This window comes from Myxococcales bacterium, assembly GCA_016717005.1.
In the GTDB taxonomy this organism is placed as follows: domain Bacteria; phylum Myxococcota_A; class Polyangia; order Haliangiales; family Haliangiaceae; genus UBA2376.
This window is the reverse complement of the sequence record JADJUF010000038.1, coordinates 230,686-288,356: the sequence shown is the minus strand read 5'-3', so window position 1 is coordinate 288,356 and position 57,671 is coordinate 230,686. Positions and strand designations below refer to the sequence as shown.

The 57,671-nt window shown below is 72.8% G+C and carries 40 protein-coding genes and 1 pseudogene (2 of these 41 only partly in view); 15 read left to right on the top strand and 26 right to left on the bottom strand.

Annotated elements, in window-relative coordinates; all coding sequences use genetic code 11:
* Window positions 1-1,875 carry the 3' portion of a hypothetical protein gene (locus tag IPL61_30250; protein ID MBK9035492.1) on the top strand. 60 nt of this gene lie to the left of the window's left edge, so only the last 1,875 of its 1,935 coding nucleotides appear in the window; the start codon falls outside the window, past its left edge; the stop codon is at window positions 1,873-1,875.
* 86 nt (window positions 1,876-1,961) lie between these two features.
* Here IPL61_30250 and IPL61_30245 read toward each other — a convergent pair whose 3' ends face one another.
* On the bottom strand, window positions 1,962-2,432 hold the full coding sequence (locus IPL61_30245) for an SRPBCC domain-containing protein (protein ID MBK9035491.1): 471 nt from the start codon (window positions 2,430-2,432) through the stop codon (window positions 1,962-1,964).
* On the bottom strand, window positions 2,429-2,770 hold the full coding sequence (locus IPL61_30240; protein MBK9035490.1) for a winged helix-turn-helix transcriptional regulator: 342 nt from the start codon (window positions 2,768-2,770) through the stop codon (window positions 2,429-2,431). The genes IPL61_30245 and IPL61_30240 overlap by 4 nt, the downstream gene beginning before the upstream one ends.
* Window positions 2,771-2,944: 174 nt before the next feature.
* On the opposite strand from IPL61_30240, the gene IPL61_30235 reads away from it, so the two are divergent.
* Both IPL61_30235 and IPL61_30230 read left to right on the top strand, forming a co-directional pair.
* Complete coding sequence (locus IPL61_30235) at window positions 2,945-3,703, top strand: CBS domain-containing protein (GenBank protein MBK9035489.1); 759 nt, start codon at window positions 2,945-2,947, stop codon at window positions 3,701-3,703.
* A 248-nt stretch (window positions 3,704-3,951) separates the two neighbouring features.
* Entirely contained in the window at window positions 3,952-5,259 is a 1,308-nt protein-coding gene (locus IPL61_30230) for an acetyl-CoA hydrolase/transferase family protein (GenBank protein MBK9035488.1), read from the top strand.
* Between the two features lie 74 nt (window positions 5,260-5,333).
* On the opposite strand, the gene IPL61_30225 is transcribed toward IPL61_30230, so the two are convergent.
* Window positions 5,334-5,801, bottom strand: a complete 468-nt coding sequence (locus tag IPL61_30225; protein ID MBK9035487.1) for a hypothetical protein — start codon at window positions 5,799-5,801, stop codon at window positions 5,334-5,336.
* A 14-nt stretch (window positions 5,802-5,815) separates the two neighbouring features.
* Complete coding sequence (nhaA, locus tag IPL61_30220) at window positions 5,816-7,213, bottom strand: Na+/H+ antiporter NhaA (GenBank protein MBK9035486.1); 1,398 nt, start codon at window positions 7,211-7,213, stop codon at window positions 5,816-5,818.
* Between the two features lie 169 nt (window positions 7,214-7,382).
* On the opposite strand from nhaA, the gene IPL61_30215 reads away from it, so the two are divergent.
* The 4 genes from IPL61_30215 to IPL61_30200 all read left to right on the top strand — a co-directional run bounded on the left by IPL61_30215 (window position 7,383) and on the right by IPL61_30200 (window position 13,884).
* The gene (locus IPL61_30215; protein MBK9035485.1) at window positions 7,383-9,737 is read left to right on the top strand and encodes a TonB-dependent receptor; all 2,355 of its coding nucleotides are present in this window, start codon (window positions 7,383-7,385) and stop codon (window positions 9,735-9,737) included.
* Window positions 9,734-10,870, top strand: coding sequence for a hypothetical protein (locus IPL61_30210; GenBank protein MBK9035484.1), 1,137 nt, complete (start codon window positions 9,734-9,736; stop codon window positions 10,868-10,870). Before IPL61_30215 ends, IPL61_30210 begins: the two co-directional genes overlap by 4 nt.
* Window positions 10,871-10,976: 106 nt before the next feature.
* Complete coding sequence (locus IPL61_30205) at window positions 10,977-12,803, top strand: OPT/YSL family transporter (GenBank protein ID MBK9035483.1); 1,827 nt, start codon at window positions 10,977-10,979, stop codon at window positions 12,801-12,803.
* Window positions 12,804-13,026: 223 nt separating this feature from the next.
* The gene (locus IPL61_30200; GenBank protein MBK9035482.1) at window positions 13,027-13,884 is read left to right on the top strand and encodes a metallophosphoesterase family protein; all 858 of its coding nucleotides are present in this window, start codon (window positions 13,027-13,029) and stop codon (window positions 13,882-13,884) included.
* 32 nt (window positions 13,885-13,916) lie between these two features.
* Here the strand turns inward: IPL61_30200 and IPL61_30195 are convergent, their stop codons facing one another.
* Both IPL61_30195 and IPL61_30190 read right to left on the bottom strand, forming a co-directional pair.
* On the bottom strand, window positions 13,917-14,897 hold the full coding sequence (locus IPL61_30195; protein MBK9035481.1) for an NAD(P)-dependent alcohol dehydrogenase: 981 nt from the start codon (window positions 14,895-14,897) through the stop codon (window positions 13,917-13,919).
* Between the two features lie 25 nt (window positions 14,898-14,922).
* A complete protein-coding gene (locus tag IPL61_30190) occupies window positions 14,923-16,179 on the bottom strand; it encodes an MFS transporter (GenBank protein MBK9035480.1) in 1,257 nt (418 codons plus the stop codon).
* A gap of 111 nt (window positions 16,180-16,290) precedes the next feature.
* On the opposite strand from IPL61_30190, the gene IPL61_30185 reads away from it, so the two are divergent.
* The gene (locus IPL61_30185) at window positions 16,291-17,130 is read left to right on the top strand and encodes a hypothetical protein (protein ID MBK9035479.1); all 840 of its coding nucleotides are present in this window, start codon (window positions 16,291-16,293) and stop codon (window positions 17,128-17,130) included.
* Between the two features lie 319 nt (window positions 17,131-17,449).
* Here IPL61_30185 and IPL61_30180 read toward each other — a convergent pair whose 3' ends face one another.
* Window positions 17,450-19,546, bottom strand: coding sequence for a M4 family metallopeptidase (locus tag IPL61_30180; GenBank protein MBK9035478.1), 2,097 nt, complete (start codon window positions 19,544-19,546; stop codon window positions 17,450-17,452).
* 198 nt (window positions 19,547-19,744) lie between these two features.
* On the bottom strand, window positions 19,745-20,749 hold the full coding sequence (locus IPL61_30175; protein ID MBK9035477.1) for a metallophosphoesterase: 1,005 nt from the start codon (window positions 20,747-20,749) through the stop codon (window positions 19,745-19,747).
* Between the two features lie 23 nt (window positions 20,750-20,772).
* Between IPL61_30175 and IPL61_30170 the strand changes: the two genes are divergently transcribed.
* Window positions 20,773-21,795, top strand: coding sequence for a hypothetical protein (locus tag IPL61_30170; GenBank protein MBK9035476.1), 1,023 nt, complete (start codon window positions 20,773-20,775; stop codon window positions 21,793-21,795).
* A gap of 203 nt (window positions 21,796-21,998) precedes the next feature.
* Here the strand turns inward: IPL61_30170 and IPL61_30165 are convergent, their stop codons facing one another.
* From IPL61_30165 to IPL61_30120, 10 genes are all read right to left on the bottom strand, one after another.
* Window positions 21,999-23,396: a hypothetical protein gene (locus tag IPL61_30165; protein ID MBK9035475.1), complete on the bottom strand. Its 1,398-nt coding sequence runs from the start codon at window positions 23,394-23,396 to the stop codon at window positions 21,999-22,001.
* Window positions 23,397-23,722: 326 nt separating this feature from the next.
* The gene (locus IPL61_30160; protein MBK9035474.1) at window positions 23,723-27,988 is read right to left on the bottom strand and encodes a hypothetical protein; all 4,266 of its coding nucleotides are present in this window, start codon (window positions 27,986-27,988) and stop codon (window positions 23,723-23,725) included.
* Between the two features lie 24 nt (window positions 27,989-28,012).
* Window positions 28,013-30,820, bottom strand: coding sequence for a hypothetical protein (locus IPL61_30155; GenBank protein ID MBK9035473.1), 2,808 nt, complete (start codon window positions 30,818-30,820; stop codon window positions 28,013-28,015).
* Window positions 30,817-34,200 (bottom strand): hypothetical protein, encoded by a 3,384-nt coding sequence (locus tag IPL61_30150; GenBank protein ID MBK9035472.1) that lies wholly within the window; start codon window positions 34,198-34,200, stop codon window positions 30,817-30,819. Before IPL61_30150 ends, IPL61_30155 begins: the two co-directional genes overlap by 4 nt.
* Window positions 34,197-36,626, bottom strand: coding sequence for a hypothetical protein (locus IPL61_30145; GenBank protein MBK9035471.1), 2,430 nt, complete (start codon window positions 36,624-36,626; stop codon window positions 34,197-34,199). The genes IPL61_30150 and IPL61_30145 overlap by 4 nt, the downstream gene beginning before the upstream one ends.
* Window positions 36,623-37,348: a hypothetical protein gene (locus IPL61_30140; protein MBK9035470.1), complete on the bottom strand. Its 726-nt coding sequence runs from the start codon at window positions 37,346-37,348 to the stop codon at window positions 36,623-36,625. Before IPL61_30140 ends, IPL61_30145 begins: the two co-directional genes overlap by 4 nt.
* Window positions 37,349-37,434: 86 nt before the next feature.
* Window positions 37,435-37,959: a hypothetical protein gene (locus IPL61_30135; protein ID MBK9035469.1), complete on the bottom strand. Its 525-nt coding sequence runs from the start codon at window positions 37,957-37,959 to the stop codon at window positions 37,435-37,437.
* A 634-nt stretch (window positions 37,960-38,593) separates the two neighbouring features.
* Window positions 38,594-39,508, bottom strand: a complete 915-nt coding sequence (locus tag IPL61_30130; protein MBK9035468.1) for a hypothetical protein — start codon at window positions 39,506-39,508, stop codon at window positions 38,594-38,596.
* A gap of 423 nt (window positions 39,509-39,931) precedes the next feature.
* Window positions 39,932-40,567, bottom strand: coding sequence for a hypothetical protein (locus tag IPL61_30125; protein ID MBK9035467.1), 636 nt, complete (start codon window positions 40,565-40,567; stop codon window positions 39,932-39,934).
* A 373-nt stretch (window positions 40,568-40,940) separates the two neighbouring features.
* On the bottom strand, window positions 40,941-41,111 hold the full coding sequence (locus IPL61_30120) for a tyrosine-type recombinase/integrase (GenBank protein ID MBK9035466.1): 171 nt from the start codon (window positions 41,109-41,111) through the stop codon (window positions 40,941-40,943).
* A gap of 268 nt (window positions 41,112-41,379) precedes the next feature.
* Between IPL61_30120 and IPL61_30115 the strand changes: the two are divergent.
* The 5 genes and pseudogenes from IPL61_30115 (at window position 41,380) to IPL61_30095 (ending at window position 46,773) form a co-directional block, all read left to right on the top strand.
* A pseudogene (locus tag IPL61_30115) lies at window positions 41,380-41,916 on the top strand (DUF4157 domain-containing protein).
* Window positions 41,917-43,873: 1,957 nt separating this feature from the next.
* Complete coding sequence (locus tag IPL61_30110; protein MBK9035465.1) at window positions 43,874-44,230, top strand: ATP-binding protein; 357 nt, start codon at window positions 43,874-43,876, stop codon at window positions 44,228-44,230.
* A gap of 465 nt (window positions 44,231-44,695) precedes the next feature.
* Window positions 44,696-45,334 carry a hypothetical protein gene (locus IPL61_30105; GenBank protein ID MBK9035464.1) on the top strand — a complete coding sequence of 213 codons (639 nt, stop codon included), beginning with the start codon at window positions 44,696-44,698 and terminating at the stop codon, window positions 45,332-45,334.
* Window positions 45,331-45,954 (top strand): 2OG-Fe(II) oxygenase, encoded by a 624-nt coding sequence (locus tag IPL61_30100; GenBank protein ID MBK9035463.1) that lies wholly within the window; start codon window positions 45,331-45,333, stop codon window positions 45,952-45,954. The genes IPL61_30105 and IPL61_30100 overlap by 4 nt, the downstream gene beginning before the upstream one ends.
* A 189-nt stretch (window positions 45,955-46,143) precedes the next feature.
* A complete protein-coding gene (locus IPL61_30095; GenBank protein MBK9035462.1) occupies window positions 46,144-46,773 on the top strand; it encodes a hypothetical protein in 630 nt (209 codons plus the stop codon).
* 99 nt (window positions 46,774-46,872) lie between these two features.
* On the opposite strand, the gene IPL61_30090 is transcribed toward IPL61_30095, so the two are convergent.
* The 7 genes from IPL61_30090 to IPL61_30060 form a co-directional block, all read right to left on the bottom strand.
* Window positions 46,873-47,889: a rhomboid family intramembrane serine protease gene (locus tag IPL61_30090; GenBank protein ID MBK9035461.1), complete on the bottom strand. Its 1,017-nt coding sequence runs from the start codon at window positions 47,887-47,889 to the stop codon at window positions 46,873-46,875.
* Entirely contained in the window at window positions 47,886-49,835 is a 1,950-nt protein-coding gene (locus IPL61_30085) for a serine/threonine protein kinase (GenBank protein MBK9035460.1), read from the bottom strand. Before IPL61_30085 ends, IPL61_30090 begins: the two co-directional genes overlap by 4 nt.
* A 3-nt stretch (window positions 49,836-49,838) precedes the next feature.
* On the bottom strand, window positions 49,839-51,212 hold the full coding sequence (locus tag IPL61_30080) for an FG-GAP repeat protein (protein MBK9035459.1): 1,374 nt from the start codon (window positions 51,210-51,212) through the stop codon (window positions 49,839-49,841).
* On the bottom strand, window positions 51,206-52,723 hold the full coding sequence (locus IPL61_30075) for a PEGA domain-containing protein (protein MBK9035458.1): 1,518 nt from the start codon (window positions 52,721-52,723) through the stop codon (window positions 51,206-51,208). Before IPL61_30075 ends, IPL61_30080 begins: the two co-directional genes overlap by 7 nt.
* A 292-nt stretch (window positions 52,724-53,015) precedes the next feature.
* On the bottom strand, window positions 53,016-54,464 hold the full coding sequence (locus IPL61_30070) for a PEGA domain-containing protein (protein MBK9035457.1): 1,449 nt from the start codon (window positions 54,462-54,464) through the stop codon (window positions 53,016-53,018).
* A 32-nt stretch (window positions 54,465-54,496) separates the two neighbouring features.
* A complete protein-coding gene (locus IPL61_30065; GenBank protein ID MBK9035456.1) occupies window positions 54,497-55,162 on the bottom strand; it encodes a nitroreductase family protein in 666 nt (221 codons plus the stop codon).
* Complete coding sequence (locus tag IPL61_30060; GenBank protein MBK9035455.1) at window positions 55,159-55,464, bottom strand: DUF971 domain-containing protein; 306 nt, start codon at window positions 55,462-55,464, stop codon at window positions 55,159-55,161. The genes IPL61_30065 and IPL61_30060 overlap by 4 nt, the downstream gene beginning before the upstream one ends.
* 66 nt (window positions 55,465-55,530) lie before the next feature.
* On the opposite strand from IPL61_30060, the gene IPL61_30055 reads away from it, so the two are divergent.
* Window positions 55,531-56,823, top strand: a complete 1,293-nt coding sequence (locus tag IPL61_30055; GenBank protein ID MBK9035454.1) for a hypothetical protein — start codon at window positions 55,531-55,533, stop codon at window positions 56,821-56,823.
* A gap of 22 nt (window positions 56,824-56,845) precedes the next feature.
* On the opposite strand, the gene IPL61_30050 is transcribed toward IPL61_30055, so the two are convergent.
* A protein-coding gene (locus tag IPL61_30050) for a hypothetical protein (GenBank protein ID MBK9035453.1) crosses the window boundary here: on the bottom strand, window positions 56,846-57,671 show its 3' portion. Its footprint extends 533 nt past the window's final position; the window shows 826 of its 1,359 coding nt (coding positions 534-1,359); its start codon lies beyond the right edge, outside the window; it ends in the stop codon at window positions 56,846-56,848.

Sequence of the window (57,671 nt, the reverse complement as noted above, 5' to 3'; positions counted from 1 at the left end):
GACGACGTCGTCAAGCTCGACGTCCCGCCGGCGTGCAACCCGCTGCAGGGCGGCGCGTGCCTGGCGCCGTGGCCGGTGTCGAGCTACCTGGTCGCCGACGCGACCTCGCCCACCGGCGTGGTCCTGGCGGTGCCGCCCGGCGCGGTGCCGCCCGGCAACGGCGGCGCGGTGTTCGATCCCGCGCACATCAACGGGCGCAGCGGCTACTCGCCGGCCACGCAGATCATCGCGCACTTCGGCGTCGAGCTCGACGGCGGCAACCTGGCCGGGTTCGACGCGATCGGCGCGAGCCTGACCGCCGCCAGCCCGACCGCGATCGTCGACGCCACCACCGGCGCGCTGGTCGCGCACTTCGCCGAGGTCGACGCCAACGCCCTGCCCAACGACGGCGCCCGCCAGGCCCTGTACCTGCGGCCGACCACGCGCCTCGAGGGCGGCCACCGCTACCTGGTCGCGATCAAGAAGTCGCTGCGCGCCGCCGACGGCGCGGCGATCGCGGTGCCCGCGGGCTTCGCCGCGATCGTGTCGGGCGCCACCACCGACAACGCCCGGCTCGAGGCCCTGCGCCCGAGCTACCCCGACATCTTCGCCGCGCTCACCGCCGCCGGCATCGCGACCGACGACCTGCTCCTGGCCTGGGACTTCACGACCGCCCCCGACGAGGAGCTCCGGCGCGATCTGCTGGGCGCGCGCGACGCCGCGGCGACCTTCCAGGGCGCGGGCGGCGCCAACCTCGCGCTCCACGACATCGTCGTCGAGACCACCCCCCGCCCCGGCCTGGCCAAGCGGGTCTTCTTCTCGTTCGACGCCCCGGACGTGCGCGACGGCGACGGCCTGACCCGCGACTCGATGGGGCGGCCCGAGGTGCGGAGCACGTCGCTGGCGCGCGGCGTGGCGCTGGTGCCGGAGTGCGCCACCGCGGCCGCGCCGGCGCCGATCACCGTGTTCGGCCACGGCTTCTTCGGCGGGATCGAGGAGACCGGCGGCGCCTACCTGCAGGCGTTCGCGGTCCGCAGCTGCCGCATCATCATCGGCACCGACTGGCGCGGCATGTCGAACCCGGACGCGGCCAGCGCGCTGATCGCGCTCGGCAACCTCGACAAGGTGATCGGCTTCGGCGAGCGCATCGTCCAGGGCATGATCGACGTCGAGGCGCTGGTCGCGCTCGCGCCGACCCAGCTCGCGACCCAGGTCCTGACCGACGGCACCGGCGCCTCGGTCGCGGACACCACCGCCGAGATCACGTTCTACGGCATCTCGCAGGGCCACATCCTGGGCAGCACGCTCTACGCGATCGATCCGCACATGAGGCGCGCGGCCCTCAACGTCGGCGGCGCCAACTGGAGCCTGCTGTTCGAGCGCTCGACCAACTGGGCGACGCTGAGCCTGCCGTTCAAGGGCACGTACCCCGACCCGCTGACCCAGACGCTGCTGCAGCAGATCGTGCAGATGGGCCTCGACGTGATCGATCCGCTGCACTGGGCGCCGCTGGCCCGGGACGCGTCGCTCGGCAAGAGCTACCTCCTGCACACCTCGCTCGGCGACGCCCAGGTGACCAACCTCGGCGCGTTCCTGCAGGCCCGCACGATGGGCCTGGACCTGGCCGCGCCCGCGGTCACGATCCCGTACGGCCTCGCGCTCGCCGGCGCCGCGCCGACGTCGGGCCTGGTGATCGTCGACGAGGATCCCACGCCCAAGCCGCCCACCACCAACCTGCTCAACACCATGAACAACCAGGCCCACGAGAACGCGCGCCGGCGCGCGCGCATCATGGATCAGATCGATCGCTTCCTCGACGACGGCACGATCATCGACGCCTGCGGCGGCGTCTGCGACTGCGTCGCCGGCGCCTGCGGCCCGCTCGTCACCGAGTGAGCCCGCGGCGCGCGCCCGCGGCTGTGGCCCGCTGCGGCCCGCGCATCCTGAGCGAGCTGGTCGGCGGCGCCGGGTCGGCCCGCGGCTCAGGCCGCGAGGCTGCGGTCGAGGCGCTGGTAGCCCATCTCCATGCCGTCGGCCATGCCGGTCGCGAGCATCGCGTCGCGGGTCGCGCGGTCGGGCAGCGTCATGCGCATGACCACGACCGTGCCGTCGCCGTCGGCGGTGAACGTCGTCACGACGTGGTTGTCCGGCGTCGGATCGGGCAGGAACATCCGCTCGACGTGCACGAGGCGGTGCGGCGGCTCGACCTCGAGGAACTCGCCGGTCAGGTGGAAGCCGCCGCCCTGGCCGTCGCTCCACTCGTAGCGGATCGCGCCGCCGACCCGCGCGTCGTTGATGCAGACCGGCATGGTCCAGCCGTCGGGACCCAGGCACCACTGCTGGAGCAGCGCGGGCTCGACGTGGGCGCGGTAGACGGCGGCCGGCGGCGCGGCGAACCGGCGGGTGACGATGACGAACGTGTCGCCTTCGGTGGTCAAGGTGAGCTTGGTCATGGCGTGTCCTTTCGATCGGTGGAGGTCGTGCGCGCCAGCAGCTGATCGAGGCGCTCGTAGCTGCGCTCCATGCCCTTGCGCAGCATGGCGAGGTAGGCGTCGACCTCATCGAGCGCGCCCGGCGCCAGCCGGCAGGGCCGGCGCGTGCCGTCGACCCGCCGCACGATCAGGCCAGCCTGCTCGAGCACCCGGAGGTGGCGCGAGATCGCCGGCTGCGAGATCGGAAACGGCGCGGCCAGCTCGGTGACCGTCGCTTCGCCCCGGGCCAGCCGCGCCAGCATCGCCCGACGCGTCGGATCGGCGAGCGCGGCCAGGGTCGTGTCGATGGCGTCGTTCATCAGGAATTCGTTATATAACGCATGTGTTATTCTAATGTCAACGGCGCTCGTCCTGTCCGCGTTCGTAGCGATCCGCGGGTCTTGCAGGCGCGCTCGGGTCGTCGAGAGGCCTGCGCACGACCTGCGCGATCGTTGCAGATCTCGCTGGCCGGGCGCTTGCAGACGCTGCGGGGCATGAGCGTCGCTAGCCATCCCGTCACGCGCTACCTGACGACCGACCTGGTCACCGCCACGCCGACGACGCCGCTGACCGAGGTCGCCACCCAGCTCGCCACCCGCCGGATCTCGTCGGTCCCGCTGGTCGACGATCGAGGATCGATCGTCGGCGTGGTGTCGCGGACCGATCTCCTGCGGCACCAGCGCTACCACCCCAAGGACCACGACGCGACCTGCGCCGCGGTGATGAGCCAGGGCCCGATCGTCATCGAGCACGCCGCGCCGTTGCGCGACGCCGCGCGGCTGATGGTCGAGCACCGCATCCACCGCGTGTTCGCGGTCGACGGCGGCCGCCTGGTCGGCGTGATCACCACGACCGACCTGACCCGCGCGGTCGAGGACGCGAAGATCACCGGCTCGATCCAGGAGATCATGAGCACGCCGGTGGCGACGATCCGCGTCGACCAGTCGCTGGCGCTGGCGATGGAGTGGCTCGATCGCGCCCGCATCACCGGGCTGATCGTGACCGACAACGACTGGCCGGTCGGCGTGTTCACGCAGGAGGAGGCGCTCGCCGCCCGCGATCTGGTCCACACGACGCCGGTCGGCGACCTGCTCGACCCGGCGCTGATCTGCCTGCCCTCGGAGACCGCCGTCCACCGCGCCGCGGCCCAGTGCGCGCGCATGGGCGTGCGCCGGATCGTGGTCAGCAAGGTGCGCGACTTCGTCGGCGTGGTGTCCGGGCTGGACTTCGCCGGCGTGGTCGCCCGCGGCTGAGGGCCAGCTCGTTCGTCGCCGGACCCCAGGCAGGTGCTGGGGCGCAGCACGACCCCAGGCGCACCCGAGCCGGGTCGGTCGCCCGACGGGCGCCGCGAGGTTCCGCTCCCACGACGCGCGCCGCCCGCCACGTGGACCGGCGGCTGAGGACCAGATCGTTCGTTCGCCAGCGCCGGGCAGGTGCTGGGCGCGCCGCGGTGCTCGGCCGAAAGGCTTGCATGCGCTGCGGCGATCGGCACGATCCTCCCATGCTCTCAACTGACTGGGCCGCCCGCGCGGTCTCCGCCACCGAGGCGATCGCGACGATCGGCTCCGGCGCCCGGGTGTTCGTGCACGGCGCCGCCGCGACGCCGGTGCCGCTGCTCGACGCGCTGGCCGCGCGCGCCAACGTCGCCGACCTCACCGACGTCCGGCTCTACCACCTCCACACCACCGGCACCGCCAGCTTCCTGGCGCCGGAGGTCACCGCCCGGCTGCGCTCGGTGTCGTTCTTCGTCGGGCCCGACGCCCGCGCCGCGGTCGCCGACGGCCGCGCCGACTTCATGCCGGTGTTCCTGTCGGACATCCCCGGCCTGTTCACGTCGGGCACCGTGCCGCTCGACGTGGCGCTGGTGCAGGTGTCGCCGCCCGATCGCCACGGGTTCGTGTCGCTCGGCACCTCGGCCGACGCCGCCCGCGGCGCCGTCGACAGCGCCCGGCTGGTGATCGCCGAGATCAACGAGCAGATGCCGCGCACCCACGGCAACACGATGGTCTCGCTCGACCGCATCCACGCGTTCGTGCGCACCGACCGACCGCTGCCGCGCCACGATCCCGACGCGCCCACCGCCGCCGTGGATCAGATCGGCGAGCTCGTCGCCGATCTGATCGAGGACGGCGCGACGCTCCAGACCGGCATCGGCGCGATCCCCGACGCGGTGCTGGCGCGGTTGATCGACCACCACGAGCTCGGCGTCCACACCGAGATGTTCTCCGACGGGCTGGTGCCGCTGATCGAGGGCGGCGTGGTCACCAACCGCGCCAAGGCGGTCCACCCCGGCCGCTCGGTGACGTCGTTCGTGATGGGCACGCCGCGCCTGTACGACTTCATCCACGACAACCCGGCGATCGAGTTCCACGGCTGCGATCGCACCAACGACACCGCGCTGATCCGCAAGAACCCGAAGGTCACCGCGATCAACTCGGCGCTGGCGCTCGATCTGACCGGGCAGGTGTGCGCCGACTCGCTCGGCCACACGATCTACTCGGGCATCGGCGGGCAGATGGACTTCCTGCGCGGCGCGGCGCTGTCGGTCGGCGGCAAGCCGATCGTCGCGCTGCCGTCGACCGCGGCCCGGGGCACGGTCTCGCGCATCACCGCCGAGCTCGCGGCCGGCTCGGGCGTGGTCACCACCCGCGGCCACGTCCACTGGGTCGTGACCGAGCACGGCGCCCGCAACCTCCACGGCCTGACCCTGCGCGAGCGCGGCGAGGCGCTGATCGACCTCGCCCACCCCGACCACCGCGGCGAGCTGCGCCGCGCGCTGGTCCAGACCCGCCACTACGTCCTGGGCTGAGCTTCAGCAGGTTCGTCGCGGCGCCCGACACGCGTTGAGGTCCAGCGCGGCCGCGGCGGCGCGCGCCGACCAGCTCACCCCGGCGCGACGCAGTTGGCGCTGGCGGGATCGAACGTGCCGTCGGCGTTGACGGTGATCATGATCTGGTAGCCCGAGCAGCACTCGCCGCCGCAGGGGTCGTCGGGGTCCGGCGCCGCCGGCGGCTTCGAGAACACGGACCAGGTGCAGCCGTAGGTGCCGTCGTCGGCGCCGCTGGGCTGGCACTCGAACGAGATGTCGGTCTCGTCGGCGGTGCCGAGCGCGTCGCCCTGGCGCTTGAGGATGCCGCCGAAGGTCTCGCCGCCTTCGACGCCGCAGGCCTCGTTACCCGCGGAGGTGGCCAGCTGCTGGCGCACCGCCTCGGGATCGAACGGCAGGTCGGACTCCGGCGCGGCACCGCCGGTGCCGCCGACCGGCGCGTCGGCGCCCTTGCTCTTGCCGCCACACGCGGCCAGGGACGCGGCCGCCAGGGCCGCGGTGACGATCGTCGACAGGTGCTTCATCGCGCGGCAGTGTATCAGGCCTCGGTCGAGACCTCGGCCTCGTGGGCGGTCGCGGCGGCGCCAATCGGCGGCGCCGCCGGCAGGAGCGCGCGCCCGAGGATGTACGCCAGGATCGCGGCGCACCCCGACGCCATCAGCACGCCGAGCTTGGCCACCCCGTGCAGCTCGGGCGACGCCGGGAACGCGAGCCCGGCGATGAACAGGGCCATCGTGAACCCGACGCCGGCCACGGTGCCGACCACGATCAGCCCGCGGACGTCGATGCCGCGCGGCAGCCGGGCCACGCCGAGCCGGACCGCGAGCCCGCACAGGAGCAAGATGCCGAGCGGCTTGCCGACGACCAGCCCGACCATGACGCCGGCGAGCGCCCCGGGCGCGGCGCCCAGGTCGAGCCCGCCCAGCGCGACGCCGGCGTTGGCGAGCGCGAACACCGGCATGATCAGGTAGGCGACCCACGGGTGCAGGATGTGCTCGAGCCGCTCGACCGGCGCGGTCGCCTCGCGGTGGGCGCGGCCGAGCTCGGCCAGCGGCTTGCTCAGCGCCTGGGCGTCGGCGTGGCCGTCGGCGCACACGACCTCGATCTCGTCGAGCTGCGTGCGGCTCTCGGCCACGAACCGGCGCACGCCGTACCAGGCCTGGGCCGGGGTCATCAGCCCGATGATCACGCCAGCGATGGTCGGGTGGATGCCGGCCTTGGCGACGCCGATCCAGATCACCGCGCCGGCGGGGATGTACGCGAGCGCGCGCCGCACGCCCAGCGCCCGCATGACCACGATCGCCGCGATCCCGATGCCGGCGACCGCGAAGCCGAGGCCAGACACGCCCGACGAGTAGAACAGCGCGATCACGATGATCGCGCCGATGTCGTCGATGATCGCGGTCGCCAGGAGCAGCACGCGCAAGGCCGGCGGCACCCGGCGCCCCAAGAGCGCCAGCACGCCGATCGCGAACGCGATGTCGGTGGCCATCGGCACGCCCCAGCCGTCGTGCGCCGACCCGGGCGCGAGCGCCAGGTACAGGAGCGCCGGCGCGACCATGCCGCCGATCGCCGCCACGATCGGCAAGGCCGCGCGCCGCAGGTCCGACAGCTCACCCTGGTGCATCTCGCGCCGGATCTCGAGCCCGACGACGAAGAAGAAGATCGCCATCAAGATGTCGTTGACGACGTAGTGCAGCGAGGCCTCGACCCGGTAGTCGCCGATCGTGAAGCCCAGCGGCGTGCGCCACAGCGCCTCGTAGTCGTCGGCCCAGGCCGAGTTGGCCCAGATCAGCGCGACCGCGGCGGCGGCCAGCAGGATCAGGCCGCTGGCGGCCTCGATCGCGAGGAAGCGCTCGACCGGGCGCATCAGCGCACGCGCGACCCGGACGACGGGGGGGCGGGCCTCGGGCGGGAACAGGTACTCGGTAGCCATGGCGACGGACTCCTGGCGCAGGGATAGCTGCGTCGACACCGTCCGTCCACCTGGCCGCGCCAGGCCGCTCATTCTCCCGGTGTGTGCGGGCAATTCATAGCGACTGCGGTGTGCAGGCGCAACCTCGATCGGCGCTACAGTGGCGGCTGGTGCGCGCTCCCTCGTTGACGTGGCTGGCGGCGGTGGCCGCCGCCAGCGCCGCGGTGGCCGCGCCCGCCGCATCGGCCGCGCCACGTGTCGCGCCACCGGCGCCATCGGCCGCGCCACCCGCCCCGCCACCGGCGCCACCCGCCCCGCCACCGGCGCCATCGGCCCCGCCACCGGCGCCATCGGCCGCGCCGCCCGCGCCATCGGCCGCGCCGCTCGCGCCATCGGCCGCGCCGCCGGCCCCGCCACCGGCGCCATCGGCCCCGCCACCGGCGCCATCGGCCCCGCCACCGGCCGCGCCACCGGCCGCGAGACCATCGTGCTCGACGATCGCGCGCCCGCGCCCGCGCCGGGCCGCGCCAGCTCGACCGTTACCCGCGACGATCTGATCGTGCGCCAGCCGCGCTCCGCGCCCGACGCGCTGCGCTGGGAGCCGGGCGTGTACGTGCAGCAGACCGCCGCGGCCCAGGGCTCGGCCTACCTGCGCGGGCGCACCGGCCAGCAGACGGTGCTCCTGTTCGACGGCATCCGGCTCAACAACGCGACCTGGCGCCAGGGCCCCAACCAGTACTTCTTCACGATCGATACGCGCGCGCTGGCTGCGATCGACGTGATCCGCGGCAGCGCGTCGACCCGCTGGGGCTCGGACGCGATCGGGGGCGTGCTCGACGCGATCCCGCGGGATCCCGATCCCGCGCGCGCGCTGGCCCCGCGGCTCGAGCTGCGCTGGGGCTCGGCCGATCACGAGCTCGGCGGCCGGGCCGAGGCGTCGGTCGCGCTCGGCCACGGCGCCCGCGCGCTGGTCGGCGTCGGCTACCGCGACGTCAGCCTGCTCGAGAGCGGCGGCCCGGTCGGCGCCGCCGCCGGCAGCCAGACCGGGCTCACGCCCAGCTTCGCGCCCGACGGCCGCACCCAGCTCGGCACCGGCTTCCGCGAGGCCACCTGGGACGCGCGCGTGGTCGACCGCGTCGGCGGGACCCGCGTCACGGCCGCCTACTACGACTACCGCCAGCTCGACGCGCCGCGCACCGATCAGTGCCCGCCGGCGTTCGCGCCGCCCGACGAGTGCCTGCGCTACGACGAGCAGTTCCACCGGCTCGCGTACGTCGCGCTCGAGCGCCGGCTGGGCGCGTGGGCCGAGCGCGCGCGCCTGACGCTGTCGGCGCAGGAGCAGCACGAGCGCCGCATCCGCGAGCGCCCGCGCGCGGCGGTGCGCGAGGGCGGCCGAGACGACGTGCGCACGCTCGGGCTGACCGCGACCGCGACCACCGCCGCCGCGCGCGTGGGGCCGCTCGCGCTCACCGGCGACTACGGCGCCGACCTGTACGGCGACGGCCTCGACTCGGTCGCGTGGCTCGAGCTGACCGACCTCGGGTTCGTGCGCTACGACAGCCGCGGCCAGTACCTGACCGGCTCGCGCTACCTGACCGGCGGCGGCTTCGCGACCGCGACCGCGACCTGGCGGGCGCTGACCGTGCGCGCTGGCGGCCGGCTCGGCGTGGCCGCGGCCCGCGCGCCCGGCGATGACGCCTCGGCCACCACCGCGATCGATCGGCGCTGGCTCACGCAGGCCGGCTTCATCGGTGCGACCTGGGCCGCGCGCGACGACCTCGAGGTGTCGGCGATGCTCGATCGATCGTTCCGCGCGCCCAACCTCGACGATCTGTCGGGCCGGCAGGCGGCGGGCCCGGGCTTCCAGTTCGAGAACCCGGCGCTGGCGGCGGAGCGTGCGATCACCGCGGAGCTGGGCGTGAAGGTCGCGCGCGGCCGGGTCCGCGCCGAGGCGTGGGCCTACGCCACGCGGGTCACCGGCGCGATCGCGCGGTCGCTGCGCTCGATCGACGACTGCCCGCCGAGCGCGCGCGCCTGCCAGGGCGCGTGGTTCCGCTACCAGCTGGTCAACCTCGGCGGCCCGGCGACGGTCCGCGGGCTCGACGGCGCCGCCGAGCTCGACCTGGCGCCGGTGCGCGTGCGCGCCACCATCGGCTACGCGTTCGGCGAGGGCCCCAACCCCGAGCCGCGCCCGGTCGATCCGACCGTCCCCTACGTCGCGACCGTGCCGCTGTCCCGGGTGCCGCCGTGGAACGGCACCGTCGAGGCGCGCGCCCAGCGCGGGCGCGTCGACCTGGCGCTGGCGCTGCGCTGGGCCGTGGCCCAGGATCGCCTGGCCCCGAGCGACCGCGGCGATCCGCGCATCCCGGCGGGCGGCACGCCGGGCTACGCGGTGCTCGACGCCCGGGCGATCGTGCGCGTCACCACGGCGGTGCGGATCGGCGCGGTCGTCGAGAACCTCGGCGACGCCGCGTACCGCTACCATGGGTCCAGCATCAACGGCCCCGGCCGGAGCGTGATCGTGCACCTGGAGCTGACCCCATGACCCGCCTCGCCTTCGTCCTCGGCCTCGCCGCGCTCGCCAGCGCCGCCTGCAAGGAGGCCGACCCGCCGGCCTCGCCCGACGCGCCGACGACGATCGACGCCGACGTCACGATCGACGCGCCCGCCGACGCGTCGCCGGCCGACGCCGACCCGGCGTGCATGCCGGCCGCCACCGACTACACCCCGCGCGTGATGATGTCGGCGACCGATCCGTACCCGGCGTGCGTGTCCGACGCCGACCCGTCGATGTACGTCGTCACCAACGCGAGCGTCTCGACGATCGCGCGGATCGCGGCGTTCGAACAGATCGCGACGCTCCTGTTCACGCCGGGCGCGCCCGACGCCCAGGCGTTCATCGACGCGCGCATCCAGTACAGCCTGGCCAACGGCCTCGAGTCGCGGGTCGGCCGGCGCGAGGACGAGCACTACCCGGCGGCGCCCATGGCCTGCAACGCGGTCGGCTTCGATCCGACGCCCTACCCCGACCGCTGCGTCGGGCCGGTGCGGATGACGCCGCTCCTGGCCGACGCGTTCACGACCGGCGCCACCGACGTCGATCCGCTGGCCCGACGGCTCGCGGCGGCGCGGATCGAGGCCGGCCTGCTGTGGTTCCTGTACGTCAGCGCGTACAAGGAGAGCGTCACCTGCCAGACCACGCCGGCCGACTGCGACTCGAGCTGGGCCTACTACGGCGGCGGCGAGCACCGCGCCGGCGGCCTCGGCCTCGCGCGCTACGTGCGCGGCCTCGAGACCGCGACCCACGACCGGATCTTCGACGGCCTGCTCGCGGTGCGGTGCTGGCGCGGGCTCGACGATCCGGGGAGCGCCACCGACGACGCGATGTTCGCGGCGCTGCGCACGACCGCGCTGGCCCAGTACGACGCGGCGCTGGTGCGCGGCGTGGCCTCGATCGTGCGCGCGCGCGTGGTCGCGCTGGCGGCCGCGGCCGGCGCCGACGCCGCGGTCCACTGGCAGTTCGTGCGCGTGCTGGGCCCGGCGCTCGCGCGCGCGGCCGCCGCCCGAAACCCGACGGTCGCCGCCAGCTACGCCGCCGAGCTGGCCCGCACCGATCCGACCGCGGTCGACGCGGCCGCGCTGATCACGGCGCTCGACACGCTGTTCCCGTGCCCGTGACCGCGCCGCGCGGGAAGGGTGCGCGGAGGGCACGCGGCGGCCAGCGAGCCTGGACGCCGGGGCGCGCGAGCCACTATCGTGGTCGGCCTCGCCCGACTGGAGTCTCATGGCCGAACCAACGTCCCCACCGACCGCGCCCGCCGAGGGCGGCGACGCCGAGGAGCACTGGCTCCGGCACACCTACCGCCCCGACGCGCCCAACCTCACCGTGCGCGCGGCCTTGATCGGCATGGCGATCGGCGCGGTCATGTGCATGTCGAACCTGTACGTGTTCTTCAAGACCGGCTGGAGCATGGGCGTCACGCTGACCGCCTGCATCCTGGCGTTCGCGGCGTTCCAGGGCATCAAGGCCCTCAAGATCCCCGCGGCGCCGTTCGGGCCGCTCGAGAACAACGCGCTCACGACCGTGGCCTCGGGCGCCGGCTACATGACCGGCGGCGGCAACATGGCGGCGTTCGGCGCGCTCTTGATGGTGACGACCGTGCGGCCGGGCACGATGCCGCTGATCCTGTGGTTCGCGGTCATCGCCGCGCTCGGCGTGTTCGCGGCGATCCCGATCAAGCGCCAGCTGATCAACCGCGACAACCTCGCGTTCCCGACCGGCACCGCCACCGCCGAGACCATCGAGTCGCTGCACGCGGCCGGCGCCGGCGGCGGCAGCCAGAAGGCGATCGCGCTGGGCGTCGCGGGCCTCGTCGGCGCGCTGGTCGCGGTCGGCCGCGACGCGCTCAAGCTGATCCCCGCGACCTTGCCGCTGCCGATCAAGATGGCCGGCTACGAGCTGGGCAAGTGGACGATCGGCTTCAAGACCGAGGTGCTCTTGATCGGCGCCGGCGCGCTGATGAGCTTCCGCACCGGGTGGTCGATGTTGCTCGGCGGCCTGGTCACCTACGGCCTGATCGCCCCGGCCCTGGTCGAGCACCACGAGATCGCCACGGTCAGCTACAAGGCGATCGTCAACTGGACGCTGTGGCCGGGCGCCGGGATCCTGGTCGGCTCGGGCATCACCTCGTTCCTGCTCGACTGGAAGAGCCTCAAGCGCGCGTTCGCCGGCATGACCAAGCTCGGGAAGCGCGGCGAGCAGGTCACCGGCATCGCCGCGGTCGAGGCGCCCGACTGGTGGTTCCCGGCCGGCTACATGGTGCTGGGGCCGATCGTCGTGGCGCTGATGTCGATCATGTTCGACATCCCGGTCTGGGCCGCGGTCGTGGCGCTGCCGCTGTCGGTGGTGATGGGCTTCATCGCCGCGCGCGTCACCGGCGAGACCGACACCACGCCGACCAAGGCGCTGGGCCCGGTCACGCAGATGGTCTTCGGCGCGATGGCGCCCGGCAACCTGTCGGGCAACATCATGTCGGCGAACGTCACCGGCGGCGTCGGGCTCCACGCCGCCGATCTGCTGACGACGCTCAAGACCGGGTGGCTGCTCGGCGCCAAGCCGCGCCACCAGGTCTACGCGCAGCTGCTGGGCGTGCTGGTCGGCGCCGCGGTGATCGTGCCGGTCTTCAACGCGATCATCCCCGACCCGTCGGTGCTGGGCAGCGACGAGTGGCCGGCGCCGTCGTGCCTGGTGTGGTCGGGCGTGTCGGCGATCGTGTCCAACGGCCTCGGCGGCCTGTCGCACGCGGCCAAGCAGGCGATGGTGGTCGGCCTCGCGCTCGGCATCGTCATGGCGATCGTCGACAAGCTCGCGCCCGCCCGGGTGCGGCGGTTCCTGCCGTCGCCGGCCGGCGTCGGCATCGCGATGGTCATCCCGGCCTCGAACTCGATCGCGATGTTCCTGGGCGCCACGATCGCCGAGGTCATGCGCCGCCGGACCAAGGCGATCTCGGACCAGTACGTGGTGCCGGTCGCGTCGGGGCTGATCGCCGGCGAGAGCCTGGCCGGGATCGCGGTCGCGATGTTGATCGCGACCGGCGTGCTGGCGAAGTGACGCGCGCCGCGCGGTGACCGGCCGCGCCTGACCGCGCGCTGACGCGCCGACGACCGCACCCTGACCGCGCGCTGACGCGCCGACGACCGCACCCTGACCGCGCGCTGACGCGCCGACGCGTCCGCCGACGCGCGCACCCGGACCGGGCCGACGACCGCGCCCTGACCGCGCCCCCCGCCGACCCCCGCGCCGTGCGCGCGATCGCGCGTGCTACCGTGACGACGTGCCGCTGCACGGTCGCGGAGCGAGGTACTCGACCGGGCGCCACGTCGTCGAGGGCGCGCTGGCGTGGGCCTACCGCGATGGCTGGCCCGCGCGCCTGGCCCGCGCGCTCGGGCTGCAGCGGCGCGTGCGCGTGCGCCATCACCGCGTCGCCACGCCGCGCTGGCCCGCCGCGACCCCGCCGGTCCGGATCGCGTTCGCCTCGGATCTCCACGCCGGCCCGACGACGCACCCGAGCCTGCTCGACGAGGTGTTCGCGGCCCTCGCCGCCGCCGACGCCGACGTGATCTTCCTCGGCGGTGACTACGTGTTCCTCAGCGCCGCGCACATCGGCGCGATCGAGGCGCGGCTGCGCGGGCTGCGCGCGCCGCTCGGCATCTACGCGGTGCTCGGCAACCACGACCTGTGGGCCGACGACGCGGCCATCGTCGCCGCGCTCACCCGCGCCGGCGCCCGGGTCCTGGTCAACGCGCAGGTCGCGCTGCCCGCGCCGTGCGCCCACGTCGTCGTGGCCGGGCTCGACGATCCTCAGACCGGCCAGCCGCCGACGCGGCCGCTGTTCGCGCCCGACGATCCCCGGGTGCGGGTCGTGCTGGTGCACGCGCCCGAGGCGATGCTGGCGCTCGCCGACGAGCCCTTCGAGCTGGCCCTGTGCGGCCACACCCACGGCGGCCACGTCGCCCTGCCCGGCGAGATCCCGATCGTCGTGCCCGGCCCGCTGTCGCGCCGCTACGCCCACGGCCGGTTCGACGTCGGCCACGATCGCACGCTGATCGTCAGCCGCGGCGTCGGCGCCACCGAGGTCGCGGTCCGGACCTACGCCGACCCCGACATCCTCGTCGTCGACCTCGGCCGGTGATCGCGGCGGTGATCGCCGCGCCGCCGCGCCGGTCACCGGGCCGTGAGCACGATCTTGCCGGTCATCCGATGGGTCTGGCTCAGGCGGTGCGCGGCCTCGGCCTCGGCCAGCGGCAGGCGCTCGGCGATCGCGACCTCGACCTGGCCGGCGGCGACCGCGGCGACCAGCGCGCTCAGGCGGGCGGTGGTCGGTCGGCCCAGGATCGCGCGCGAGCGGAACGGCGGCACGAAGATCTGGAGCATCGCGCCCGGCGAGTCGCCCGCGACCATGACGTGGCGGCCGCCCGGGGCCAGGAGCGCGCGGCAGCGCGACCCGCGGTAACCGCCGGCGGCGTCGATGATCACGTCGAACGGGCCGTGGGCCCGGGCCTGCTCGAGCGCGTCGCCGGCGCCGTAGTCGAGCACCTCGTCGGCGCCGAGCCCGCGCACGAGCTCGACGTTCTTGCCCGAGCACACCCCCACGGTCAGGTCGGCCTTGCACACGCGCTTGCTGATCTGGACGGCGAACTGGCCGACACCGCCCGAGGCGCCCAGCACCAGCGCGCGCCGGCCCGGCTGCAGCGCGCGGAACTCGTGGGTCGCCATCCACGCGGTCACCCCGGCCACCGGCAGCGCGCCGGCGACGTCGAGCGACACCGCCGCGGGCACGATCGCCAGCTGGTCGGCCCGGACCACGACGGTGTCGGCGTAGCTGCCGTGCTGGCCGCGCGCGAAGTTGGTGCCGCCGACGACGCGATCGCCGACCGCGACGGTCGTGACCCGCGCACCGATCGCCTCGACCACGCCCGCGAAGTCGACGCCGAGGATGATCGGCCCGCGCGGGCCGCGCACGGTGCGGATCAACCGGGCCGCGAGCCGCAGCGGCCCCGACGCGCGCATCTTCCAGTCGACCGGGTTGACGCCGATCGTGTGGACCGCGACCCGGACCTCGCGCGTGCCCGGCTCGGGCGTCGGCAGGTCGAATGCCTCGAACGGCGTGCCGGCCGCCCACCGCTTCATCCCCATGGCGTGCATGGCCGCGAGCATGCCACGGCTGGCGTCAGCGATCGGCCGGGTCGGCCGCCTCGACCCGCCGGCGATGACCGCGCCCCAGCGCCAGCGCCAGCGCGGCCCAGCCCGCGGCCAGCGGCACGGCGACCGCGGTCACCGCGACGCCGGCCGCGACCAGGCCGTGGTGCAGCCACGCCGAGCTGAAGTCGCCGAAACGGTAGACGAGCGTGTCGATCACGTTCTTCGCGCGGTACTTGTCCTCGCGCGGCAGCGCCGTGAACAGCAGCTCGCGGCTCGGCCGCGCCAGCGCGTGGGTCGCCGCGCGCCCGCTGGCCGACACCGCGATCGCCATCGCCAGCGACGGCGCCGCGACCAGCGCGACCACGCCCAGGCCCTGCACCAGCGGCAGCGCCGCCAGCACCAGGCCCACGCCCAGCCAGCGCAGCAGGCGCGCGGTGATCACCAGCTGGAGCACCATCGTCGCCACGGCGGTGGCGAGCTCGACGTTGGCGAAGAAGGCGGTGCGGGCGGCGCGATCGGGCAGCGCCTCCTTCACGATGCCGGCCTGGCGCAGGTACACGAACGTCGCCAGGCACGCCGTGCACAGCGCGTAGCCGCCGATGCCGAGCAGGTACGGCGACCGCACCAGCCGGGGCAGGGCCGCGAACGCCGACCCGCCGAGCCCGGTCGGCGCCGGCGGGGCCGACGGCACGTGCTGCACGAGCGCGTGCGCCGACCAGACCGCCGCCTCGAGCAGGAGCGCGGCGATGATCAGCAGCAGCGCCGGCTCGATCTCGTGCGCCAGCGCCCGCGTCACGATCGGGCCCAGCAGCGCGCCGGCGGTGCCGCCGGCGGCGATCGGCGCGAACAGCCGGCGCCCCTTCTCGGGCCGGAGCAGATCGGCGCACAGGCTCCAGAACACCGACACGCCGAACAGGTTCATGACCGACACCCAGACGTAGAACACCTTGCCCACCACCAGCGGCCGCACCCCGCCGTGGACCAGCGCGGCGAAGATCAAGAGCTGCACGGCGAACGAGCGATGGACCCACGCCACCAGCCGCCCGCGCGGCTGGCGCGCCACCAGCGCGCCCCACGGCGGGGCCAGCGCCAGCATCGCGATGAACGTGGCGGTGAACAGCCACGGGATGAACGCGGGATCGCCGTCGAGGACCAGCGCGTCGCGCACCGGCCGCAGCAGGGAGGTCGCCGTCAGGATCGCGCAGAACGTCAGCGCGGCCCACAGCGCCGCCGCGACCTCGTCGGGCCGAACCTGGAACACGGCCCGCAGGCGCGCGGCGATCATCGGTCGGGTTCATACCGTGGCCGCGGCGACGCCATTCCGGCGATCGCCCGCGGCACCGTGCGACACCGCGATCGTCGCACGCACGGTCGACGCGTGCGGCATACTGCGCCCATGTCGGCCCCGCACGATCCACCGCTGCCGCAAGCGACCGTCACCGCCGGCGCGCCCGGGACGTACCCGTACGCCGGGCCGCCGCCCGCCGACTACCAGCCGCTGATCGATCTGGCGTCGCCCAAGCAGATCACCCTGGCGGCGTTCCTGACCGGGCCGTTGACCGCGGTGTGGCTGCTCGCGCGCAACTTCGCGCGCATGCGGTCGCCGCAGGGCGTGGTCGCGACCCTGGTGCTGGGCCTGCTCGGCACGGCCGGGGTGTTCGCGCTGGCGTTCTTCCTCCCCGAGCGCGCGCCGCCCTTCTTGGTCAGCGCGCCGCTGGTCGCCGTCACCTGGCTGATCGCGCACCGGGTGCAAGGCCCGCGCTACGACGCCCACGTCGCGCGGCTGGGCCCGACCACGGGCACCGGACGCATCGCGGTGATCGCGGTCGCCGCGCTGGTGCTCCAGGCCGGCGCGGTGATCGGCGGCCTCGTCGCGTACGGCGCGGTCACGCGCGGCCCCAACATCACCGTCGCCGGCGGCAGCGAGGTCTACTACCGCGACGGCGCCACCCGCGCCGACGCCGAGCGCGTGGGCGCGGTCCTCGAGCAGATCGGGTACCTCGCGCCCGACCACAAGGCCTCGGTCACGGTGCAGCGGCCGCGCGGCTACGCCACCGTCGGCCTGGTCGTCAACGACGCGGCGCTCGCCGGCGAGTTCGACGCCGACTTCCGGGGCTTCGCCGACGCGCTGTCGGCCGACGCGTTCGACGGCAACCCGGTCGATCTGTGGCTCATCGACACCGACCTCGACGTCCGGCGGCGCCTGCCGTGGCACGCGCCGACCGAGCTCGACTGAGCTCCAGAGGGCCTGTCGCCAGGCCCTCCCCCGTCGGGGGCAAGCCCCGACGGGGCCCCACCCACGACCACCCAAGACGCGAGACTCCCGGCGCGCGGCTCGGTGCTCGACCGAAAAAGTTGCAAGCGCTGAGTCCCAGAGGGTTCGTCGCCGAACCCAGGCAGGTGCAGGGGTGCTCCGCGGTCCGAGGGCACGTCCCGAGCCTGTCGGCATCTCGAGGGGCAAGCCCCGATGAGGGCCCCTACCCACGACCACCCACGCGAGACCGACGCGAGACGCCCCTCGCGGACCAGTGCTTGACCGAAAGTCGTACAGCCGCCTAGCGCGCGGTCCGCCGGCGCCGCCGCGCCAGCAGCGCGCCGACCGCGCCGAGCGCCAGCGCGCTCGCGGGATCCTGCCCTGAGCTGCAGCCGCAGATGCCGCTCTCGTCGCCCGCGCCGTTGCCGGGCACGCACGCGTTGGCGACGCAGGTCTCGCCGTCGCCGCACGCCGGCGTGCACACCTGATCGGCGCCGACGACGGTGATCGTCGAGGTCGCGGTGGCCTGGTTGGCCGCGTCGAACGCGGTCGCGGTGAGCGTGTGCTCGCCGACGGCCAGATCGCCGGCGGTGTCGAACTGGTAGGGCGGGCTGTTGTCGGTGCCGACCAGCGCGCCGTCGACCGCGAGCTCGACCCGCAGCACGCCCTGGTCGTCGGTGGCGGTCACGTCGACCGCGAAGCCCGCCGCCACCGCCGCGCCGTCGGCGGGCGAGGTGATCGCGACCGTCGGCGGCGTCGTGTCGTTGACGACCGGCAGGGCCCCGACCCCGACCGCGGCCCAGGCGGTGCCGACCGCGGTGACCTCGGCCGGTCCGTACAGGTCGCGCGCGACCTCCTCGGTCGCGGTCCGCGCGGCCGTGAAGTTCGAGTTCATCGTCAGGTAGCCCTGGGTCAGCGCGCGCTGGAAGATCGCGCCGGCCTTGTCGAGGCCGATGCCGTTGACCCGGAAGGTCACGCGCTGGCGCGGGTGCAGGCCGCCTTCGGACAGCAGGTAGAAGGCCAGGTTGGCGATGCCCGAGTTGAGGTGGACGCCGCCGTTGTCCTGGCTGCCGGTGTAGCGGTCGGCGTAGAAGTCGCGCGAGCCGCCCAGCTCCGGCGGGTACAGCGCGCTGTCGAGCGTCGGGCTGTACATGTAGCGCATGGCGTCGCCGGGCGCGCCGGGCGTGAACACGTCCTCGCCGACCTGCCAGGTCTCGAGGCTGATGGCGTCGTCCTTCCACGCCTCGCACACCGACGCCATGATGTCGCTCATGGCCTCGTTGAGCGCGCCCGACTCGTTCTGGTACGCGAGCTGCGCGGTCGACGAGGTCACGGCGTGGGTCAGCTCGTGCGCGGTGACGTCGAGGGCCCGGGCCAGCGGCGCCATGAGCTGACCGTCGCCGTCGCCGTACACCATCATGCCGGGGCCGAACGAGCCGACCCACGCGGCGTTGTTGGCGGTCTGGCCGCTGGGGGTCTGGAAGACCGCGTGGACCACCGAGGTCAGCTTGGCGCCCCGGTTGTCGTACGAGTCGCGGCCGAACTTGGCCTGGTAGCAGTCGTAGGTCGCGCCGGTGTTGTCGTAGGCCGCCAGCGCGGTCACGTCGGAGGTCGGCGGGCTGCCCTCGGTGGCCAGGCGCGGGCCCGGGCTGCTGAAGTACGGCGGCGAGCGCCCCTGGGCGTCGAAGACCTCGCGGTTCTTGATCGGGAACACGTCGGGGTGGCGATCGACCACGGCCCCGCCGTGGGCGTCGACGTAGACCCGGTCGGCCACGAGCGCGCCGTCGAGGCCGAGCAGCTCGACCTCCCACGCCAGGTACAGGCGGCCGTCGCCGGTCGCGAACACGTAGACCAGGTCGGTGCCGTGGACCGTGACCTGACCGTCGGCGGTCGCCGCGCTGGCGGTGGCGATCGCGCGATCGAGCTCGACCGTCGGCGTCGGATCGACGGCGAGGCCGTCACGGGCGGTGCTGGTGACCGCGCGCACGACGCCGTCGGCGCCGACGTGCACGACCAGGTCGCCGCCGACCACCCGCAGCCCCTGCTTCTGCTGGGCGTAGCGGACGTGGGTCATGCCGAGCGCGTCGCGCTGGACGCCGACGACGATCAGATCGTCGGCGCCGATCCGGAACGCCGCCGCGATCTTGGGGATGACGCCGCCGAGCGCGTCGGCCACGTCGACCGCGTCGACCGCGATCCGACCGAGGTCGCCGCGGATGTACGCGGGCAGGCCGTCGGCCGCGAGGACCATGCGATCGACCCGCGCGAAGCTGGCGTCGCTGCCGGTGGTCACCAGCGGGCTGGCGGTGGTGCCGTCGTCGGGCGCCGCGCACCCCGCGATCGCCACGAGGGTCGCCAGGCCGGTGCCGCGCAGGGTGTGCCGCTTCTTGGTCCGCATCGAGTCCTCCTGGGAGCGTCCGCCAGCCGTCGCTCGTCGCGGCATGTTCGTCGGTGCCGGCCGGTCAGCGTACTACCCGCTCGTAACAGCGGCTCGCTTTCGTTGCGACGCCCGGTCGTCACCGCGTGACGCCGGTTGTCCTACATCCAGCCGGTGGTGCGCGACGCCACGATCCCGGGCCGCGGCTGTGCGCTTCGGTCACAGCGGCGCGGCTGGCAGCTCCACGCCCAGCGCCCGCCCGAGCGTGACGACGTCGCGGGGCGCCGCGCAACCGAGGTGGTCCGTCGACAGCCGACCGGTGTGGCGCCGCTGCAGCCATGAGTGCGCTGGGTGGTCCGCGGCCGCGCGCCCGAAGTCCGCGCCCGCGTCGGCGCGCAGGCGCGCGACCTCGGCGTCGAGCCGCTCCCGCAACAGCGGCAGCGCCGCCCGGAGCTGCTCGGCCCAGGCCGCCACCGTGGCCAGGACCGCGTCGCCCAGCTCCGGGTCGCGCAGGGTCCGCAGCTTGCGAGCGATCTGCTCGAACGTCATCGTCGCCCACGGCAGCGCGCGCAGCACCGGCGCCTGCCACTGGTGCTTGACGGTCGCCCAGTGGTCGGCCCGCGCCGGCACCGAGAACAGCCGCCGCTCGGGCATGCGCAGCCCGGTCAGCGCCATGCCGTGGCACGCGCCGGTGTCGAGGCCGAAGATGCGGTCGTCGATCACCAGCGGCTCGGGCCCGATGACGGCGTGGCCGAACGCGACCGGCGTGGGGTCGACGTACAGCTCGTACCAGGGCCGCTCGCCGTAGCGCTCGCGCAGGCGGCCGTCGCCCGACGTGGTGCCGGCGCGGACGTCCTCGGGGACATCGGCCAGCGGCACGCCCGGGTACAGGCCCCAGTGGACCACGCGCACGTCGTCGGTCTCGAGGTGGTACGGCAAGGTCGCCATCCACGCGACCGCGTCGGCGTAGCCGGCGCCCAGCTGCGCCGCCGTGACCTGCTGGCTGTACGACAGCACGCCGCGCACGTGCTTGCGCTCGTGGTTGCCGCACAGCGCCAGCGCGTTGGGGCGCTGGCGGAAGAAGTCGACGACCGCGCCCGGGTCGGGGCCGCGATCGACCAGATCACCGACGCTGACCACGACCTCGCCGTCGTCGACGCCGGCGACGTCGAGCAGCGCGAGCAGCTCGGCGTAGCACCCATGGATGTCCCCGATGATCAGCATGGAAGCGATATACGCTCGACCCGATGGTACGTCGCGGACACGATCCCGGACACACCGCCGCGACCGGCGCGCTCGACTGGCCGGCGTACCTCGACGCGCTGATCGGCGCGCACGGCTCGCTGGCGGCGGTGGCGGAGCGCCTGGCCGCGACCCGCAGCTACAAGGACGACGTCGAGAGCATCACCCGCGCGCTGCGCCGCCTGCGCGGGCGCGCCAGCCTGCCCGGCGGCAAGTGGGGCGATCGGCTGCTGGCGCAGTTCGGGTTGCCGCGCGCGGTCGACGAGCGCCTGCGGTTCATGGGCAGCTACCACGCGCGCTTCGTCGATCTGCCGGTGCCGCTGTGCCTCGATCTGGTGCAGCTCTGGGATCGGCCGCCGACCAGCGAGAGCCGGGTCGGGCGCCGCTGGCTGTCGCTGGCCCGCGCGACCCTGGCGCTGCGCACCGACGACGACGCCGCCGCCGCGGACCACCTGGCGACCGCCGCGGCGGTGATCGACGACGACGTGCTGGGCCGGGTCGAGGTCGCGCTCGGGCTGGCCCACGTCGCGAGCCGCGCGGCGCCGGCCGACCTCGCCGCCGAGCTGGCCGCGGTCCCGGCGCTGCTGGCGCCCTTGACCGGCGCCGACGCCGACTGCCTGCGCGCGCGCCACGCCGGCCAGGTCGCGCACGCGCTCAACCACGCCGGCCGCGTCGACGAGGCGCTCGCGCTCCACGCCGCGCTGCCGGACCTGCCGACGACCGCGCCGTTCGCGCGCAGCCGCCGCGCCAACGGCCTGGCCTACGGCCACCACCGCGCCGGCGACGCCGTCGGCGCGCTGCGCGAGGCCCGCCGCGCCGCGACCTTCGCCGGCGACGCCGGCCACGTGCGCCTGCGCGCGATGGCGCTGTTGATGATCGCGCGGATCGCCGGCCCGTCGCCCGAGGGCCAGGACGCCCACGCCCGGGCCGACGCGATCGCCGCCGCGCTGGCCGACGACGTGCTGCGGCGCCGATGCCGCGCGGCCGCGCGCGACGTGGGGACAGGATCCTGGGTCTCAAGCCAATGAAATCGCTTTAGAATTTCGCGCTACCGCGTCAGAAAAGGGGACAGGAAACGACGGGGCGAATGAAAACGCAAGGTTGTGGCCGATCCGCGCGGAATGCTGCCACATTCCTGCCATCGCGCCCTGGAACGGCGCCCGATCGGCCACTCCGGGCGTCGCGCGATGACGAGCGGTTCGGCACGCGAAGCCCACGCGCGCGTCCGCGATCAGGGGGCGGGTGCGTCGACGGCGCGGTCGAAACGCAGGTCGGCGCTGCCCTCGCCGGTCCCGACGCGACGCGTGCGCGTCAGCCAGACGTGGGTCGAGCCATCGCTGCCGCGCGCACGCCGGTACCCTCGGCGGACCTGGGTGCCTTCGCGCGGGATGTACTCCTCGCGGACCCGGAGCGGGGCGGTGCCATCGGTCGTCAGGACGCGGCCCCGAGGCGCAGGCACGGCCGGCGTCGCGGAGTCGGCGGTGAGCAGCCCCGCCAGCTCGAGCGCGACCTCGTCGCCGCCAGGCAGCTTGACGGGCTGCAGAGGAAACCAGTGACGCGGCACCGGTGACTGCAGTCGGTAGCGGAGCGTCGCGCCGACCGGCAAGGGGGCTTCGCCGACGACGGGCTCGGTCGGTCGGTCCGCGGCGCGGCGCCCGCTTCCGAGCGTTCCGGCGGTCGTGTGCTCGACGGCCCAGACCAGGTTGGCCATCTCGTCCCGGAGGAAGCGCACCTCCTCGACGGGGGGCCCGTCCTGCACGGCCGCGGACGCCGAGTGTGACACCAGGTGAAACGGCGCGAGGGCGCCGCCGTCCCCAGCGATCGCGAACATCGCGAACCGCCCGGTGCCGGCCGTGGCGCCCGCCTCGGCACGCGGAATGTCCGTCGAGGCACCGAAGACGTCGACGACGCGGACCTCGCTCGTGCACATCGTGCCCACCGGCTGCTCGAAGGGCACGAGGTACCAGTCGTTCCCGTGCACGAGCATGAAGTCGAGGAGCAGCATCGACGCCAGGTTGCGGCGGTCCGGCTGGATCGCATCGATGGGGAAGCGCGCGTCCTCGAAATCCCAGAACCGCTCGTTGGGCATGCCGCGAAAGCGCACCGGCCCGGGGATCACCGCCCGGGTCTCGGTCGTGACCACGCCGGTCGGCGTGCCGACCGGTGGCGCGTCGAGGAGGCGATCGAAGGCGAACCAGTCGAGATCGCCGCGCCGGTCCGGGGTGGTCGTGAAGCCCACCGGGTTGCCGGTCGGCGCCGTGCCATAGGCGCGGGCCGTTGCGCTCAGGGTTTCGGTCTGCCAGCCGGCAGGCGCGCCGAGTCCGGGCGCGCCACGCACCTCCTCGATCCAGGCGACGAGGCTCGCGATCGCCGCCGCGGCCTGGCCGCGCCGTGCGGCTGGGACTGTCCAGGGCACGCCGGGGACCGGGGCTGGCGTGGTCGTGACGCCCGGCGGTGGGGGCGGCACCGGCAGGCGCGTCGCCGCCCACAGCGCCTGGCCATCGATCGCCCGCCCGCGCCAGAGGCCGCGGAGCTGCGCCGCGCGCGGATCGTCCTCGACGCGGTCCTCGATCGGATAGGCGGCGACGAACAGCGGCCGCAGGTCTGCGGCGCCGTTGTCGGTCAGCAAGCGCGCGAGGGTCTGGCCGATCTCGACGGCGCGCGCGAGGTCATCGGGCGCTGCGGGTTCGGCGGTCAGGCTGGCCTCGAGCGGCGCGACCGGATCCAGGGCGCTCGGCGTCGCGCCGGCCGCCCCCCAGGCCGTGAGCGGTGCGATCGCGGTCGTGACGCGGACGTAGGCCGGCGCGCCGGCATCCTCGCCCTGGAACTCGCCGAGCTGCCACTGGCGCGTCAGGAGCCAGGCCGGGTCGTACGCGCGCGCGGCCAGCGCTTCGCTCAGGTCGACCGCGCGCGGTCGTGGCTCGAGCCGGTTCCAGAAGGTGATCGAAGGCATGCTCACTCCGGGGTCAAGACCGCGTCCTCGTCGATCGTGTGGACCGAGAGATCGTGGCCGATGGTGTCGTCGCCGAGGTTGGCGGCGAGGATGGTCGTCGGGGCGAGGAGCCCCAGGGGGCCGAGTTGCTCGGCGTCCACGGCGCGGATCTTCGCGAGGTCGAGGGTCTCGTGCAGGATCGCCTCGAGGTGCGGCAGGTTCCACGCGCCGCTCTTGGTGGCCGGGGGCACCGCGAGCAGGATGCACTGCGCCGCCTCGGCGCCAGGGGCGTCGTGGTGGATCGCGAAGCACGTGTCCTGCGCGGCGGCCGGGATGAGCTCGGACCACTCATCGATGACCATGCCGGCCAGCACGCCGCTCGCCCCGAACGGCAGCTCGAGGACCAGCGACACGGTGTCTGACCGAGGGCGGAGCCCGGCGGCGGCGAACGTGCCGCCGGCCCAGGGCCGGTCCGGATCGTGCGGCACCTGCACGACCTGCGGCTCGATCGGCGCCGTCGTCGTGAGCGCCTCGCTGACGAGGCTGGCCAAGCGGAGGGCGGCGAGCGGCTCGCGCACGGCCGCCGCGCCTTCCAGCCAGCGGCGCACTGCACGGGGCTCGCCCACCAGCGTCGGGCCATGCGCGAGCGCTGCGTCGACCTCGGCGGCGTTGTCCAGCACGAAGGTCGGCAGCACCGTGAGGTCACCGCCGAAGGCCGCCTGGAGGCACGTCGTCGAGGTTGCGGCGCTCGCACAGGCGGCGAGCCGGCGCGCGACCTCGGCCAAGGCCGACTGGCCCGCCCGGATCAGCGCTGCTCGCTCGACGGGATCGTCGTCGTCGACACCGCGCGGCACCGCGCTGCGGACGCCATAGGCGGCGACGGCCCAGAGTGCCGCGCGCACTTCCGCCGCCGCCATCGAGGAGTTCTCGACGTCGGGGATGGCGAGTGCCGCCGCGAGGTTCGCCTGCGTCATCGCGAGCGCGCCCACGGTGGCGTCGGCCCGCGCGGTCACCTCGGCCGCATCGATGCCTGCGGGGACATCGGCGCCGATCGGCGCCAGGTCGGCGGCGGTCATGGGGCGCGCGTGGCGGAGCGCGTCGTCGAGGACACGCGCCAGCTCGAGCAGGTCCGGGAACGACACGACCGCGATCTCGGGGTGGCGCTCGTGCGAGATCTCGACGTCCTGACGGGCGCCGAGGGTCGTGGCGATGTAGGCCCGCAGCCGGGCATCGAGCTCGCCCCGGCCAGCGCGATCGGTGGCGCGCGCCAGCGCCACCACGTCGAGGGGGCCGAGCCCCAGCTCGGCCAGCGTCATCCAGGTGGTGACGCGAGGATGCGAGCCATCGGGGGCGTTCAGCAGGTAGCTGATCTGGCACTGGACGAGCGTGGGATCTGGCAGCCGTTGCGCCACCCAGGCGGTGAGCCGCGGCTCCGCGCCGGCGCGCGGCGTCTCGGGCCAGGTCGGCGCGGGCAGCCCGCCGAGCAGGAAGCCGACGCGGTGCGTGACGCTGGTCCCGCGCCGCGGCGTGCGCGCGACCTCGGGATCTGGGATCGCGCCGCCGCCCGCGAGCGAGGCCAGCGTCGCGGCCGCGCGCTCGGTCTTGCCCTGGACGGTCTGGTGGACCGACTCCGCCAGGAGCAGGTCGGCCACCGCGTCGACGTCGTGATCGAGCGCGAACAGGATCTGGGCGACGTCCCCCTGGTGGCTCGGCGCGACGAAGGCCAGGACGGTCGACCACGGGAGCTCGCCGGCGGTCGTCGCCCCCGCGATCGCGGTCCGCACCGCGAGGCCATCGGCGACGTTGCGCGCGGCGATGCGTTCGTTCGCGCCCGGCAGGGGTGCGCCGGGATCGCGCCCCAGCGGGAACCGCTCCCGGACGTCGGCGATGTACGTGTCGAGCCCCCGGTCGTGGAGCGCCCGCTCCAGGCGGAAACCGAGGAGCGCGCCGAGCGGCAGGCCTTGCCGCACGCCATCGAGGAGGTCGAGCGCGCCGCGCACGCGCGTCGACGAGAGCTCGACCGCGGCCTCGTCGCGCATCGTCCCGACGCGGGTCAGGTGGGCGTTGCGCAGCACCGCCGCAGTCGTGGCGTGGGCGGCCGAGGGCGCGTGGATGAACCCGCCGGCGGTGCCGGGACGGGGCGCGCTCTGGGGCCGGAGGTTCTCGACCCACGCGAACGCGCCCAGGTAGACGCCCTGGCCCTGGGTCGCTCGCATCGCCGCCAGCCGGCGGGTCGCGAGCGACGTCAGCCAGGCGTCGAGGCGATGCGAGCAGGTGTCGAGCGTCTCGACGAGCAGGCGCGCGAGCTCGGCGGTCGGGACCTCGGCCAAGGTGGCCAATGCGGCACGATGCTCGCGGACGGTCGCGCGCCGGGTGTCGGTCGAGCTCGGGTCACCTAGCCACGACCCCAGCGACTCACCGCCGGTGACGCCGGCGATGGGCGCGTCCAGGCGCTCCCACGCGGTCAGCCGCCCCTCGGTACCCGGGCCGATGCGATGGAGCTCGCGTTCGACCTGGTCGATCGCGTCGGCCACGCCGGCGACCACCGCGACGCTCGTACCCACGCGCGTGAGCTCGACCAGCGTCGCGTGTCGGAGCAGGTGGTAGAGGAGCGGGTTGCTGAAGGCGGGCTCGCCGGCGCCGCCAGCGAGGCGGAGCTCCGCCACCGTGGCTGTCCGGATCTCGTCGATGTAGTTCGGATCGAGGTCGGCCACCTCGGACAGCGGCGCGGTCGAGACCAGCGAGCGCCCGATGCGCAACGCCCGGTCGGCGAGCGTCATCTGGGTCATGCGCGGCGCGAGCCCGGTGAGACCGGCATCGGCGAGCGCCTGCGCGATGAGCGTCGGGCGCGCTTGATCGAGCGCGGTCATGCTGCCGCCGAGCAGCACCATCAAGTTCCGGACGAGCGCTGGACCGTGCACGGCCCGAGACCGCAGTTCACGGCTCTGCGCGTCGCGCGCGAGCACGCCGAGCAAGTCGGCGTCAGGGTCAGCCGACGCGCCGACGTGGGGCACGCCGGGGATCCGAGCGAGGAACGCCTGGCGCCACGCGCGGAGCAGCGACGCCAGGCCCGCGTCGAGCCACGGGCCGAAATCGTCGGGGCCGGACGGACTGTCGGAGGTCTCCCACGCCTCGATCGAGGTCGCGGGCAGGATGCCGTACGGCACGCGGCCGATGCGCGCCAGCGGGAGGGGGCCGCGGCCGCGGACGAAGTCGCGAAAGTGGGCCCGGACCTCGGCGATCTGGGGCGCCGTCAGGAGCGGCGCCATCATCTGTTCGAGGTAGTAGCCGAGCGTGCACGGCCACAGCGCGACGTTCATCGCCGCCGCGCGGGCCTGCTCGGTGCGACGGACGCCGTCCACGTGATCGAGCGGCGCCGGCTTCGTCGGCAGGCCGAGCGCGACGCTCAGGGCCTGTCCGTCGCTGCCAGGCACCACGGTCGTGTCGCCGCGCTCGACGGCGTAGCGCGCGACCGGATCCTCGGGCGGGGGATACCCGGCGGGAGCCGTCGCGGTGTTGTTGGTCGGGGTGCCCTGCGCCACCAGGCCGACGCCGCGGGTGTACCGGTGGGCGCGCACGAGCTCGGCGAGCAGCTCGGCGCCATCGACCTCGCTCGTCTGGGTCCGGACCCCGAGGACGATGACGCGATCGAAGCCGCTCGCAAGATCGGCCGGGGTGAGCGGCATCGTGACCGCCATGCCGACCTGCTCGGCTTCGGCGTAGTCGACGGCCCACAGGAGTTCCCGCTCGATCTTGAGCTCATCGACGGCGACGATCGAGGGATCGTCCGCCGCGACCGACGGGGCGAAGGACAGGGCGATCGGCTCGACGATGTCGCGCCCGGTCACGCGCTGGACCTCGGCCCCACCGTTGTAGGCGATCACGGTCCAGGCGCGGGGGAGCGCCGCGGCGCGGACATCCGGCAAGAGGTCGTCCTTTAGCTCGACCTGCGGGAACACGGGGGCTTGCGCGGGGCGCTCGGCCAGGTTCGTCGGGGTCGAGACCGCGACGAGCCACGCGGCGCGCTCCGGCGGGTACTGGGTCGTGAGCGCGCGCCAGGCGTCGAGCTCGGCCGCCGGTGCCCAGCCGGTCGTCCAGTACGCCAGCGCGGCTTGCCACTCGGCCGTCGTCGGCGCCGGGCGATGGCTATCAGCGAAGATCTCGTCGGGATAGACACGGATCCGGAGCTCGGGCGGGTTCTGGAAGAAGCGCGTCTCGATCCGGACTGGGAGCAGCGCGATCGGGTAGTCAGTGCTGAGCTGCTCGAGCTCGAGCGCAAGGTCGGCCATGGCGTCCTCGGGGGCGTGAAGCGATCAGGGCAGCAGGTCAGCGCCGTAGAGCGCGACGCGCACAGGCCGCTGGTGGGTGATGACGGCTTGATCGGCGCCGCGTGCCACGCGCACGCTGGGCGAGACCAAGATCGCGTGCCACGCGGGGCCGGTGGGCACCTCGAGGGCTGCGATCTCGGATCGTGGCACCGCCAGATCGATGTAGGCGATCGAGGTGACGTCCCCAGGTGGCACGGCGAGGTGCTCCCACGCCAGATCGTCCAGGGCGCTCGGCGGCTCGGTGGCGCCGGTGTCGAGCCCGAACCGCGGATCCCCCGGCTGCTCCTCGAACACGAAGAACCAACCGGGGATACCCGCCGCGGCGTCGCCGCGCGCCTCGGCCTCGGTCAGCGCGAACCCGAACAGCGCGACGTCCGGATCGATCCGCGCGGTGAACACTGGCCGGCGTTGCTGCGCGTCCGATGCGAGCCCGAGGCCCCCCGCGGTCACCGCCGCGCGCTGCGCGTAGACGAGCGTGCCCGGGTACCGCCGCAACGCTTCGCCGCGGACGACCAGCACCAGCTCATCGCCGGCCCCGGGGCGCGGACAGTGTGCGCCGAGCGTCGTCAGGCCCCAGCCATGGACCGGGGTGATGTCCTTGGCGGATTCCGGCGGGAGCGTCGACTCCCCCGCGGGCTCCCAGAACTGGCGGAAGTAGCTACCGCGCTGATCCGACGGGTACTCGCGCCACAGCAGCTCGCGGCCGAGCTCGTGGTTCAGCCCGACCATGTACGCCTCGATGAACGCCTGGTTGGTCTTCGCCAGCGTCACGCGGTCGGCGGGCACGTCGAAGAGCCCCGGCAAGATCCAGTCGGGCGACATCGCCGCCAGCGGGCGGAACATCGCCTGAGGAAAGTCGGGGTGGGCCATCACGGGCTCGAGCGGATCGGGTGGTGTCCAGCTGAACCCAGCCGCGGGGACCATCCGGACTCCGAAGGCCTCCGCGATCGTCGTGCGCGGATCCACCGCGGCCTGGACGACCGCGCGCAGCGCGGGTACGTCGAGGGGCGTGAGCGTCTGACCGGCCCCGGGCGCGAACTCCCGCCCGAGCAAGGCGCTGGCGGCGGCCCGGAACGCCGCCATCGACGGGCTATCGCCTTGATCGCCCTGGTCCCACTTGTCCGGCGCGTCGCCGTCGACCGGGTCCCACGCGTAAACCTTCTCGGCGATGGGCGCAGCGTCGACGTCCTTGCCAGTCGGATAGGGTGTCTTCGTGACGCCCTCGAACCAGGTCACCGTGGGCACCGACGGGGCGAGCGGGGGCGGCGTGGCGGCGAGCGCCTCGAGTTCCCCGGCGTTGACCCGCTCGAGGGCGCTCGGCACCACGAGATCCGGCCGGGCCTGGCGGCGACCAACGGGACCGAGGGGCCGGCCCAGGCGCCGCAGCCCGCTCGCGAGGAGCGCGTGCCGCGGTGGGCTGCGATCGACCGTCCCGCGCACCGTGCGCACCGCGCCGCGGATGTGGCCATGCACGGTCGCGGTCAGGGTCAGGGCGGCCGTGTCGTCGGCGGCGACGACGTGCCGCTGGTAGAGCCGCTCGCCGACCGCGCGCGCCACCTGGGCGGCGCGGAGCTGCTGGTTGGCCTCGCGGATCCCAGCGACCTGGTCCCAGGCCGCGGCCATCAGGTCTTCCTGCTTCTGCTGGACGACCGCGGTGCCGCTCGCCGCGGCGACCCGGGTGTCGAGCGCGGTGTTGACCGCCGCGAACCAGCTCGGGGCATCCGCCGCCAGGCGCTCGCGGCCCGCGTGCCACGCGCCGTACAACGGCGGCGCGACGACCGGCGTGCCGCCGGCCGCGCGCACCTCCGCCGGGATGTTCAGCAGGCTCGCCAGCCCCGTCGTGAAGTCCGGATCGATCGCGGTCGGCGCGGACAGGCCCGGTGGGCGTAGCGCGCCACCAAGCGGCAGCGGCTCGACCGTCGGCGCGGGCAGGCCGGCGCCGGGCTGCGCGACGTCGAGGCCGCGCGTGCCCACCGTCGCCGGCAGCGGCGCGGGCGTGAGCCGCCGGACCAGTGCCTCGAAGTCCCCGTCGAACCCCGTCGTGAACGTCCAGCGATGGTAGATCGGCAGCTCGAGCGGGGCCGACAGCGTCGTCCCGCTCCACGCCGACGCGAGCGGGTCCGGTGCGGCGGCCGGCTGCGGCTGCTTCAACCCGGCCAGGCGCCCCACCTCGAACGCCGGCACCAGCAGCACCCAGTACTTGGTTCGCGGGGCGAGGCGCCGCGGGCACAAGAGCCGTGCCAGGCAGCGATGGGGCGCCTGCGTCGCGACCTCGAGCAGCGACAGGTCGTCGTCGCCGCTCACCTGCACGTGCGCCCACGCCCAGGTCTGATCCGGTGGCGGCATCGCGGTCGCCGCCTTGACCGTCACGGACTGGAGCGGCCGGTCCGCCGAGGTCGGCACGAACGGCTCGAGCTCGTCCTCGGTGAACGCGAGCAGACACAGCCACGGGCGCACGCGCGCGGTCGCGTCCTCGCTGCAGGGCGTGTACCGCCACGGCAGGTCGGCCTGGTCGAACTCGATCGCCGGGAAGTAGTTCGGCTCCGCGTCGAACGTGTGCTCGGGCGGCGAGCGCCGGCTGATCACCCGGGCGTCGAATCCGACGACGTCGCCGGGCCCGACCAGGTCCAGCGTGGTCGTCGCCGTGAGGTTCGCCGCGGCGTCGTTGAAGGTGATCGTCGCCGGGATCGATGCCCGCGCCGAGGCGCTCGCCGCGTCGGCGGTGGTCAGGTACGCGGCGGCGCCCCGCCGCACCCAGGGATAGAACCGCAGCGCTGCGTCATCGTCGCTCATGCCGCCACCTCGAACGTGGGCACCACCTGGAGTCGCCCCGCGTCGCCGGGATTGGCCGCGAGGTGTGCGCGCAGCGCCAGCTCGACCTGGCCGCGCGTGCCCGCCGCGGCCAGGTCCGAACGGGCCGCCAGCTCATCGACCGACGCGATCACGAAGGTCTCCTCGCGCAGCTGCAGCCGGGGCGGCGTGCCAGGGGCCGACGCGAACGCGGCCGCGCCCGTGGCGCGCAGCGGCGGCCGCCCGCTCGCCGACGCCAGCGTACCCTCGAGCTGCTGGAGGCGGGTCGGGCGGTACCGCGGCGCATCTTGCCGCTGGCCCCCGACCACGACGACGGTCTCGTAGTCGAGGGGCCGCACCAGCGGCGCCCCCGCGCGGATCGTCGTCGCCCCGACCGAGACACCGCCGACCATCTGCTCGAAGCCTGGACGCGACAGCTTGGCGGCCTCGCTCATCTCCTCGAACTGCGCTGGCGCGAACCACTCGGTCACCGGTGCGAGCTCCGGCGCCGGCACCGCGGTCGCGCCGAGCTGCACCCCGCTGACCTCGAACCGGTCTGCGCCCTCGGGCCGCCCCTGCGCGAAGGCGGTGATCTGGCGATCGAGCGGCACCACCTTCTGCGTCGCCGTCAACGTCGCGCACGGCTCGATGCGCAGCGCCGCCGCTTCACCGACCGGGGGCGCCGTCACGGCCGCGGTCAGCCCCGGGGGCACTGTGCTCGCCCACGCCGCCGGCGTCGCCAGCGCGTCGTGCAGCGCCGGCCAGATCTCGCGCCGGGGCAGCTCGACCGCCTGCGCGGCCCCGAACGACACGTGGATCGGCACGCACAGGTCCACGAACCACAACGACAGGCACGCCTTGCCGTCCACCCGCCACGGCTTCGGCCCGCTCAGGTGACCGTCGAAGTGCACGCTCGCCAGCGTGCTGGTCCCGCGGCGCAACGCGACGCCCGCCCACACGTCGACCTGGAGATGGAACGGCGAGAACGTCAAGAGCGTCTCGAACCCGAGCCCGCCCTTGATGTTGAGCGGCCCCGCCGACGCGTACAGATCGACCTGCGCGCCGATCTGCGCCGTGTTCGAGGTCAGCGCCAGGAACCCCTGCGCGTCGAGCCGCGGGTCGTCGCCCGCGCCCAGCGGGATCTGGATGCGCCGGAGCTCTGGGAAGCCCGGCGGCGTCCGGAACTGCGAGTGGAAGCCGCCGATCGACAGCGCGAAGCTCGGCGGACTGCCCCAGGCCATCCGGAACGCCATGTCCCCGGTGATCGGGAACCCCGCGATCGTCGAGTTGCGCAGCGACGCGTCGATCGCCACGCGCTTCTGCGCGAAGTCGACCTCGCCGACCACGTCGACGTTGAGGTCGACGATGGCGTGCTCGACCGTGGGCAGCTTGGCGGACACCGTGCCGAGCACCACGACGCGCGCCGGCGCCGGCAGCTCCAGCAGCACCGCCAGCACGCCGCGCACCATCGTCGGCGTCCCCCACCCGAACTTCACCGCCGGGCCGAACACGTAGCGGCCCTCCGCCGCCGGGAAGTAGGTCGCCAGATCGGTCGTCAGGCGGTCGGCCTGCGCGATCGGGTCGGCCGGGAAGAAGATATCGCCCATGCCCGCGGGCGTGCGGAGCGCCGCGCGCAGCGCGTCCGTGTCGACGCGGCGATGGATGGCGATCAGCCCGCCGATGCCGTCGAGCGTGAAGCCGAGGCCGAGCTGGATCGGCGAGAACTCCGCCGAGATCGCTGCCACGAACGAACCGGCGCCCGGCGAATCGTCGAGCATCCCAAACCCGCTCACTTGCGCGCCGAGCACAGCGAGCGCAATTGAGCCGCGATACTCTGTCGCTCCCACTCGCGCCACTTGGCCGAAGCCGTGCGCCACTGCACTATCTACCGACACCCCGAACCCGGTCGGCGCGAGCTCCGCGGCGCTCAGATCGACGGGACCGAGGTTGCCCCCAGCCGCGGGGAACCTCAACCTCAATGCGACGCCGAGCCCCTCAACGGTCAGCCCGACGGGCCCAAGCTTCAACGCCAGCGCGGTCCGCATCTCCGCGGCCAGACCGCGCTCGATGCCCGCCAACTCCACGGAGATGCGCTGTGCCTCAAGCGCCCCCAGCCGCAACGACACCGCCCGGTCATGGGTCAATCCTGTCGGACCGACATACAGCCCGCGCTTGGTCGACAACCCCATCGTCAGGGACACCGGCACGCGCTCCTGCGCGCCCCCGACGGCCGCGCCGACAAACCCGCTCCCCGCTGTCGGCAGGCCGAGTTGCACGTTTGGCAGCGCCAGCTCGATCCACAGCTCGCTGCCGCCACCGGCCGCGCCCTTGCCGCCTGCGCTCAGCGTCCAGCCACTGGTCGATGCTTGCACCGGTCCGTCGCTCACCTGGGCAACCTCGCCTGGAGCGCGCGACAGCGCAAACCTAAGCTCGCCTGCTACGGTCGCCCGGTCTAGCCCTAGCGGATCATCCGCCACCGTGACGCCGTCGGGCCGGACCAGCAGCCCGCGCTCGCCGGCGGTGGCCATTCCGCGCACCAGAAGCTGCAATCCCGAAAACGTCACACCCAGACCGAGGTCGCCGACCCCGTACGGGATCACCGCAATCACCGGACCGCTGGCCTCCGCGAGTGCGACAAGGCTCAGGCCCAACTCCACCTCCGAGGCCGGCGCGAATCCACGAATCAAGCCCACCAGCAGGTGAGGCCGGAGTTTGCCTTCCGTCGACGATGCCTCCTCGGCCGCCGACGGAGCGACTGGCACGAACCCAACCGGGAGCTCCGCGTGCTCCAGCACCTCGGCGAGCCGATCGAGGAAGCCCCAGCCGTCGAAGCTCGGATCACCCCACGCCCACACCGCCCGCAGCCACGCCACCGGCGAGCGAAGCAGTGCTTCGAAGTCCGGCAAGACAATGCGAGTATCATCAAAGGCCGGCCGGATCCCTGCCGCCGGTCGCGCCACGGTGGTGATGATGCCGAGCGCACGAAGGGTACCGGCGACTCGCGGCCGATCGACGTCAAGGTGCTCGATCACCGCCCAGTGCAGCAGCTGCTGTGGGAATTCGGTCGCGAACCCCGCCGCGTTCAGTGGGCTGCCGAAATCTGCGCCGTCGAGCGCGACGATGGCGCCGTGGACATCATTGACCGCGCTGGCGAGTGCAAGCCAGTCGGTCCCGTCGCTGGCATCGTCCAGCTCCAAGAAGACGTCGGCCGCGGCCCGCGCCTGGGTCGCCACCGCGGTCAGCGGGGCTAACGCTCCTGCCAGGTCCCAGCCCAGCCGGCGCGCCAGCGACCTCAACGAATCCCCATCGCGGAGCGCGGCGGCGATGCGAGCCACGACCGTGGCGGCATCGGCGACGAGGGCCCGGAAGAGATCAACGTTCATAGGGGCTGCACCACGTCCAGCAGCGTGTCCACCCTGGGTAGCAACGAAACGTCGACCTCGTAAGTCATCACGTACTGGCAGACGACACAGAAGCGCTCCGCCCACATCGAGCGCTTGTTGATGGGCTTCAGCGGCTCCACCGGCTCCATCCGTCGGTGCAGCTTGCACTCGAGGCCGGGTCGGATCGTCTGGCAGTTGAAGGTCGCGCCGCCCTCGTAGGCCGCCGGCGTCCGGGTCCGCAGGTTCTCGACGTTCGCGCGGCGGTCGGCAGCGAGTTGGTCGGTGCAGTTCAAGCTCTCAGTCAGCGGCCCGGCTGCGAGCGCCGCGGCGACCGCGTCATTGATCAGCCAGAGCGGACGCCCCGCGTCGTCCAGACGCTGAAGCACGATCCGCAAGTCGGTGGGCGTACTGACTGGGCCGGGGGTGCCCCAGAACGACGTGATGACGTCGGTCGTGGTCACCGCACCGATGGGCCTGCAGCGAACCTGCTGCTGCTGCCGGTCATAGCTGACCAACTCGATCAAGAGCGGGTTGTCGGTGACCGGCGGCCGCAACGTCTTCTTCGGCCACAGCGGGCCGCGGCGCAACCAGACCGGCCGCCCGCCGGGGCTCTTCGGCCACCTCAGGGCATGCGACAGGGAGAGCGTGAATAGGATGTCATCACCGTCCGCCTCCATGTGCTCAACGCTCGCGCCGGCTCGCACCCGCGGCCACCGCCACTTGAGCTTCTCCGGATCGATGCCGGGCCCCGCGCCGTCCAGCACGTCGTCGAGCATGTGAGCATTCGGCTTGCCATCCACGTACGACCGGATCCACGGCGGGAGAGTCGTCGGCATTTTACGGCCGCCGTACTCGTCGTGGAGGTGGCCGAGTACCGGCGTATGCGCTAGCTCGTGGGCGAGGGTATCGACCATCCGCCGGCGCGTCTCGACATCGAGGATCGAGCTGGTGCTACCGGCAACGACCTCGAGAAAGCCAGGGAGGCTGGAGAGAGTGACCCCGATATCGTGCTCCCGGCCGGTGGTCACGATCGCGCACGGCTGGACTGCGTCGTCGACGAACACACCGCCGTGCAGGTCGCACAAGGTCAAGAATACCACCATGCCTTCCGAGTCCCCCCCGGGGCCCCAGCGCGTCCCCATCCTCAGAGGACCGTCAGGTGTTCGCAACTTGCCGACCCAGTCGAAAAGCCGAGCCGAATGGGCGGTGGTCGGGTCTTGCGGAGGCGTTCCGAGTAGATCAGGCAGCCGGTGATCGGGAAAGAACGGTATGCGGGACGGCCCGCGCGGGAGCACCGAGAACTGCAGCCAGCGCAGGCGATCCTGTACCCCGACTGCTTGCATGTGTGCGTAGGGGCCATGATGCGGATAGGTGCTCGTCAGCCCCCATGCGGTGTCGCGCACCCGCGTGCGGCGGGCCGAGCCCATGAGCTTCCAGATGTCGAACTCGCGTTGCGTGAGCGTGGCGACCCCGCTGGCGGCCTGCAGGCCCGCCAGGGTAGTTGGAGCGCCCGGCTCGTTTGGATGCCCGGCATTACGCACCACCGTGCTGAGCAGCGACTCGTCGGGCATAAGCACGTAGGCGTGGTCGGGGTGCATCGGGCTAACCACGACGTCAGCGCCAATCGTGATCCCTTCTTCGGCCGAGGGCGTAAACGCGGAGTAGATGTCGAGTGACTCGACGAGCCGGTTGTACGGTTGCACCTTCGTCAGGCGCTTCGCGATGGAGCGACAGAGGAGGTTGAACATCTCCTCCATGTCCGCGGTCCAGCCCTCGGCGATGAACAGTATCGCGCGGCGACGAACTTCGATGCCCTCGTGGTGCCTGACCAAGATTTGCAGGTCAGAGGGCACGGGGACCACGTCGATGACGACGCTGTCGGTGGTGGGCGCCGGCGTGATGTGGAGCGCCGAATCCACGCTGACAGTGACCGTCCAAGTGCCGGCAGTGTGTGGCACCACCAAGCGTCCGTCGGGGTCGACTGTTAACCCATCTATTGGCGACACGTCATAGTGCAGAAACCTGCGTCCGGTGACCTCGGCGACCACGGGGTGGCCGGCAGCGTCACGGAACTCAGCGTACACGACCAGGACGCGATCACTCGACCCGACCTCGACCTCGTGCCGATTGTGGGAGCACCACACCCGCAGGAGGGTTTCGTGAACCGAGATCTGAACGGGAATCTCGAGTCGATCCGTCCCCGGAGGGAACTGGATCTTGAGAAAGTCGCGCTCCGTGCCCATGGAGGTGGTGTCGGCCGTTAGGGTCCGGTCGACAACGGTGGCGAGGGTGACACTCGTGGGCAGCGCGATCGTATTGTTGATGCGGTCCCAGACGTCGGTATTGATGTCGTTCATGAGCAGGTCGAGCGTGACCGACATGCCGCGGAGTAGGTGCAGTTCCGTCGACGGATGCAGCTTGATCATGGCTTCACCGGCGTCAGGGGGACGAGCTTGTGTTTGCCGTACGTGTAGGTACCCGGCGCGATGTACCGGACGCCGTCGTGGGCCCTCGCCTTCTCGGGAACCGCAGAGGTGCTCCAGGTGCGGGCGAGTTCGCCGTGTTTCCAATCGAACCACGTGCCAGCCGGGTCGCCCTCGACACAGTACCCCTGAAGGAGGAGCGATCCGTCGGGTGCCACCACCTCCACCGGACCGTCGAAGCGCTGGTCGGCGGCGCGGCAGGCGAGCACGTGGCTGCCTTCCGGCGCTCGATAGGCCGTGCCGCAAAGGGCAATGCCGCTCATGCACGGACTCAGCGGCCAGCCGATCGGATCGTAGATCGGCTTCCCGGGCGCCAACTCGCGCAGTGGCTCGATCGTCGTCCAGAAGTAGCCCGACGGGCTGGCCACGGCGCACGTCATCGGGTACTGCTTTGGCACGGGGTCCGCGCCCGAGCACTCGAAGGTGACCGTGCGCGCGCGCCCTTCGAGCACCTGGCTCGTGGGTGATGTCGCGGCCGGCGTCGTTCCACCGCAGGCGCACGCAAAGACACACAGCATCAGAACCAGGTGATGACGTTCGGTCGAAGGATGGTTCAGCATGATGCCTCCGGCGCAAGCGGGACCAACGTGCCAAGCGGGCCGCCGCAAGCCCTCTCGGCTGTCGTCCACGTTATCCAAGGATCCGTCCCCGCCCGCCACCAGCATACCTACTTGATAGCAGAGGGGTCGCGGAAGCGCAAGATGGAGCGACCAATTCGAACGATCCGCCCTCGCGACAGTACCCCTGCTCCTCAGATCTGGACGGCAGGGAGCGAGAGGATCTGGCCCCGAGTCGTCAGGGCGTAGTCGTAGTCGGCCCAGAACTGCTCGATGCCCCCGCTGATGAAGTTGAGGCGAGCGGTGCCGACGCCGATGGGGATAGGCGCAGTGGTGACCTCGTGGGCGCTGCAGGAACCGGACGTCGAGCCGTGGCCGGCGATGTCGAAGCGAATCGCGGGCGTGGTCGCACACGAACCGACCCAGGTGGCGCGGACGCGGCCAGTTGGTGCGGAGACCTCGACGACGAAATCGGCGACGGAGGTGGCGTGGTCGGGAACGACGACGACCTGCTCGGCGTGATCAAAGCCCCCCTCGGTACCGACCAGTGCCTCGAGCGTAGCCTGGTACTCGCCCCCCTCGACGGGGAGGAAGTACATGCCGTCGGCGCAGGGCAGCACGTCGCTGGTGAACGTCGCGCCAGTCGCGTTGTTCACAGCGGTGATGCGGACCGCGTCGTACATCGCCTCCTCGCAACTCAGGCGCTGCGTGCCGCGCATGAAGGACCACGAGGTCTCGATGCGTGTAGCAGGGGGACAGGGGAGACGCGTCGTCGGTGCAGGCGCCAGAGAAGGCGAGGAACGTGACGAGCACGAGCAGACGACGCATGGTGATGTCCTGGTAGTAGGGGAGCGGGGACCGCGGATCCCGGTCCCGCCAAGACTAGCGCGCGGCTGGCACTACACTCCACGATTGGCGGCCAGCACGGCCGCGATCGTGACGAAAGTCGCCGAAGTTCCGCGCGGCAGTCGCGGTGACCCCAGGGAGGTGTTGTGCAGGTTCCGCGATCGGGCTGCGCACCCCCCCCCGTCGAGGCAGTCTCGCGGCAACGAATGTTCCGAATGAGCGTCGACTGGGTCCTCGCCATTGACCCCTCAGGGGTGAATTAGTTGATCCTGGACCGCGCAACCGCCCGCAGGCAGCCGTCCCGGCCCCCCCCTGGCTGGCAGGCGCTTCGCGGGGTCGCGCGCCCCCGCGCCGGCCCCCTGGCTGTGAGCGGGTGGCTGGGCTGGCTGAGGTTGGCCGAGGAGCTCCTGGATGGTCTTGGTCGAGACGCCGCGCATGGCGAGGTGGGAGGCGAAGGTGTGGCGCGGGCGGGACCGGGCGCTTGCGGATCTTGCGCTTAGCCATGGTTCAGTGGGGACGGGGCGCGCGGACGATGTCATCGTCCGGCGAGATCCAGTAGAGGTGGCGGGGGCCGACCACGAACTGGCGCACGCCGGCAGTCCCGGCGACGAGGCGGTCGCGGCCGCCGGTCTCGGCGACCCAGTGAATACCGTCGTCGGCGGCGTAGTAGATGGTGCGGCCGACGATGGAGAACGCGTGCACGGTGCCGGCGACCTCGGTCTGCACATCGAGCGGACCGTCGGGGGACACGCGGCGGATGCCGGCCCTGCCGCGCCAGTAGACGCCGCGCGCGCCGAGCACTAGCTCGGGGCCCCATTCGTTGGGGACGAGCCGCGTCACGCGTCCGCTGGCCCGTTCGAGCATCGAGATGCCGCTCGTCGGCGACGCGCGCTCGCCGCAGCCGGTGTCGGTCCAGTAGAAGCGGCTCGCGTCGCCCGCGAACGCGAGCGGTTGCAGGCCATTAGCGGGCACGTCGGCGGTCGGGCACGTCGCGCCGTCGGCGAGCGCGAACCCGAGGATCGTGCCGTGACCGCGGCACTCGACGTCGCCGTTCAGGACGAAGGCGCAGTCGCCGTCGCGCACGACGCCGTTCGCATGCTCGGGCGCGAGGCGGGTGCGGAGGAACGCCTTGGTGCCCTCGCGCGGGATCTGAAGGTGCTCCAGCCGATCGTGGTGCACGAAGAACAGCCCGCTCGCGTCGGCGGCGACGCCGGCGGGCGAAGCCCAGTCGGCGCCCTCGACCGCGAGGTCACGCGCCTCGCCGCGCGTAGGGTCCCACCAGCTCACCGTTTTCCCGCGCACCCAGAACACGCGTCCGTCGGCGGCGGCGAGCAGCTTCGCGCCCTTGCCCGCCGACGCGAGCCGCTTGGGGCGCTCGGGACCGCCAATGCACGCGAGCAGCGCGACGCAGGCGGCAGCCACGCGCGTCGCCGCGGTTGAGTTGGTCCCCGCGCTTCGCAGCAGTGGGCCATCAGAACATTCCCTTGCGGTGAAGCAAATGGGTGTGGGTCTTCTGAAACAACGAAAACGCGTCTCATTCCGCATACGTCCCCATGGCGTGGCGCGCCCGAACGCACCGAGGCGGCAAGTGAGGGTCGGCGAGGCTGGCGCCCGGGCAGATCAGACTGGGGCTCAACGCCGAGCGAGGAACGACGGCGTGTGTCATCGACGCGCTCGACGAGGCTCGGCTGCCCGCCCAAGCGAATCGCTCCCGTCCGTTCCAGAAGAGCCGCACCCGATCCGTACCCGCCACCAGCATACCTACTTGATAGCAGAGGCGCCGCGGAAACGCAAGATGGAGCGACCAATTCGAACGATCCGCCCACGCGACAGTACCCCTGCTCCTCAGATCTGGACGGCGGGGAGCGAGAGGAGCTGGCCCCGGGTCGTCAGGGCGTAGTCGTAGTCGGCCCAGAACTGCTCGATGCCCCCACTGATGAAGTTGAGGCGAGCGGTGCCAACGCCGATGGGGATAGGCGCAGTGGTGACCTCGTGGGCGCTGCAGGAACCGGACGTCGAGCCGTGGCCGGCGATGTCGAAGCGAACCGAGGGCGTGGTCGCGCACGAACCGACCCAGGTGGCGCGGACGCGGCCAGTTGGTGCCGAGACCTCGACGACGAAATCGGCGACGGAGGTGGCGTGGTCGGGAACGACGACGACCTGCTCGGCGTGATCAAAGCCCCCCTCGGTGCCGACCAGTGCCTCGAGCGTAGCCTGGTACTCGCCCCCCTCGACGGGGAGGAAGTACATGCCGTCGGCGCAGGGCAACACGTCGCTGGTGAAGGTCGCGCCGGTCGCGTTGTTCACAGCGGTCATGCGGACGGCGTCGTACATCGCCTCCTCGCAACTCAGGCGCTGCGTGCCGCGCATGAAGGACCACGAGGTCTCGATGCGTGTAGCAGGGGGAGACAGGGGAGACGCGTCGTCGGTGCAGGCGCCAGAGAAGGCGAGGAACGTGACGAGCACGAGCAGACGACGCATGGTGATGTCCTGGTAGCAGGGGACCGCGGATCGCGGTCCCCCCAAGACTAGCGCCCGGCTGGCACTACACCCCACGATTGGCGGCCAGCACGGCCGCGATCGTGACGAAAGTCGCCGAAGTTCCGCGCGGCAGTCGCGGTGACCCCAGGGAGGTGTTGTGCAGGTTCCGCGATCGGGCTGCGCACCCCTCCCCCGTCGAGGCAGTCTCGCGGCAACGAATGTTCCGAATGAGCGTCGACTGGGTCCTCGCCATTGACCCCTACGGGGTGAATTAGTTGATCCATCTTCGTGGACACCGCGCAACCGCCCCGCAGCGCAGCGCGTCCACGGCCCGACCGCACCTGGCTGGCAGCGGCGCTTCGCAGCCGCCGAGTTACCGCGGCGACCGCGCCCTCGCGCCTGCGGCCCGCACTGGCGCGCGCTGGTCGAGCAGCAGGACGGCGTCGCGGCGGACCTCGGGCATGAGGTGGGCGTAGCGCATGGTCATCTTGAGGTTGGCGTGGCCGAGGAGCTCCTGGATGGTCTTGGTCGAGACGCCGCGCATGGCGAGGTGGGAGGCGAAGGTGTGGCGCAGGCGTGCCAGCCGATGGGGAGCATATGCCGGCGTGGCGACAGACCAGGCGGAGGGCCTCCTCGGTGACGTGGACGAGCGTTCAGGACATCGGTGACAGGTCACGGCAGGTCGACGAGTCAAGAAGAGTGGCCCGTCGGAGATTCCGCGGGGCGGTCGGCGACGTCATCACCCGCGTGCTCGCCGCGCCGTGACATCGCCGTGACATCGGTCGTGGCGCCGCCGCGTGCTGCCATGAAGCATGTCCTACGCCCACCATGTGCTCGATCCGCGCGCCGACCACGACGCTCCAGCGAGCGGCATCGCGCCCGGCAAGCGCACCATGACCGCGTCGATCCAGTGCAAGCCGTCGGCGACCGCGGCCGCACCCGGGCCCGCGGCGGTCGCCCCGGGGCCGCCCGCCGCCGACGCCAGCGTGCCGTTCTGGTTCGCCGACGGGCCGCCCCACGGCGGCGGCAACGCCATGCCCGCGGTGGTGCAGGCCAAGATGGAGCGGGCCTTCCAGGCCGACTTCTCCGACGTCCGCGTCCACGAGGGCGGCGAGGCGGCGGGGCTGGGCGCGGTCGCCTACGCCCAGGGCGCCGATCTGCACTTCGCCCCCGGCGCCTACGATCCGCACGGCGCTGCCGGCCAGGAGCTGCTCGGCCACGAGCTCGCGCACGTCGTGCAGCAGCGCGAGGGCCGGGTGCAGCCGGGGCCGCAGGGTAAGGACGCGGCCATCAACCGCGACGCCGAGCTCGAGGCCGAGGCCGATGCGCAGGGCGCCGCCGCGGCGCGGGGCGACATCGCGCGCGCCGGCGCCATCAGCACGCCGGGCGGCGCGGCGGCGGCGATCCAGCGCAAGATCGATCCCAACAAGGAGCAGTACGTCGGCCGGCGCGTGCAGGGCAGCGCCGGGCTCGGGTACATCGTCGCGCTGATGGGCCAGGGCTACACCGTGGCCTTCGACGAAGGGCCGGTGTTCTACGAGCCTGCCGACAACCTCGACTTCGTCGACGAGCCCGACGAGGGCACCGACAAGAAGCGCAAGCGCCAGCTCGACGTCGTCGGCGGGAACAAGCTGATCGAGGTCGGCGAGACCGGCGAGCAGAAAGGCGCGCAGAAGGGCGAGCTCAAGAACGAGCGCACCAAGGAGGAGGGCGGGCCCAAGCAGGCGTTCGAGCACGGCATGGCCAACCCGGAGATCCTCGGCGTCGCCGCCCAGGGCGTCGCCGAGCAGGTCACGACCATCGCCGAGGCCGGCGATCAGTGGGTCTCCACCGCCTTCGATTGCATCGTCGTGCAGCTGATCAGCGCCTACCCCGGGATGCCGCCGATCCAGCTCATGTCGCTGCAGGACATCCTGACCCAGAGCGAGCAGCTCGGCGAGTCGTCGCCCGACGCCTCGTTCCACGAGGACATCTGGGAGATCTACGTCGATCCCAAGTACCTGCAGATGAAGTTCTCCCCCGAGAACCTGGTCAAGCTCTCCGAGTTCGTGGTCCACGAGTTGCGTCACGCCGACCAGTACTGGCGGGCGGCGATGGCCCGCATCCAGCAAGGTCAGCAGGACGACCAGATCGCCGAGGAGCTCGGCATCCCGGTGCCGATCGTCGAGGCGGCGCGCACGGCCCAGCAGAAGGAGTCGCTGGCGCTGGGCGGCAACCAGCTCGGCGAGGCCAAGCTCCTCGACGGAAAGATCCCTGAGATGAACGAGGCCAACGAGAACACCAAGCTCGCCGACGCCTTCGAGGCGATGATCAGCCTGGCGCAGGAGCACCTCGCGCACGAGGAGGAGAAGTGGTCGTTCCTCGAGGCCTACTCGCAGGACAAGGGCGACCCCAAGGTGCTGATCGCCTGGTACAAGCGGGAGAAGCTGCAGCTGAGCAAGCTCGAGCCCGAGATGGTCAAGCTCGAGCTGCTGGTCGAGAAGATCGACGAGGACTCCGAAGAGGGCCTGGTCCTAGCCCGCGCCATCGCGGCGCTCGAGCTGAAGATCAAGTTCGCCCGGGACGCGATCGCCGACGTCGACGCCTTCCTGATCGCCAAGACCATGAACGGCGAGGAGTGGCAGGCCAAGATCCTCGACGCCATCGAGGAGCACGAGAAGGACATCCAGGGCTACAGGCTGAAGATCTGGGAGGCCATCCAGGCCTACCGCGACGATCCGCTGGAGAATGACGGCCGCTGGTGCGGCGCAGTGTTCGCCAAGAAGCTGGGCGCAGCGCTCGACAAAAAGTAACATCACGCGGACCACCAGCCCACCCACCGCACGCCGACGTTCGCCGCGCCCGCGAGCTCGCCCATCACCGCCCCTCCGGTCCGCGGCGCCGGCGCTGACGCACCAGGACCCCGCGCGTTCGAGCGCCTCGCTCAGCGTAGCGCGCGCTGACGCTGCCGGGTGATCGCAACCGGGTCCCGCTCCGCTTCGAGCTCCAACCTTCGAGAAAGCGCCGGTATGAACTCTGGGTCACCGGCCTCCCCTCGCCGACTTGATGCGGCTGGAGACGCCATGACAGGGCGGCTCGCTGCGACTGGATACCCCGGCGCAAGCGCAAGCTCGTCGCCGCTCACCTTGGTCTCGGACGTTCCGACGCACCACGGTGACCGCCGGTGCCGACGCGCTCAGCACGGCGGTGGAGCGTCGACCGCGTCGACCATCTCGGCCGTCACATTGCGGCCGAGGCAGCATATTGCGACTGGGACTCCCATCGCGTCCCGACGCAATGTGGTATACGCTGGTTCAATGCCACGGTTTGTTCCGGCCACCGCCGCAACGCCGCTGCCGCCATCAGGCGGGGGCGCAGAGGGGCGCAGAACACGCACTCTGGGACCTCAAGGAACGCCTGTCGCACATCGAATATGAGAAGGCCAAGGACGTGGCCGCGTTCGCTAATCACCTTGGCGGCACGATTCTCATCGGCGCGCAGGAAGACAGGAGCAGTCAGGTCCTCACCTACAACCCGCTGACCTCCAAAGAGGCCGACGATTCCGAGAAGGCCATCGCGCAGGCGATCAACAACCGCTGTAGGCCCACGCCACTGATCAACTTCGAACGAATCAGCGGCCTCAGCCGGTCCACGACGGTCCGAGCGTCCCGTGATTTCAGCTAACTAGGCGATCGCTCAGCCCCCGTCTGTTCCGGGGACCGGCTCCCGGGTCCCAACACGCTGGAACCAAAGAGCCTTTTAGCATCACCGCGTCAGCATCACAGCCCCACCGAAGCCTCCAAGCTATCGTAATCAAGTAGTTTTTCGGTTAGCCCGGAGCCTTGACGCGGTAGCGCCCACAAACCTGATTGATTACGGCGTGTTGAGACCACGGATTCTGTCCCCAACGAAAATGACGTTTCGGGGGTACACCGGCGTCGACGATCGGATCGGCCTGGGCGCCCGCTCGTCACCGCGACGTCTGATCCGCGCGGACGCGGCGCCTTGCGGATCGTCGCACCGCAATCGGCGCGCCGGACGACCGCGAGCCCGGACCGCGCGTGCGCGTGACGGCGCGGCACCTCGCCGACGCGCGCGATGATGCCCGGAGCGTGCGCGGCCGCCGGGTCGTGCGCTAGGCTCGGGCCGATGAGCGCAGCCGATGGCGAGCTCGCGGGCCTGGCCCCGCGCTGGCACGACCCCGGCGATCTCGACGACGCGCGTCGAGCGTGGCGCGCGCTCGGCGTGGCGGTGCTCGACGACGTGCTGGCCCCGGGCCTGGCCGCGGAGCTGCTGGTCGGCCTGCGCCGGCTGCCGCTGGTGGCGATCGAGCGGCCGGGCGAGGTGATCTGGGCCCACGACCTGGCGGTGCCGCCGGTGCGCGACCCGCAGCTGTTCGAGCCGCTGTTCCGGCTGGTGCCGGTGCTCGACGAGGTGCTGCCGCGGCTCGCGACCCTGGTGTGCGAGCGTCCGCTGGTGGCGCTGGCGCCGACGACGTGCCGCGTGATCGGCTACCGCAAGGGCTCATGGACCGACGCCGCGCTCGACGCCGAGCCCGGCACGGTCGTCTGTACCGTGTCGCTCGCGGGCGAGACCTGGCCGGCCGCCTGGGGCGGCCACGACACCCGCCGCGATCGCGCCGGCGGGACGGCCTGGACCGCGCTGGTGCCAGCCGGCACGGTGCAGCTGGCCGACGCCGCGGTCGCGCGCCACGTGCAGGTCATCACCCATCACGTCGAGCGCCTCGAGCTGCGCACGCTCCTGGGCCCGGCGCCGGAGGCGGCGTGAGGCTGGCCCCGCGCTGGACCGATCGCGCGGTCCGGGCCGAGGCCGCGGCCGCGTGGCGCACGCACCGCTCGCTCCGGATCGAGGGCGTCCTGGCCGACGACGTGGTCACGACGGTGCGCGACGCGATCGCCGAGCTGACCCACCCGCTGATCGCGGCCGCCGCGCCCGACTTCGCGTTCCAGTACGGCGCGCTGACCAGCCCGCCCGAGGACAACTGCGACCACGTCTGGTGTCAGTTCGCGCGCTGGTGGTGGGTCGACGGCCGGGCGCTGGTCGAGGACATCACCGGCATGCGCCTGATCCCGCCGCGCGATCGCGCGCTGATGTCGACGTTGTTCCGGCGCGGCAGCTTCATCGACCCGCACAACGACTACGACCGCGCGCGCCGCTGCGCCTACGTGCTCGGCCTCACCGACACGACCTGGCCCGCCGAGCTCGGCGGTCACCTCGAGTTCCTCGCGGTCGAGGACGGCCGCACCGTCGTGCGCGAGCGCCGGGCGCCGGGCTGGAACACGCTCGATCTGTTCGACGTCAGCAGCCTCTCGAACCTGCACCTGCACCAGGTGCCGATCCTCACCACCGACGTCGAGCGCCGCGCGATCACCGGCTGGTTCTTCTGAGGCGCGCCGCCCGGCGCCCCATCCGCGACACCTACGACACGAGACGCCCGGCGCGCGGATCGGCGCTCGGCCAGTACGTGACACGCGTCGAGCCCCCGCGGCCCCGCGGGCGCGTGACCCGGCGCACGGGCAGATCCTTTGGTCGGGCGGCGCGTTTCACCGGCGATGGTCTCGCTACGACTCGCGCTCGTGACGGCCGCGCTCGCCGCCCTGGCCGGCACCGCCCTGGCCCACCCGCCGCCGCCGCCCGACGACGATCCGCCGCGCCCGGCCCGCCCGGACCGCCCGGTGGCCGAGTGGTCGACCTGGATCCGGGTCGCGTACGGCACGACGACGACGACGACCTCGCCGACGCAGCGCGCGCTCGGCACCCCGAGCCCGGCCGCTGGCCCCGAGGGCGGCTGGGAGGCCGGCGTCGGCGCTGACCTGACGCTGCCGATCGGCCGCGGCGGCGACCTGCGGCTCGGCCCGTGGATCGAGGCCCGCACCGACGGCGCGATCGCGATCGGCGGCGAGCTGATGGTCGCGGCCGTGCCGGCCAAGCTCAACCTGTTCTTCTACGACGGCGAGGGCGTGCTGATCGCCCGCGCCGGCACCGACGGCACGCGCGTCACCGGCGCGATCGCCTACGGCTACCGCGCGCCGTGGGGTCTGCGCCATCCGTCCCGCGGCGACTCCCGCTACATGATCGGCGTGCGCGTCGTCGCGACCGCCACCCGCGCCGCCGACGATCCCCACGACTGGACCGCGTCGCTCGGCCTCGAGACCGAGCCGGTCGGCGCGCTGCGCTACCTGCTGGGCGTCCGGTCCTGGTACTGACCGGCCGGGACTGACCGGCCTCGGCCGCGCGAGCCGGTCGGCGCGCTGCGCTACCTGCCGGGCGTCCGGTCCTGGTACTGACCGGCCGCGGCCGCGCAGCTACTTCAGCTTGGCCGCCTCCTCCGCATGCTTGAACGCTGCGATGTGCCGGTCCCGCGCGGCGAGGTCGCCGGCGTGGTGCGCGGCGACGATCCCGACCAGCGCGTCCTCGCGGATCTTGGCGTAGCGGCGCATGTAGGAGTGTCGCTCGTCGAGCCCGCCCTGCTCGAGCGTCCGCCGCCCGGTCTGCCAGATCGGCAACAGCTCGCGCTCGATCGTCTCGATGAACTGATCCTCGTTGATGCGCCCCGCCTCCAGCTCGCCGCCGAGCTGGTTCCAGCGCTTGATCACCTTGTGTTCGGCGGCGAGGAACTCCTCGACCACCACCGGCACGTTGGGCTTGCCGCCAGGCACCACGAAGGTCGCGCCGGTCGTCACCAGCGTGCCGAGCACGCCGATCACCAGCGCGCGGCGGATCATCGACCACGCCCGCGGCAGCGCCTCGAGCGCCCAGCCGGTCGCGAAGCCGCCGACCAGGCCGCCGACGTGGGCCGCCATGTCGATGCCCTTGACCGACAGGCTGATGAACAGGTTGATGCCGATCACGAAGGCGATGTTGCGCAGCGCCGCCTCGGCCGCGCCCGGCGCCAGCTTGCCCTTGTGCCGCAGCAGGAACCCGGCGAACGCGCCGAACAGCCCGAAGATCGCGCCCGAGGCGCCGACCGAGACCGCCTGCCCGCGCATCGCGCTGGCCAGCGCGCCGAGCAGGCCGGCCACGACGTAGATCGCCAGCATCCCGGCGCGGCCGTAGACGACCTCGGTCTGACGTCCGACCGCGTGCACCGCCAGCATGTTCATCGACAGGTGCAGCAGGCCGGCGTGCAGGAACATCGAGCTGCCCAGCCGCCAGAAGTCGCCGTCGAGGGTCTTGATCCCGAGGTTGCCGCCGAGCTCGTACAACCGGAGCGAGTCGGGACTGATCGGGTCGAGCCCGAGCGCGATCGTCGCGGCGAACGCCGCGACGTTGAGGCCGATCAGCACCCAGGTCAGCCACGCCTGCGGGCCCGGCCGGCTCACTCGGGGCAGTCCTGGAACGGATCCTTGAGCCCGGGCACGCACGGCAGCCGCTTCATCATGCAGATCGTGACCTCGGTCTCGCCGTCGAACACCAGGTCGACGTAGCCGGGCTGGTAGCCAGGCAGCGTGCACTTGACGCGCATCTTCGTGCCCTTCTTCTCCTCGAGGTGGACCCCGGCCGGCCCGCGGTAGTGGGTCTTCTCGTAGATGATGCCGCCGTCGGGGCGGGTCAGCACCTCGATCACCACGTTGCCGCGCGCGGTCGGCGTCCGGCCCATCACCGTCGGCCCGGCGTCGCGCGACGACGTTACGCCGGCGTCGACGCCCGTCACCGCCACCGCGGCGTCCCGCAGCGGCCGCGGCCCCGGGCCCGGCCCGGGCGCGCGCGCGTCGGTCGGCGCCTCGACGCCGCCGTCGAGGTCGTACTCGATCACCGTGCGCGCGTCGGCGCGGCGCTCGCCGGCGTCGGGCTCGCCGCGCACGCTCGCGCTCTTCTTGAGCAACAGCGCCGCCCCGACCCCGCCGCCGCCCATGACCAGCACCGCGAGCACCGCCCACGGCCACCGCTTCGGCGCCGCCGTCGGGGCCGCTGGATCCTCGGGGATATCGAGCGTGACCCGCGGCTCCTGGGTCGCCGACGCCACGAACACCGGATCGGCCAGCGACCGGTTGGTGTAGCGCGGCAGGTCGCCGGTGGCGGTGGTCGGCGCCAGCGGTGGCGGCGGCTTCGACGGCGGCGCCGCCGAGTCGCGCGCGGTCCGTGGCTGCACCGTGGTGGCGTCGGGCGACGACGCCATGCCCGGCGGCATCGCCTGCAGCACGCCCCCGGCCAGCGACCGCGCCGTGACGCTGGTCGACACCGGCTGCGCCAGGTCGACGCCGTGGGCCGCGCCGGTCATCGCCGCCAGGAACTCGCCCATCGTCGCGTAGCGCTGCTCGCGCTTCTTCGCGAGCGCCTTCATCACGACCGCCTCGACCTCGGCGTCGAAGGTCAGGTCGGGGCGGACCTTCGACGGCGGCTCGATCGTGTCGAGCATCTGCATGGCCAGCGTGCGCACCATGCTCTCGCTCTTGTGCGGCACCCGCCCGGTCAGCATCTCGTAGAGGATCGTGCCCAGCGCGTAGACGTCGACGCGGCCGTCGGTGTCGCCGCGCCCGGCCGCCTGCTCGGGCGCCATGTACTCGGGCGTGCCGAAGACCGCGCCGGCGCGGGTCAGGCGCGGCCCCTCGCTGCCGGGCGCGACCGCGCCGGTGGCGTCGAGCGGCGTGACCTTCGCGATGCCGAAGTCGACGATCTTGACGAAGTCGCGCCGGCCGTCGCGGTTGATCAGGAACACGTTCTCGGGCTTGAGGTCGCGGTGGACGATGCCCTTGTCGTGGGCCGCGCCCAGCGCCTGCGCGATCTGCGCCGCGATCGACAGCGCCCGATCGGCCGACATCGGCGCCGACAGCTTGATCGCCGCCGACAGGGTCTTGCCGTCGACGTACTCCATCACCGAGTAGGTCAGGCCGTCGGGCGTGGTGCCGAAGTCGGTGACGTCGACGATGTTGGGGTGGCCGATGCGCGACGCCGCCTTGGCCTCCTGCACGAACCGCTTGATCGTGCTGGCGTCGCGCGCGACCTCGCGCTTGAGCACCTTGACCGCGAGCGGCCGCTCGATGATCAGGTGCCGCGCCGCGAACACGACGCCCATGCCGCCCTCGCCGATCTTGCGCTCGATCAGGTAGCGCCCGTCGAGGGTCAGGCCGATCAGCCGATCGTAGGCGGCGTTCTGGTCGGCCGCCTGCAGCGCCAGCGTGGCCGCGTCGATCTCCTCGTGGGCCGACACCGCCCGGACCGGATACGAGATCGCCTCCGGCGGGATCGATAGGCGTGCGCCGTCGAACGGGCAGTAGCCCGTCTCGCTATAGAACTGATGGCAGCTCGGGCACCAGAACTGCGGCAAACGCTACCTGCCGGTCCGCACGTCGTCGTCGTAGAGCCCCGGCAGGCGGAAGTAGGTGAACACCTTGCCCTCGGCCCCGACCACCAGCACGTTCTGCCCCGACCGGCCCCAGGGCCCGATCGCCAGGCTCCGGCCGTACTGGTCGCTGGCGCTGGCGCTGGCCACCGCCAGCGGCTCGGTCGTCACCGCCGTGAACGCGCCGGCCGCGTAGCGGTAGATGTAGACGCCGCCGGCGTCGGCGGTGCCGTCGATGTCCGACTTGGGGGCGCCGATGACCAGCTCGGGCACGCCGTCGCCGTCGAGGTCGCCGGCGGCCAGCGCGTAGCCGAAGGTCGACCCGGTGATCGGCACGGTGATGGCCATCGGATCGGTGGCGCCGGGCAGGCGCACGTAGACCGTGTTGATGCTCGGCGCCGAGTACACCAGCGCCGCCTGGGGCACGGCCGGATCGAACCGGGCGGTCAGCATCGCGAAGCCGCCGTCCATCGCGGGCACCGACAAGGTCGTCGTCGGCGCGTCGCAGGGCATCGGCAGCATCACCGTCGACATCGACTTGACGACGTTGGCGACCTGGTAGATCCGGATCTCCGAGGTCGTGCCGTCGGCGCTCGAGCGCGGGCCCTGGCCGACCACGATCTCGGGATCGGCGTCGCCCTCGATGTCGGCCACGGCCGCCTCGAACGAGGTCTCGGTGGCGCGGTTGGTGGTCTGGGTGCACTCGGCGAAGGTGCCGGCGTCGGTGATCGCCGAGTTCTCGTAGTCGTAGAGCACGTCGATCTGCGTGCCGCGCACCACCACCAGCTCGCCCAGCGTCGGGTCGTTGGTGAAGCCGCCGGCGTCGGGCAGCGTCGCGAACGCGATGCCGGTCGGCGGCAGCAGGCCCAGGTCGGTGTTGGCGCCGTTGAAGACGCGGCCCGGCGCCACCGCCAGGCCCAGGTCGTCGCCGGACATCACGGCGATGAAGGCCTGCCCGCTGAGCAGGTTGCCGGTCCGGCTGCCGAACGCGAACCGGTGCTCGGTCGGGTGGGCGGCGAACGCGGGCTTGGCCGGCAGGTCGTCGAACATGAACGCCGGGAGGATCGACTGACCGCCGACCGAGGCGATCGCGTGCTTGCCGTCGGCGCCGTAGCGCAGGGTCGACAGCATCAGCTTGGCGCGGCCGAGCACGACCAGGTTGACGCCCTGGCCGTCGAGCGTCTCGGCCGTCAGCGGCATCGCGCCCATCGCGACGCCGTACTGGCGCGAGTCGCCGGGGTTGTTGACCCGCTCGACCCAGACGTCGCTGGCGAGATCGTCGAACGTGGTCCAGTTGCAGGCGCCGGCGCCGCACAGGGCCAGGCCGGCGGCGCCGAGCGCGAGACGAGAGCGGGTCACCATGGCAGCTCCATCGACAGGCCGGCGTAGTTCGGCCCGATGCTCGGGGTCAGCGCCAGCGCGCGCACGTCGACCACGCCCACCGACGGGCGGCCCTTCTCGCGGAACGTGTAGTAGATCGCCGCCAGGCCCAGCAGGCCGGCGACGCCGTACGCCGCGTTGGCGCCGATCGCGAAGTACTTGCCGCGGGTGAACCGCGGATCGCTCTGGTCGACCGGGGGCGTCCCGGCGGCGATGGCGTCCTTGAGCTCCTGCTCGAGCTTCTGCGACTCGAGGCCCAGGTAGATGCCGCCGCCCGCGAACAGCCCGCTGAAGACGTAGGCCACGATGGCGTCGCCGCGGCCGGGCTTCTTCGCCAGCTCGGTCTTCAGGTTGATCTCGGTCTTGGCCTGCACCTCGATCGTGGCCGAGTACGACTTGTAGCCCGAGCGCCGCACCGACACCTTGTGGCGCCCCTCCTTGACCGGCTTGCGGCACGGGCCGCGCTCGCACAGGAGCTGGCCGTCGAGGTAGATGCGCGACGACTCGATGCCGGGGCCGCGCACGTACAGGTAGCCGACCGGCGCGCCCTTGAGCTGCGCGGCGATCTCGGCCGCCTCGCCCGCGATGATCTCGATGTCGTGCTCGCTGGTCTCGTAGCCGTCCGCCTCGATCCAGACCTTGTGCTTGCCGGGCTTGAAGTTGCCCGAGAACGGGGTCTTGCCGATCGCGCCGACGGCGCGGTCGTCGAGGAAGATGTTGGCGCCCGGCACGTTGCTCTTGATCTCGAGCCAGCCCAGGTAGTCCTCCTCGGACAGCACCACCTGCAGCAGCAGGAGCCGGGTCGGATCGGCCGCGGTGCGGCCCTCCTTGCTCTTGTAGCCGCGCTTCTCGACCAGGTACTGGAACTCGCCGTCCATCGAGCCGGACCACGGGGTCTGGGCGAACGGGCCCTTCTCCTTGCCGTTGATGTAGACGTTGGCGCCCTGGGGCTCGCTCTCGATGACCACGAGGCCGCGGTAGGTCACGTCGCCGAGCGACTCGACCTCGGCCGACGGGCCGATCGCGACCGGCGCCGCGCCGGTGCCGCCGTCGGGGTTGCCGGCGCCGGTGACGCCGCCGTCGGATCCGCCACCTGCGGCGATCGCCGCGACCGCCGCCCGCAGGCGCTCGGCCTCGGCCTTGAGCACCTCGATGACCTTCTCGACGTGGTCGCGGTCCTTGGCCTCCTTGTTCTCGGTCAGGTACCGCGTGTAGTAGTCGACGGCCTTGTCGTACGACTCGGGCTCCGACGCCTTCTTGCCCTTCATGTGGTAGGCGGCGCCGACGTTGTAGAGGAACTGCGGCATCGGCCGCGCCTCGTACGCCTTCTTGAACGACGCCGCCGCGTCGTCGAACTTCCCGGACAGATAGAACGTCTCGCCCTGGCTGAACGCGGCCTGCGCGGCCTTCCAGGGGTCGCCCTGGGCGGCGGCGCGCCGCGGGGAGACCAGCGCGAGCGCGATCGTGACGAGCAATAGGATACGTAGTCTCATGCCAGGCCCTCAGCTCGACCGAGGGTCGAGAGTGGCGGACAGAATATCCCGGCCCGTGGCTCGGCGCCACCTGCCCCGCCCCGGTGTGACGTAGGTCCGGCCAGGTGCGGGCCCAGGGCTGGACCCGTCATCGGCGCTTGCCCCCGATGGGGAGCCTGGGCCCGCTGGAAGCTCAGCGCGTGTCCGCTCGTCGGTCGCGCACTGGTGCGCGCGCCGGGAGTCTCGCGTCGTGGGTGGGGGCCTGGTCGCTGCCCTCGACGGGGGAGGGCCTGGCGACAGGCCCTCTGGAAGGTCAGAACCCGCCGCCGACCGACAGGCCGGCGAAGTCCGAGCCGACCGTGGGCGTCAGCGCCAGCGCCTTCACGTCGACCGTGCCCGTCGACGGCGGGCCCTTGTCGCGGAACGTGTAGTAGATGGCCGACAGCCCGACCACGCCGGCCAGGCCCCAGCCGCCGTACGCGCCGTACTTGACGTAGTCGCGCTTGTCGTAGAGCGAGTCATCGACCTTGAGGCCGTTGGCGTAGATGTACGCGCCGGTCGCGCCGCCGGCGAGGATGGCGGTGAAGATGTACGCGACCACGGCGTCGGTGCGGCCCGGCCGCTTGACCAGGTTCGGCGTCACCGTCAGCTCGGTCTTGGCCTGCAGCTCGAGCCGGGCCCGGTACGGCTTGAAGCCGCTGCGCGACACGACGATCGTCCGCTTGCCCTCGCGGACCGGCGTCCGGCACGGCCCGCGCTCGCACACGACCGCGCCGTCGACCTTGACCTTGGCGCGATCGAGGTTGGCGCCGCGGATGTTCAGGTAGCCGACCGGCGCGCCGCGCAGGTTGGCGGCGACCTCGTGGGTCTTGCCGGCGACGATCTCGATCTCCTCGGCGTACTCGTCGTAGCCGTCGGCGGCGATCCAGATCTTGTGCTTGCCCGGCTTGAAGTTGCCCGAGTACGGGGTCTTGCCGATCGGGCCGGCGGCCTTGTCGTCGGAGTAGACCAGCGCGCCCGGGATGTTCGCCTTGATCTCGATCCAGCCCAGGTAGTCCTCCTCGGACAGGACCACCTGCAGGACCACCAGGCGGTTGGGGTCGGGCGCGATCACCGCGTCCTTGGACTTGTGGCCGCGCTTCTCGATCAGGATCTTGTGCTGGCCGTCGAGCGAGCCCGACCACGGCGTCTGCGCGAACACGCCGTTCTTCTTGTCGTCGAGGTAGATGTTGGCGCCCTGGGGCTCGGTCTCGATCACCACGAGGCTCCGGGTCACGACGTCCCCGAGGGCGGCGACCTCGGCCGACGGCGTGGTCAGGTCGGGCGGCGGGGGCGGCGGCGCCGCCGGATCCGCAGCCGCGGCCGCGACCGCGGCCGCCTCGGCAGCGGCCTTGAGGCGCGCGATCTCCTTGCCCAGGATCTCGATCGACTTCTCGACCGCGGGCTTGTCCTCGGCGGTCGGCTCCGACGTGAGGTACTTCTGGTAGTACTGCACCGCCAGCTCGTAGGCGCCGACGTCGCCGGTCTTCTTGCCCTTCATGTGGTACGCGGCCGCGGCGTTGTAGAGGAACTGCGGCTGCGGCCGCGCCTCGTAGGCCTGCTTGAAGCCCTCGGCGGCGCCGTCGAAGTTCTTGGCCAGGTACTGGCTCTGGGCGTCGGCGAACAGCGTCGACGCCTTGACCAGGGCGTCGGGCTGCTGGGCGAGCGCGGCGCCGGAGAGCGCGGCGAGGAACACGAACACGAGGGCGAGGCGCGCAGACATGTGCGCAGGATAGCCGAACCTCGCCCGGGGCCCTACTCGACGAACGTCACGTTCGCGTCGATCGGCGCCCGGGTCGTGCGGCAGGCATTGGCCGGAGCAGCGCTGGCCGTGCCCAGCGCGACGCCGAACAGGAGCTGGTGCTCGTCGGGGATGGCCAGCTCGGCCCGCAGCGCCTTGGGGTACGCGACCGCCGAGGCCATCGGGCACGCGGCGATCTCGTCGGCGGCCAGGGCCGCGAGCAGCGTGCCCAGCCACACGCCGACGTCGATCAGCGCGTACGGCCCCAGCCGTCGATCGACCGAGACGATCGCGACGTGGGGCGCGTCGAACAGCGCGAAGTTGCGGAGCCAGGCGTCGTAGCGGCTGGCCTTGTCGTCGCGGGCGATGCCCATCGCCCCGTAGAGCGCGCCGCCGCACGCGCGCCGGTGGGCGCTGTAGGGCTCGGGGTAGTCGAGCGGGAACGGCAGGTCGGGCCCCGGCATCGCGCCGCGGGCCGCGGCCACGAGCGCCGCGCGCACGCGCTCGGTCGCGGGCGGATCGGTCACGACCACGCGCCACGGCTGGATGTTGCACCACGACGCCGCGCGCTGGGCGGCGGCGAACACCGCCTCGAGCCGCGCCCGCGGCAGTGGCGTCGGCGCGAACCCGCGCACGCTGGCCCGGCTGGCCAGGAGCGCGTGCAGGTCGGCCAGGGTCACGACGCGGCCGGGGTCGGGCGGTTGGCGAGCAGCGCCTTCCAGCGGTAGATGCCGGTCGAGTGGCCGTCGGAGAACGCGATCGACAGGCCGTAGTTGCCGACCAGGTTCATGGTCGCGACGGTGATGTCGGTGGCGATCGTCGACGGATCCAGCAGCTGCTCGCCGGTGGCCTCCGACACGCAGTGGGCGCAGGTGCACATGATCCGCAGCGCGCGCGCGGTCCAGACGTCCTCGTCGCCTTCGTCCCAGACGAAGCGGACTTCCGGCTGGCCGAGGCCGACGATCTCCAGGGGCATGGGCATGACCGGCGTCATAGCAGGGATCGTCCGCGATGGACGCGCGCGCGGCGGCGGGGGCATCATCCGGCCATGCGGACAGCCTTGATCGCGTGGGTCGTGCTGGGCCTCGCGGCCTGCGGTGGTGACGACGGCGGCCCGATCGACACCGGCACATCGCCGTGCGTGCCGCTCGACCAGTGCGACGGCGGCCCGCCCGACGGCCCGCAGCCGCTCGACGCGCCGTCGGCGGTGTGCGCCGGCGTCACCTGCTCGGGCCACGGCACCTGCGGCGAGGTCGGCGGCGCCCCGCTGTGCCAGTGCGACGGCGGCTTCGTGCGCGACACGCCCACGACCTGCGTCGCCGCGGTCGGCCCGACGCTGGGCGGCTGCCCGCTGTTGCCGGTCGATCACGTCTTCAACACCGCCATCGACGCGCTGCCGGCGCACCCGCAGAGCGACGCGTTCATCGCGACGATCGGCGCGACCCGGCGGCTGCACCTCGACCTCGGCACCCAGACCGATCAGCAGGCCGCCGACTACTACGGCATCCCGTTCAACCTGGTGCGCGGCGCGCAGCTGACCTGGCCGACGGTGGCGTTCGTGTCGACCGATCCGGGCCTGAGCTGGAACCCGCGGCCCGAGAGCGACTGCGCGGTCGGCGCCGCCCACACCCTGGCCCGCCCGTGCACGCCCGCCGCCGCGCCGACGCCGACCTTGCCGATCCCGGCGACGGTCCTGGTCGAGGGCGGCGTCAACAGCGCCGCCAACCAGCAGCCCTACGGCGACCACCACATCCTCGTCGTCGACACCGACGCGTGCTGGCTGTGGGAGGCCTACCACGCGTACGCGCCGGCCGCGGGCGTCTGGAACATCTTCGGCGCCGCCGGCTTCGACCTGCGCTCGAACGCGCTCCGCCCCGCCGACTGGACCTCGGCCGACGCCGCCGGCTTCCCGATCCTGCCGCTGCTGCTGCGCGCCGACGAGGCGTCGACCGGCACGATCCGCCACGCGCTGCGCTTCACGATCCAGTCGAACAAGATCCGCGTCGGCTACGTCTGGCCCGCCCGCCACCTCACCGACAACGGCACGACCTCGATGAGCCTGCCGCCGATGGGCCAGCTGTTCCGCCTCAAGGCCAGCTTCGCGATCCCCGCCGGCTACGGCGTCCAGGCCAAGGCCATCCTCCAGGCCATGAAGACCTACGGGATGTACATCGCCGACGGCGGCTCGGACATGTACGTCACCGGCGATCCCAGCGCCGCGTGGGACGACGCGACGTTCACGCAGGTGCAGTCGGTCGCCGCGTCGAACTTCGAGGCCGTCGACCTCGCCCCGATCATGGCCCGGCCCGGCTTCGACGTGAACTCCGGCCGCGTGCCCTGAGCGGGGCGACGCGCCCTGGCGATCAGTCCTCGTGCAGGTACAGCGCGCCGGCGATGATCAGCGCCGCCATCGACGGCTTGCCGCCGCAGGCGCGGAGGTAGAACGGCAGGCGCGAGGTCGCGCCGCCGGCCGTGGTCAGGACCAGGTGCCCGTCCTCGAGCGCGTACCGGCCCTGATCGTCGTCGTGATCGCCGGCGGCGACGCCCTGGGCCCCGGTCGCGGTGGCGCTCAGCGTCGCCGACGCCGTGGCGGTGGTGGCGTAGCGCCCGTCGGCAGTGAAGGTGTAGCGCGACGAGGTCGTCGCGCTGAACGCGTCGATCGGCCCGACCGTGGACGTGAACGAGGTCGAGGCCCAGGTGCCAGCCAGGGTCAGCCCAGCGGTGGCGGCGACGGGGCACAGCGTGTAGCGGCCGAGGATCAAGGCGTCCTCGCGCACGGTCAGGGTGTCGCCGGCCGCGCCCGCGGCGGTGGTGACCCGGACCTCGTCGGCGGTGGCGCGGTAGCGCGCGACCTTGCCGTCGGCGCGCTGGTAGCGCGCGTCGAGATCGAGGTCGAGGGCGTCGTCGTCGTAGACGTAGCCGCGCGGATCGAAGATGCGGAGGTAGTACTCGCCGAGGCGGTTGCCGAGGCCGACGTAGGCGCCCGCGCGCGCCGCCCCCGGCGCGGCCGGCGGCGGGCGCAGGACCCTGCCGCCGACCCGGACGCCCTGGTAGACGGCGTCGATCACCGCCTTGACCGCCGGCGCCGCGAGCAGCTCGGCGTGGGCGAACACGTTGACCGTGACCACGGCGCCGTCGTCGACGATCGCGGTCACCAGCGCGACGATCTGCGCGCCGCCAAGCTCGGCA

Coding starts and splice junctions, on each gene's coding strand:
- IPL61_30245 (MBK9035491.1), bottom strand. CDS start 2,432: ATGACCAAGCTCACCTTGACCACCGAAGGCGACACGTTCGTCATCGTC.
- IPL61_30240 (MBK9035490.1), bottom strand. CDS start 2,770: ATGAACGACGCCATCGACACGACCCTGGCCGCGCTCGCCGATCCGACG.
- IPL61_30235 (MBK9035489.1), top strand. CDS start 2,945: ATGAGCGTCGCTAGCCATCCCGTCACGCGCTACCTGACGACCGACCTG.
- IPL61_30230 (MBK9035488.1), top strand. CDS start 3,952: ATGCTCTCAACTGACTGGGCCGCCCGCGCGGTCTCCGCCACCGAGGCG.
- IPL61_30225 (MBK9035487.1), bottom strand. CDS start 5,801: ATGAAGCACCTGTCGACGATCGTCACCGCGGCCCTGGCGGCCGCGTCC.
- nhaA (MBK9035486.1), bottom strand. CDS start 7,213: ATGGCTACCGAGTACCTGTTCCCGCCCGAGGCCCGCCCCCCCGTCGTC.
- IPL61_30210 (MBK9035484.1), top strand. CDS start 9,734: ATGACCCGCCTCGCCTTCGTCCTCGGCCTCGCCGCGCTCGCCAGCGCC.
- IPL61_30205 (MBK9035483.1), top strand. CDS start 10,977: ATGGCCGAACCAACGTCCCCACCGACCGCGCCCGCCGAGGGCGGCGAC.
- IPL61_30195 (MBK9035481.1), bottom strand. CDS start 14,897: ATGCACGCCATGGGGATGAAGCGGTGGGCGGCCGGCACGCCGTTCGAG.
- IPL61_30190 (MBK9035480.1), bottom strand. CDS start 16,179: ATGATCGCCGCGCGCCTGCGGGCCGTGTTCCAGGTTCGGCCCGACGAG.
- IPL61_30185 (MBK9035479.1), top strand. CDS start 16,291: ATGTCGGCCCCGCACGATCCACCGCTGCCGCAAGCGACCGTCACCGCC.
- IPL61_30180 (MBK9035478.1), bottom strand. CDS start 19,546: ATGCGGACCAAGAAGCGGCACACCCTGCGCGGCACCGGCCTGGCGACC.
- IPL61_30175 (MBK9035477.1), bottom strand. CDS start 20,749: ATGCTGATCATCGGGGACATCCATGGGTGCTACGCCGAGCTGCTCGCG.
- IPL61_30170 (MBK9035476.1), top strand. CDS start 20,773: ATGGTACGTCGCGGACACGATCCCGGACACACCGCCGCGACCGGCGCG.
- IPL61_30160 (MBK9035474.1), bottom strand. CDS start 27,988: ATGGCCGACCTTGCGCTCGAGCTCGAGCAGCTCAGCACTGACTACCCG.
- IPL61_30155 (MBK9035473.1), bottom strand. CDS start 30,820: ATGAGCGACGATGACGCAGCGCTGCGGTTCTATCCCTGGGTGCGGCGG.
- IPL61_30150 (MBK9035472.1), bottom strand. CDS start 34,200: ATGAACGTTGATCTCTTCCGGGCCCTCGTCGCCGATGCCGCCACGGTC.
- IPL61_30145 (MBK9035471.1), bottom strand. CDS start 36,626: ATGATCAAGCTGCATCCGTCGACGGAACTGCACCTACTCCGCGGCATG.
- IPL61_30140 (MBK9035470.1), bottom strand. CDS start 37,348: ATGCTGGTGGCGGGCGGGGACGGATCCTTGGATAACGTGGACGACAGC.
- IPL61_30135 (MBK9035469.1), bottom strand. CDS start 37,959: ATGCGCGGCACGCAGCGCCTGAGTTGCGAGGAGGCGATGTACGACGCG.
- IPL61_30125 (MBK9035467.1), bottom strand. CDS start 40,567: ATGCGTCGTCTGCTCGTGCTCGTCACGTTCCTCGCCTTCTCTGGCGCC.
- IPL61_30120 (MBK9035466.1), bottom strand. CDS start 41,111: ATGCGCGGCGTCTCGACCAAGACCATCCAGGAGCTCCTCGGCCACGCC.
- IPL61_30105 (MBK9035464.1), top strand. CDS start 44,696: ATGAGCGCAGCCGATGGCGAGCTCGCGGGCCTGGCCCCGCGCTGGCAC.
- IPL61_30080 (MBK9035459.1), bottom strand. CDS start 51,212: ATGGTGACCCGCTCTCGTCTCGCGCTCGGCGCCGCCGGCCTGGCCCTG.
- IPL61_30075 (MBK9035458.1), bottom strand. CDS start 52,723: ATGAGACTACGTATCCTATTGCTCGTCACGATCGCGCTCGCGCTGGTC.
- IPL61_30070 (MBK9035457.1), bottom strand. CDS start 54,464: ATGTCTGCGCGCCTCGCCCTCGTGTTCGTGTTCCTCGCCGCGCTCTCC.
- IPL61_30060 (MBK9035455.1), bottom strand. CDS start 55,464: ATGCCCATGCCCCTGGAGATCGTCGGCCTCGGCCAGCCGGAAGTCCGC.
- IPL61_30055 (MBK9035454.1), top strand. CDS start 55,531: ATGCGGACAGCCTTGATCGCGTGGGTCGTGCTGGGCCTCGCGGCCTGC.